Here is a 57,671-nt window from a genome sequence, read left to right on the forward strand (position 1 = left end):
GGGATGGCCGGCCCCCGTACCTCGTCGTGCACGCCGACGGTGACCGCGTCGAGGCGGCCGAGCTAGATCTCCGACTGGGACACCGTATGGGACGCCTGGCTGCCGGCAGAGCGTGGGGAGTTCTGGGAGCGGACCCTGACCGAGGAGGCCTGCCGGAGCTCGGTGCGGCACTGGGAGCGGACGTTCGCCCGGTACCTGACCACGCTGACCCGGGTGTGCAAGCGGGCGCGTCAGGCACTCCGTGCGGAAGGTGTGACTGATCAGGGCTTCGTCGTGGTCGTCCTGACCGACGACGACGCGGAGGAGGGACTGCTGCGGCGGGTCCTCGGCGTCCGCGAGATGCGACGGCTGTTTCCCGTGTACGAGGAGGCGGCGGCCTGGACCGCCGAGGTGGCGGCCCTGGCACCTGGGGAGCGCGCCGTCCGCTACGTAAGGGCGCTCAGCGTCCGGGACGGTCCGGTCGGGCGCGAGAAAGCGGAGAAGGCGCTGTGCGCATTGGGGCTGGATGCGGTGCCGGCTCTGATCGACGCATTGTCCCAGGGCCCGGACCGGTGGCAGGCGGCGAAGCTGCTCGCTGATATCGGGGACGCTTCGGACGAGGTGGTCGAGGCGCTCTCCGACGCTCTGCGGAACACCACGGGGCATGACCTGAGCTGGGTCGCGGTGGCGCTGTCCCGGCTGGGGCGGCTCGACATGGTGCTTGCCTCCTCCCCCCTGCCGGACGACACCGTCGTGGCGGCGGTGGCGGCGCCCTTCACCGCTTTCCGCGACCACACCGCCTCACCACCGCCGCTGGACTACGGGCCGCTGGAACATTTCCTGGTGGATCGGCCCCGGCTGAGCGAGGCGGTGGTGGCGGCGCTGCGTCCGGGCAGCAGTTACTGCGTGATCCGGGCCGAGGAGGTGAACACGGTTCTTGACGCCTTGCGTTCGCCTCATGCCGTGATCCGCCGTCACGCGGTCTCTGTCCTTGCGGTGCGGTCACTCGGCGCCGCCGTGGGCCGCCGCATCATTCCGCAGCTGACCGATGTCATGACCAAGGATCCCGACGCCACCACGCGCCGTCTGGCGGTCCTGTCCCTGCACTGGTGGAAGCACGACGTGCCCCTCCAGCAGGCCCTGCAAGATCCCGATCCCGGGGTGCGGACCACTGCACAGCAGTGTCTCAGCGAGAACTGAACGAGAACCGAGCGAGAAGGAGTCACCGTGAAGCGCATCGGTCTGATCGGCGTCGGGGAGATCGGCCGGGCCCTCGTCGAGGGCTTGTGCGAGGGAGTCGACGAGGCACCGGAGGTGTACCTGTCGCCGCGGGGTGCGGGCACGGCGGCGGAGCTGGCCGGGCGTTACAGGACCGTGCGCGTGTGCTCCGACAACCAAGCGGTGGTGGACAGTTCGGAAATCGTCCTGATCGCCGTGCGCCGCGATCAGCGTCACCAAGCGCTCGCCGGGCTGCGCGTGCACGGCGACAGAACCGTGGTCAACGTGATGGCCGGGGTCCGCAACGACGAGCTGCGCAAGACGCTCGGCGGTGAGGCCCCGATCGTACGGGCCATCCCCCTGCCCACCGTACGAGAGCGCCGCTCGGTCACCGTGACCTGCCCGTCGCATCCGCTGGTGGACGCCCTGTTCGAGGAGTTGGGCGGCGTCCTTCCCGTCGCCGACGAGGCGGCCTTCGACGTGTTCTCCGCGCTGACGGGGACGCTGACCACCCACTACGCCTACCTCGCCGCCCTGACGGCGTGGGCCGGCGAACAGGGCATCGCCCACGACGCAGCGGAACGCTACGTGCGCAGCCTCTTCCAGGGTGTCGGCCGTTCGCTGGGCGACGAGGCCCACACCCTGCAGCAGTTGGCGGCCGACCACGAGACTCCGGGCGGCAACAACGAGCGCATCCGCACCACTTGGTTCGACGAGGCCAACAGCACGGCGCTCGCCACGGCGCTGGACGGACTGCTCGGAGACCTCGGCCGGTGATGTGACCGGGAGGGTTCACTGTGGTCGGGAGACGGCTCACGGGACGAGCGCGGTCCGCGAGGCGACTGGTATTACTGGTGCATGCAGGAAGAGCAGGAAGAGACCGCGCGGTCCGCGATCGACACGTTCATCTCCGCGTTCAACGCCTCGGACGACAGCTATGTGACTGCGCTGCTCTCCCAGGCCCTCACCTCGGACGTGGTCTTCTGGGGACCGTTGGGCCGCAGTGAGGGGATCGAGGCGGTCGAGCGGTTCGTGCTGGACATCCGGCGCCACCCCGCGGGGACCGGCACGATGGTGCGCTGTTCGGCGGTGGACATGCCGGGCGAGTGGGCCCGGTACCAGTGGGTCTTCACGACGCCGGATGGAGGCCCCCGCCTCGCGGGAACGGACGTCGTCCATCTGCGGCGGAGCCTCATCGACCAGGTCATCGTCTTCGCGGGGGAGATCGAGCCGTCCGCTTCCTGAGGCGCCCGTAGCGGTCCGATCGGACGTCACCGCACATCCAACCGCCACGACGGCCAACCGGCGAACCTGTACGGTCACAGCGCTAGCCGGGCTCGGCACTCGTTTCCGTGGGCTTGGCGCTCGGCGCCTCGGCGGGTGCCGGGCTCATCGCACCGGATTCGCGTCCCGCCCACAGCACCGCCGCGATCAGCAGCGCCCCCGCCCCGACCAGCCACGGCAGCGGCCCCGGTGGCAGGGAGCCGGCGACGAGTCCGGCCAGGGCGCCGACGAGTTGGAGCGCGAGGGACTGTACGGAAAGGGCTGTGGCACGCCCCTCGTTGGTGACGCGTCGGTGGAGCAGCTCGTTCTGGTTGGGGCTTGCGGCGCCCAGGCCTACGTAGACCAGGCAGTAGCCCAGGACGGCCACGACGACAGGGAGTGCGCCGTCCGTCGTCGACGTCACGGCGAGCGCCACCAGTCCCCCTCCCGCGACGGCCAGGCACACCATCACCGCCCGTGAACCGCTGCCCGCGAGCCGTGCCGCGAGCGGCGCGAAGTGGCTGCCGACGCCCGAACACACGAACCCGGTGCAGGCCAGGGCGGCGAACAGCACAGCGCCCGACTCGGGCGCTCCGGTCAGGGCCGCGGCACGGCCCGGCGTGAGCAGTTCGAGGGCGCACAGGGCCGCTCCCACCGCGGCCGCGGTGAGCAGCACCCGTCGCACGATCCGGTCGCGGCCGCCGAGCCGCAGCCCGCCGACCACGGTGGCGGGCACACCCCGCAGCGTGGCGCCCAGTGTCGTACGGGGCCGGGGCTTCTCGGGCAGCGCCGTCATCACGTACACGGCGAACACCAGCGACAGCACGGAGGCGATCAGCGCCGGGACGGACAGCGCGAGGATCTGTCCGCCGGTCGCCTCGTTCAGCCGGTCCCCCAGCTCCGGCCCGAGGCCGAGCAGCCACGGCAGCGCGCCGCCGAGCAGGGTGCCCACCGCCAGCGCCGCCGAGGTCGCGGTGGATCCGCGCGCGAGTCCGGTGCGCAGGTCGGCGTCCGGGCCCGAGTGGGCCTGCACGGTCTCCACGTACCAGGCCTCGGCCGGCCCGCTGTGCAGCGCACGGCCGACGCCCTTGAGCGCCATGCCGAGCGCGAGCATCCAGGCGCTGGTGCCCAGTCCGACGAGCGCGAACGCGGCACAGTCGAAGACTCCGGCGGCGGCGAGCACCGCACGACGTCCGATGACGTCGGACAGTCCGCCGGTGGGGAGTTCGAGCAGCGCCACGGTCAGGGAGTGGGCGGCGAAGAAGCCCGCGATCGCGGCCAGACCCATCCCCCGCTCGGTGAACAGCAGAATCCCGGGCGCGACGGCCAGCCCGGCGGGCAGCCAGAACAGCACACAGACGGTGACGTACCGCCGGCGCGCCACGGCCGGACTGAGCAATGCGGTCACGCGAGCCCCCAAGTCGACATGCGGGGGCGGACGGCGTCCCCCTCGCCGAAGAACGGCAAGGTTATGCCAGGGCGCGGTCCGGCAGAAGATCTTGTGCCCGAGTTCCTGCGCGACTCGGAGGCCGAACTCCCTTACGTACGCGGGGAATGCCCGGGGCTCTTCCAGGGGTCCGGCCGCTCAGATCCGGAAGATGCGCACCACATGGGGTGTATCGGCGAGCGTGTGCGGCGCGAAGGCGTGGTAGGCCCACACATGCACCCAGGCGTTCCCCGTCCGCAGGGTCAGGACCGACTTCATCATCCCGGGCCCGAAGTAGGTGAGCAGCAGGAAGCTGACCGACAGGACCGCGTCGCCTGGTGTGGTGAACCGTGTCCAGGCGTCCCACAGGTGGAAGACCGTATAGGCAAGGCCGCCCAGGACGACAGTGGCCGCTGTGGAGCCGGTGAGCTTGCGCAGCCGCGGCAGCAGGATCGCGTAGATGAAGACCATCGCGGGCAGGACCGTGCCGGCGAAGTAGAGGGCGAACGCGGCAGGTACGCCGAGGAGCAGTTGGCGTCCATCGAGGTCGAAGAGCTCCGGCCTGAGGACCGCGAACTGCACCGCGGACTCGACCACGAGGACCACGCCGATCAGCAGGGCGTCGGCCCGACGGTCGGCCGAGCGCAGGTTCAGGTCCTCGGCGCTGTAGCGGCGCCGGAAGAACAGCAGCGGCAGGACGGCGTACACGACCAGGTTGTAGAGAGCCCAGGTGACGGCCTCGGCCGCGCCGACATGTTCATGGGTCCCATAGAGCGTGCCCGCGAGGTGGAAGCCGAACGGGTCCCAGCCGAGCGAGCGCGCCAGTACGAAGCCGAGGGCGAGGCCGCCGGCCCCGTACGCCAGCAGAAGCAGGGTCTCCTTCAGGGCGACGGAGCGCTCGGGTGCCCGCGCGGCCACGTCGGGGCGGGTGCGCCGGCGGGTCAGCAGGACCGTGACACCCATGAGGAGCAGCACTTCGGCAAGGGCGACGTTGGCCTCCACCAGGCGTCCCCCGGGCGTGCTTTCGGCGGTGGACGGCCAGTCGAAGGGCAGCCGTTCGTCGGCGAGGGCCAGGACGAGCACGTTCACGGTCAGCCAGCCGGCCGCGACCGCCCACAGGACGGGAGAGCGCAGGAACACCCAGCGCGGCGGGCCGTTGAGTTCCGGAGAGTTGGAGCGGGTGGGCTGCATGTGCGCCTCCGCGGGCTCTTCGGCGCGAGTGCACCGGAGCAGTTAACGTAGCACGACTGTGTTATAAAGAGCCCATGCCGAAAGTGGTCGACCCTCAACTCCGCCGCACAGAGCTGGCCGAGGCCGTATGGCGGGTGATCCGGCGTGACTCCCTCGAGCAGGCCTCGGTCCGCAACGTCGCGCAGGAGGCCGGTCTTTCGGCGGGTTCGCTGCGGCACTACTTCAGCAGCCAGTCCGAGTTGATGGTCTTCGCCATGCGAATGGTCATCGACCGGATCGAGCAGCGGATCGAGCAGCGGACTGCCGCGCTCAGCGCGGAGTGCGACCCCCTGCGGCGTGCCGAAACCGTGGTCGCCGAGTTGCTGCCGCTGGACGCCGAACGGCGGGCGGAGAACGAGGTATGGCTCGCCTTCACCGCCCGCTCCATGACCGATCCGACACTGCGCGCGCTGCGCGAGGAGAGCTACGACAGGCTCCGCGACGGCTGTCGCGGCCTGGTGACCGGACTCATCGGACCCGACCGTGACCCGGAGCTGGCGGCGGCCAGGCTGCATGCGCTGGTGGACGGCTTGGCCGTGCACGCGGCGATGCGGCCGGAGGCCTGCACCGCGGAATCGATGCGCGCTGTCATCGCCGTCCACCTGGCAGAGCTGTCGGAGCCACGACGGGAGAGCTGAACGGTCCGGGTGACCTTCTTCGGCTCTGAGGGTCCGGGTGACCCCCTTCGGCCCTGGGGTCCGGGTGACCTCCAGCGGCCCTGCGGGTCCGGGTTACCTCCAACGGCCCTGCGGGCCTCAGACGCCGAACTCCCGTACAGCTGCCAGGAATGCGCGCGGGTTCTCCTCGTGTACGAGATGTCCGGCCTCGATCGTGACGAGGCGTGCGTCCGGCAGCGCGGCGGCCATCGCGGCGATCTGCTCCTGGGGCACATGGCTCTTGGCGCCGCCCGCGATCACGAGCGTGGGGACCGTGATCCGCGCGTACCGCGCACGCCAGGCCGGGTCGGGATCGTTGAGGTCACGGTCGGTGTCGGGGACGAGGGGCCAGTCGAAGCCGAGTGCGCCGTCGGGGCGTCGGGCCGGGCCGCGGCGGGGTTCGAGCGGCACCATCGCGGGGGCTTCCTCGATCACCAGGCGCCCGATCAGAGCGGGCTGCCGCTGGGCGAGCAGCCAGGCCGCGGCCCCGCCCATCGAGTGGCCGATCACCGTGGCTCCCGCCAGGCCCCGGTCCTCGATGAAGGCGCACAGGTCGTCACGGAAGCCCGCGAACGAGTACGTACCGGGCCAGTCGCTGAGCCCGTGCCCGGTGAGATCGAGCGCGTACACGCGGTGGTCGGCGGCGAGGTCGGCGGCGATGTCCGTCCAGTCGCGGCGGTCGGCGCCACGGCCGTGGGCCAGGGCGACGGGCGGGGCGGGCGCCCGGCCCCCCCCCGTGTGGGGGAGGGGGCCCCCCGCGGGGGGGGGGCGGCGTTGCCGGCCCGGCGGGGGCGGCGGGCCCCCGGGCGGGGGCCCGGGCGGACGGGCGGCGCGCCCGCCGGGCCGCTCACGGTGTAGGCAAGGCGCCCGCGTACGGTGCGGGCGCTGTGCACGGACGGGTCGAAGAAGGCGGCGACCGTACGGCGGAAGGCGCCCGGATCGTCCAGCCAAGGGAAGTGCCCGGCACCGGGCTGCACGTCGAACTGCGCCCGGGGCAGGACCTCTTCCAGCTCACGGGCAACCTGCGGGCGCGGGCAGCCGTCCAGTTCGCCGCTCAGGACCAGCACGTCCGCGTCCAGCGCCGCGAGCGCGCCCCGGGTCGCCGGCGGATCGAAGGCACCCTCCGACCCGTACCGCAGCGCGGCCTCCATGTTGATCTGCATGGGGCTGTCTGCCGCATGCGCCTTGGCCTGCGCATCCCACCGGCCGTAGAAGAAGGCCTGGAAGGGTCCTTCCGCCTCCTCCCCGCGCAGCCGTGCCTCGAAGACGGGCCACGCCTCGTCGAACCAAGGCTCGCCGCTGCGCAGGCGCGCCGCCTCGCTCCGCTGCTCCGGCGTGACCGGGATGCCGACGGCCCACAGGGTGGGGGTGATCAGCGCGAGCTGCCGCACCCGCGCCGGGTGGGCGGCCGCGTACAGGAGCGCGAGGTTGGAGCCCGCCGAGTGCGCCAGCAGATCGACGCGGTCGAGGCCGAGATGCTCCCGCAGCGCCTCGATGTCCCCCACCTGCCGGTCGCAGCGGTACGTGTCCGGGTCGGCCGGTGCGTCCGAGGCGCCCGTGCCCCGCAGATCCAGGAACACCAACTGCCGGTGCGCATCGAGACCGCCGAGGTCACCGAGGTAGGCGCCGGCGCGCATCGCCCCGCCGGGCACGCAGATCAGCGGCTCGCCGGTGCCCGCCGTGCGGTAGGCGAGGCGGGTTCCGTCCGGGGCTGTGAAGGTGGGCATGGCGTGATCCTCACAGCGGGGTCGTCGCCGTGGCAAGGCAATTCACCAGTGGTGAACGCACCCGCCCGCGGACGCCACGGAACGTCTTGAGAGACTGCCCCCGTGCATGCATCGACGCAGGTGGGCGAGCGCTTGGCGCTGCGGGCCGCCGAACCGGACGACCGCGAGGCCATCGCCGAACTGCGGGCCGTCGTGCTGCGCCCGGACCTCGAACGCCTCGGCCGCTTCGACCCGCAGCGGGTCCGCCGGCGCTTCCTCGACGCCTACACCCCCGCGCACACCTTCCTCGTCCTGTACGACGGCGCCTTCGCCGGCTGCGTGGCCCTGCGCCCCGCCGACGACTGCCGCTGGCTGGAGCACTTCTACCTCCGCCCCGAGCTGCAGGGCCGCGGCCTCGGCTCGGCGGTCCTGCGCACCGTCCTCGCATCGTCCGACGCCGCCGGCGAGACCGTACGCCTCAACGTCCTTCAGGGAAGCCCCGCCCGGCGCCTGTACGAACGGCACGGGTTCGTCCTGGAGTCCGAGGACCCCGTGGATGTGTTCATGGTGCGGCGCCCGCCGACGGGTCGTCGGCTCTCCGTCTTCCCGAACACCGGTCCCTAGCTCCCGTCTTCCCGAACACCGGTCCCTAGCTCCCGTCTTCCCGAACACCGGTCCCTAGCTCCCGTCTTCCCGAACACCGGTCCCTAGCTCCCGTCTTCCCGAACACCGGTCCCTAGCTCCCGTCTTCCCGAACACCGGTCCCTAGCTCTCCGTCTCCCCGAACAACTGCCGCACCGTGGTCCGGTAGTTGGTCTGCACGTGCGTCAACGCGCTCGCGCGGGCCCGGTCCCGGTCGCCCGAGGCGAGGGCCGCGTACAGCTCGTGGTGTTCCTCGAGGAGCGTGCGCCACTCCTCGTTGCGCCGCGTCATCCAGCGCATCCGGCCGTCGACCGGCTCCATCACCGACATCAGCAGCCCATTGCCCGCCATGGCGAGGATCCGGTCGTGGAACAGGGTGTTGACGTCCGTGATCGTCTCGGCGTCCTGGGCCTCGGTGGCCACGGTCGCCCGGTCGAGGAGCTCCGCCAGATCGGCGAGCGCCTCCGGGGTGGCCCGCTCGGCCGCGAGACCGGCGGCGTAGACCTCCAACGCCTCGCGCAGTTCGAAGAGTTCCTGGACGTCGGTGGCGTCCAGGCGCCGCACCAGCGCCCGCCGTGGCGACTCGAAGTACACGAATCCCTCGGCGACGAGGGCGCGCACCGCTTCCCGCACGGGCACCCTCGACACCCCGAAGCGCTCGGCCAGTTCCCGTTCGACCAGACGGTCCCCCGGGCGCAGCCGGCCGGCGACTATGTCCTGCCGCAGCTCGGCGAGCACCTTCTCGCGCACGGCTCCGAGCGCGCGTTCAGCAGTGGTCATGAGCTCATTTAACCTGCCGCGACCCAAATGCACGTGGCCGGGGGCGACATGGGCCGGACGCGATCGGTCACCCAGGACAGCCGCTCCTTTTACCTACTCGTAACCGACGGGACATTGCCGCGTGCCGGTGGCGGCGGGACGATGACCGCGTCGCGCTTGGTATACCAAACGCACCGCTCCCTCCTGTCCCCGTCCCATGGAGGCTCCATGTCCGTCCTCGACGGCACGCGCCCTCCGGGTGCCCCCACCACCCCGGATCCCCGCCTCACCAACGAAGACCTCGCGCCCGCCAAGGAGCGCAAGTGGAAGGTCTTCGACCTGTTCGCGCTGTGGATGTCCGATGTGCACAACCTCGGCAACTACACGTTCGCCGCAGGCCTGTTGGTCATCGGCATGAGCGTCTGGCAGGTCTTCACCTCCCTGCTCGTCGGCTTCATCCTGATCTACATCGGGATGAACGCGATGGGGAAGATGGGCCAGAAGCACGGCGTCCCGTTCCCCGTCATCAGCCGGATCAGCTTCGGCGTCTGGGGTGCGAACATCCCCGCGCTGATCCGCGCGGTGATCGCCATCGCCTGGTACGGCATCCAGACCTATCTGGCCTCGGTCGCCGTGAACGTGATGCTGCTCGCCGCCTGGCCGGGCCTTGAATCCTGGACCGAGCACTCGTTCCTCGGACTTGACGCGCTCGGCTGGGTGTCGTTCCTGTCCCTGTGGGTGCTCCAGGCGCTGATCATGACGCAGGGCATGGAGTCCATCCGCAAGTTCCAGGACTTCTGCGGCCCGGCGATCTGGGTCGTGATGATCGCGCTCGCGATCTGGATCCTGTCCGAGGCCGACTGGACCATCTCGCTCACCGACAGTTTCCACCCGGTGGACACCGGGGAGCAGGTCCGGCTGTGGTTCGGGGCGATCGGCCTGATCCTCGCCACCTACGGCACCCTGATGCTCAACTTCTGCGACTTCTCCCGCTTCGCTCCCGACTACCGCACCGTCAAGCGCGGCAACTTCTGGGGCCTGCCCATCAACTCCACCGCGTTCGTGGTCCTTTCGGTGGTCGTGACCGCCGGCAGCATGGAGGTGTACGGCGAGGCCATCACCGACCCCGCCCTGCTCGTCGCCAAGGTCGACAACACCCTGGTGCTCTTCCTCGGCGCCCTGACCTTCGCCATCGCCACCATGGGCGTGAACATCGTCGCCAACTTCGTCTCCCCCGCGTACGACCTGGCGAACGTCTGGCCGCAGAAGATCACTTTCAAGGTGGGCGGCTTCATCTCCACCGTCGCGGCACTGCTCGTCACGCCGTGGAACCTCTACTCCAACCCGACAGTCGTGAACTACTTCCTGGGCGGGCTCGGCGCCTTCCTCGGACCGCTGTTCGGCGTGATCATGGTGGACTACTTCTGGGTCAAGCGCGGCAGGATCGATGTGGACCAGCTCTTCAACGCCGGTCCCGACTCGCCGTACCACTACCGCAAGGGCTTCAACCCCAAGGCCCTGTGGGCGTTCGTGCCGAGTGCGGCGATCACCGCAGTGCTCGCGCTGGCGCCGGCCTTCGACGCGGCGGCTCCGTACTCCTGGTTCATCGGTGTGGCGATCTCGGCGGCCCTGTACGCGGCGATCTGCCGCGCCGAGCGCGCCGCCACCCCGGTGGTCCCGGCCCAGCGGGCCGCGCAGCCGGAGGCCTGAGCGCATGCACCTGCTCGTCACGAACTGCAACACCACCGCGGCCATGACCGAGGAGATCGTGGCCGGCGCCCGCGCGGCCGCGAGCCCGGGGACGACCGTCACCGGACTCACGCCGGAGTGGGGCCCGGAGTCGGCCGAGGGGTGGCTGGACAGCTATCTGTCGGCGGCCGCGGTGCTCGACACACTGCGGCGGTACGAGGGCGCGTGCGACGCCGTCGTGATGGCGGGGTTCGGCGAGCACGGCCGTGAGGGCGCACGGGAACTGCTCGGCGTACCCGTCGTCGACATCACCGAGGCGGCCGCACATCTGGCCTGTCTCATCGGACGGCGCTACGCGGTGATCACCACCCTCGACCGGACCCGCGGCCAGATCGAGGACAGCCTCCACGCAGCTGGGGTCCTCGCCCATTGTGCGGCGGTGACAGGTACCGGGCTCGGCGTCCTCGAACTGGGCGATCCGGAACGGACGCTGGAGGCCTTCGTACAGGCCGCGGAACGCGCGAAGGAGGCGGGCGCCGAGGTCCTGGTGCTCGGCTGCGCCGGGATGACCGGGCTGCAGCGGGCCGTCGGCGACAAGCTCGGACTGCCGGTCGTGGACGGTGTGGCGGCCGCGGTGAAACTCGCCGAGTCGCTTGTCTCGCTCGGCCTCACCACCAGCAAGGCGGGCGGCTACGCGGATCCGCTGCCGAAGCGGCGCCGGTGGGGGCCGCCCGAACGGTGAGCAGCCCTGCGCGCGGCGCGGCGGCCCCACTCCGGGAGCCGCCGCGCCGTGGCATGCCTCCCCCAACTCCCCGGCGCATACCTCTTGTCCGCGGCCGCCCCCTCCTGAATTACTGATCCCGGCAGCTCAACCGAATGATCGGTCGCCCGATACGGGCGTGAGTGGACGGTACGGGCCGCCGGAACGATACGGGCGCGCGCGGACGGCACGGGACAGGAGTACGGCGGATGACGGACATGTTCGACGCGGGTGAGCGGCTCGACGCAAAGGAGCTCCAGCTGCTCCAACTGACGCGGCTGCGGGACACGTTGGAGCATGCGTACCGGAACGTGCCGCATTACCGGGCCGCCTTCGACAAGGCCGGAGTGCACCCCGGGGACTGCCGTTCGCTCGCGGACCTCGCCCGTTTCCCGTTCACCACCAAGGCCGATCTGCGGGAGAACTATCCCTTCGGGATGTTCGCCGTCGAGCGCTCCGAGATCCGGCGCATCCACGCGTCCAGCGGAACGACGGGGCGGCCGACCGTGGTCGGGTACACCGAGGGTGATCTGGACGTGTGGGCCGATGTGGTCGCCCGGTCGATCCGCGCGGCGGGCGGGCGGCCGGGACAGATCGTGCATGTGGCGTACGGATACGGCCTGTTCACGGGCGGCCTCGGCGCGCATTACGGGGCCGAGCGGCTCGGCTGCACGGTCGTGCCCGCATCGGGCGGGATGACCGCACGCCAGGTCCAGCTGATCCAGGACTTCCGCCCCGAGATCATCATGGTGACGCCCTCGTACATGCTGACGCTCCTCGACGAGTTCGAGCGCCAGGGCATCGACCCGCGCACCACCTCCCTGCGCACCGGCATCTTCGGCGCCGAACCGTGGACCGAGCAGATGCGCACGGAGATCGAGGAGCGGTTCGCGATCGACGCCGTGGACATCTACGGGCTCTCGGAGGTGATGGGCCCGGGTGTCGCGCAGGAGTGCGTGGAGACCAAGGACGGGCTGCACATCTGGGAGGACCACTTCTACCCGGAGGTGGTGGATCCGGTGACCGGAGCGGTGCTGCCGGACGGCGAGCCCGGTGAGCTGGTGTTCACCTCGCTCACCAAGCAGGCCATGCCCGTGATCCGTTACCGGACAAGGGACCTGACGCGTCTGCTGCCGGGGTCGGCCCGGCCCGCGTTCCGCCGTATGGAGAAGATCACCGGCCGCAGTGACGACATGGTGATCCTGCGCGGGGTGAATCTCTTCCCGACCCAGATCGAGGAGATCGTGCTCCGCACGCCCGGTGTCGCCCCGCACTTCCAGCTGCGGCTCACTCGTGCGGGCCGCCTCGACGCCCTGACCGTACGGGCGGAGGCGCGCGCCGATGCCACCGCCGAGGAACGGGCAGCGGCGGCGGGCGCCATCGCGCGGGCGGTGAAGGACGGGGTGGGTGTGTCGGCCGGGGTCGAGATCGTGGATCCCGAGACGCTGGAGCGATCGGTGGGGAAGATCAAGCGGATTGTGGACGAGCGGCCGCGTAGGAGCGCGTCGGCGAGCTGAGCCCGGGAACCGAACTGCGCGGATCCCCGGCCGCCAGGTCCCGCGCCACCTCGCGCGCGGTCCGCACAAAGGCCTCGACCGGGCCGGGCGCCTGACCGGCCCGCCAGACCAGCCCGTAGTGGACCGGTTCCGCGTCACTGAAGGGGACATAGGCGACACCGGGCCGCGCGTAATACGTGGCCGTGTGCGCGGGGGCGAGCAGCGCACCCTTGCCGCCCGCGATGAGCATCAGGGCTTCCTGCATGTTGGTCACGCTGGGGCCCTGGGGGATCGCGCGGCCCGCCGGGGTACGGGTGGGTACGTGGTGCTCGCGCCAGTAGTCCGGCAATGCGCCTTCGAGCTGCAGCAGCGGCACCTCCCCCAGGTCTTCCACGGACACCGAGTCCCGCGCGGACAGCGGATGGGCCGTGCCGATCACGAGGACGCGCTCCTCGGCGAGCAGCGCGGGCCCGCCGCCGAGATCGTCCTCCTGTACGGGGAGCTCCTGCAGCTGGACGTCGAAGTCCCCGTTGCGCAGCTGTCCGTACGGATCGGTGAGCGGCACCTCGCAGATCTCCACGGCGAGCCCGGGGTGGCTGACGCGCAGCGCCTCCGTGGCCTTCAGGACGATCTCGCCGGTGAGCGGGTTGGCGAAGCCGACGTGCAACACCGTGTCGATCCCGCGCGCGGTGGCGGCGGCCCGGGCGAGGGCGTCCTCGATGCCCTGGTGCAGGGGTGCGAGGTCCTCGCGGAGCTGACGGCCGAGTGCGGTCAGGGCGACCCGGCGGCTGGTGCGGGTGAACAGCGGGGCACCGACGCGGCGTTCGAGCCGCTGGACCAGCTGGCTCACGCGCGCGCGGGAGAGCCGCAGCTTGTCGGCGGTGCGGCCGAAGTGCAGCTCCTCGGCGAGCAGGAGAAAGCACTCCAGTTCATCGCGTTCCATCAAGTCCCCCAGGTCGCGTGGCGTTTCGTCGAGGCCTCCCAGGTCACAGCGGATCGGTAAGCCTGGTTGAACGAACGTTGCGATCATCGCCGTTGTTCCGCCCGCTCGCTCTGGCCGAAGGTGAGGAAGCCGCCAGGAGGCGGCCCCCACTCCCTTCCCCTCAGAGGAACCGCCATGAGTTCGCCCCGTACGTATCCGCATAAATCAGCAGACGCCCTGAGCGGCCGGGACTGGGGCGTGCTGCTCGTCCTGTGCGGCGCGATCTTCCTGGAGGGCATCGATGTGGCCATGCTCAATGTGGCCCTGCCGTCCATCCGCGCCGACCTCGGCCTGTCCACCGGTTCCCTGCAGTGGGTGATGAGCGCCTACGTCCTGGGCTACGGCGGCTTCATGCTGCTCGGCGGCCGCGCGGCCGACCTGTTCGGGCGCCGGCAGATGTTCGTGTTCTGGCTCACCGTCTTCCTGCTCTTCTCCGGACTCGGCGGCCTCGCCTCCGAGGGCTGGATGCTGATCGTGGCCCGGTTCGTCACGGGCGTCGCGGCGGCGTTCATGACCCCGGCCGGCCTGTCGATCATCACCACGAGCTTCGCCGAGGGCCCACAGCGCAACAAGGCGCTGCTCGTCTACTCCGGCACCGGGGCCGGCGGCTTCTCCATCGGCCTGGTCGTCGGTGGTCTGCTGACTTCGGTCGGCTGGCGCTGGGTGTTCTTCGCCCCGGTGGTGCTCTCCGCGCTGATCCTGCTCGCCGCGCTCACCCTCGTCCCCAGGACGCCGCGCCCCGAACGCACCGGCCGGAGCGTGGACTTGGCGGGCGGCCTGACCGTCACCGCCGCGATCGTGCTGATCGTCCTGGGCGTGGAGCGTGCCTCCCACACCGGACTCGTCGAGACCCTGCTCACCCTGGGCGCCGGTCTCGCCTCACTGCTCGCGTTCGTCGTCATCGAAGCGCGGTCGGCCAACCCCTTGGTGCGTCTGGGCATCTTCCGCAGCGGCGCCCTGGTGCGCGCGAATCTCGCCGGGCTGCTCTTCGCCGCGGGCTTCTTCGGCTTCCAGTTCCTGGTCGTCCTCTATCTCCAGGAACTCCGAGGCTGGTCCACGCTCGAGACCAGCTTCGCGATGATCGTCATCGGGATCGACGCGATCCTCTCGCCGCTGCTCGTGCCCCGCCTTGTGGCCCGTTTCGGCAGTGCGCGCCTCATCCTCGGCGGCCTGCTCGCCGCCTCGCTCTCGTACGCCCTGTTCCTGCCGGTCGGCGCCGACTGGACGTATCTGGCGATGCTGCCCAGCCTGCTGCTGCTCGGCATCGCGTTCGCCCTCGCCTACGGTCCGTTGACGATCGTGGCCACCGAGGGCGTCAAGGAGGAGGAGCAGGGCCTGGCCGGCGGACTCCTCTACACGTCCTTCCAGTTCGGGGCGGCGCTCGGTCTCTCGGCGGCCACGGCCGTGAATGTCGCGGCCACCACGTCGAACGCACCGTCCGCACTCCTCGACGGCTACCGGTCCGCCCTGTGGGTGCCGCTCGCCGCGGCCCTGCTCGCCGCGCTCATCAGCGCTTTCGGGGTTCGGGCCCGATCCGCCGGCACGGTGACCGCGACAGGCGGACCGGCCGTCGACACCGCCGCCCCGGCCGAACTCCCCACCGCCCGCTGACCTTTCCCCGAAGGGACCACCCGCCATGCCCACCAACCGAGTCGACGCCTTCAGCGACCTCCAGGACACGTTCTTCAGCTACATCCGCGACATCAAGTACGCCACGATGATCACCGTCGACCGCGAGAACCGCCCCCGCGCCCGGGTACTGCTCCCCGTGTGGGAGGTCGTCGACGGCCGCCCGGTCGGCTGGCTCGCGGCGTACAAGACCCCGGTGAAGACGGCCCACTTGGCCCACAGCCCGCACACCACGTACTCCTACTGGAACCCTCGCCAGAACACCGTCCATGTCGACGCCCTCTCCACCTGGGCCGACGACGAGGCCACCAAGCACCACGCCTGGGACCTCTACCGCAGGGGCGGCCCGCCGGGGGTGGGGTACGACCCGGTGCACTACTGGCGGGGCGGTCCTGAGGATCCCGAGTACCACGTGATCCGCATCGAGCCGTGGCGGATCCAGCTCGTACGGGGGTCGGATCTCCGCAGCACGATGTGGCGGGCCGACACCGCTCTGGTGCCGGGCGCCTAGAGCGGGCCGGGCCGGGGTTCCGCAATGAGCCCCGGTCCGGCGCGCTGTGTGCACGGCGCTTGCGCACCGTGCTTGCGCACCACCCTCGCGCTCCCCGCAGACACGGCAGTTCCGGCAACCCGATTCCTCCGGGCCGCGGCAGATGGGAAGATCGCCCGATGCCGGTCGATGCGCACCTTCTCGCCGCGTTCACACTGAGCACGGTCATCGCCCTGGTCACCCCGGGGCCCGACATGCTGTTCGTGCTCGGGTGCGGCATGCGGGGCGGTGCCCGCGCCGGGCTGCTGGCCACCGCGGGCGTGATCACAGGAGATGCGCTGTACATCGTCGCGGCGGCCGCCGGACTCGCCGCATTGCTCACGGCATTCCCTGTCGTGTTCACGGTGCTTCGGATCGCGGGTGCCGCGTATCTGATCCACCTCGGTGTGCAGATGATCCGGCGCCGCAAGACAACGCCGGCCGGCGATCCCGTCGCCGGCGGGATGCCGGGGCGGCGTGCCTTCCTCAATGGCGTGGTGTCCTCGATGGCCAACCCGCAGACGTTCGCGTTCATGGCCGCCTTCCTGCCCCAGTTCGTCGATCCGGCGGCGGGGCCGGTCTGGCTGCAGTTCGCCGTCCTCGGCGCCGTCCTGATCGTCCTGGAGTTCCTGGCCGACGGGACGGTGGGTGTCCTGGCAGGGCGGCTCGGCGGCTGGCTGCGCGGCCGTGAGGCGGTGCGCCGCAGGATGGACGCCGCGACCGGAACCCTCTTCATCGGCCTGGGCGCCACCCTCGCCATCGACCGCTGAGCTCACGCCCAGGGCGTGTCTTTCGGATCAGGCGTCGCGGCCCGGCCTGATCCGAAAGACGCGCCCTAGCGGCCCTTCCTCACCCACGCGGCAAAGTCCTCGATGCCGTCGATCAGCGCCTCGAAGCGGAAGGAGTGAAAGAGGTCGAAGGCGTGGTGGCCGCCCGGGAGTTCGACGTACACGACCGGGGAGGTGGAGACGGCGCGCAGGGTGGTGACGAGTGCCTTGGGGTTCTCGGTCGGCACCAGCTCGTCGAGGTCGCCGTGCGCGATCAGGAACGGCGGGGCGTCCGGCCGCGCGAGCAGCGCCGGGTCGGTCGCGGGATCGCCGTCGAAGTACGACCTGAGATAGCCGTTGAGCGCGATGGCGGCGGTCACCGAGGTGTCCGCACCCTCGAACCCGGGCTGATATGCGGGGTCGTTGGGAGTGAGGGCGGCGAGCGAGGCCATGTGCGCGCCCGCGGAGCTTCCCGTCACGAACACGGCCGCCGCAGGGTCCGCGCCGTACTCCTTGGCATGCTCGCGGGCCCAGGCGATGGCCCTCTTCGCGTCGATGAGGTGGTCCGGGTGGGAAACGTTGGGCCGCAGGCGGTAGTTGGCGCTGACGCAGACCCAGCCCTGGCTCGCGAGCCGGTAGAGCAGCGGCAGTGCCTGGGTGTCCTTACGGCCCTGGTCGTAGTGGCCGCCGTGGAAGTGGATCAGCACGGGGCCACCCTCGGGGCGCGCGCGGTGGTGATAGACGTCGAGGAGGTTGCGGAGGCCCGCATCCCCGTAACTGAGATTGCGCACCCGCTTGACGTCCCCGCGGCGCCGGAAGACGGGACGGAGCAAGATGCGCGCCAGCGGTGGACGGCGGCGGGTCGCCAAGCCCTGGCCCAGCGCCTCGTCCAGCGCCCGCCTGACCACCGGCGCCGTCCGTATCCCGCGGCGGGCCACCACCACGAGACCGGCGGCCGAGGCAGCGGCCAGAGCGACGGCCGCCCAGTCGGCAGCTGTGGCGATATCGCCCTCGACGAAGGCCAGCGCCGTCGATGCCGTCAGGCCGTAGAGGGCGAGGTGCGGCAGCTCGTTGAAGACCAAACCGAGCCGGTAACTGAAGTAGAACAGCGGCTTCGGTCCGCGGATCCTTACTAAACAGAACACCGTGATCAGTGCGGCCAACACCGCGGTCGACGCATAGCCAACAGCCACTGGAACCAACCCCGTTCGACGCTTTCATGGAAAGTACCCCACCTGTGGTACCACGGATGGGGTACTTTTGGATACGTGAACCAGGAAAGACGCGATCAGCTCGGCAACGCGGCCATCGCCGTGCTGGCGGAAGCGGGCAGCCGGGGCCTGACGCACCGGGCCGTCGACGCCGCCGCGGGTGTGCCACAGGGGACCACCAAGAACTACTTCCCCACCAGGGACGCGCTGTTGCTGGCGAGCACCCAGCGGATCATCGAGCTGCACGCGGCCATCCCCAGACCTGCCCCCGTCGACCGTGCGGGCCTGACCGCCTTGCTGCGTACGCTCCTTGAACACGTGCGGGGGCCCGGCCGGGTGCGCGTGCTGGCTCTCCTGGAGCTGCAGCGCCAGGCGGTTCGGACTCCGTGGCTGGCGGAGCCGCTCGACGCCTTCGCCGCCGCCGACTTCGCGTACTTCGAGCAAGCCCAGCGCACCGCAGGTCTGCCCGTGACCCCGCGGCGCGCCACCACCGTCACGCTGGCCCTGCATGCCGCGCTTCCCCACCTGGTCGCCGAGGGTCCCGCCACGCGGGCGGCAGCCGGGCTCGACGACCTCGAAGGGTTCGTCGACGGCCTCTTGGAGACGGTGTACGGGCCCGCGTGAAAGCGCTGCCCGCCCACCGATCACCGGTCAGCGCCCCGCCCGCACCTCCAGCGCCGACAGAAACAGCTCGAGCGCGGTCTCGAAGGAGCTGACCGCCATGAGTGGCAATTCGCCCCGCACCTGGGCCAGTTGGGGGTACGTATCGGCCGGCAGTGCCTGATACGCCTCCGCCCAGGCCCGTGTGTCCGCGCCCCGCCGCTCGGGGGCGAGCGCGGCGTGCGCCGCGTCCAGGGCCGCGTGACCGAGCACCGTGTCGATGAAGGCCGCGTAGTGCCGTACCGCCGCGGCCTGGTCGAAGCCGCCGCGCAGCATCAGGCCGATCCCGATCTCCACCGCCCGGAACTCATGGGGTCGGCGCGTCACGCGGTACGCGGCGAGCGCCGCGATCTTCGGATGCCGGCTGTATCCCCCGTAGACGCGGTGGGCCATCTCGCGCAGCCCCGCCAGCCAGTCGCCCTCGGGCGCGAAGCCGTCCATGGTCTCGCCGATGATCCGGTCGGCCAGGGCGAGCAGCAGATCGTCGGTGTCGTGGAAGTACCGGTACAGCGCGCTCGGATCGCAGCCGAGCGCCGCGCCGAGCCGCCGCACGCTCAGCGCCTCCGCGCCGTGCTCGCCCGCGAGACGCAACGCGCAGTCGACGATCAGCTCCTCGGTCAGCACCGTGCCCGCCTTGGTCGGTCTGCGCCGCCGCCGCTCGACCGGAACCCGCCCTGCCGCCATGGCATTCCCTCCCTCGGCCGCCCTTATGTCAACACCATTGACGCAACTTTGGCAAGGCTGTTTGCTCATCGCCTCCGCTCGGCTCGTGCATCACTCCTTGTCCCTGGCCTGAGGAGCTCAACGATGAACAGCTCTACGTCCTCCGGCGCGCCCCCGCGGCTGCACCGTTCCCTCGGCGTCGTCGACGGCGTCGCGCTGGCCGCGTCCAGTACCGCCGCCACCACCAGCGTGGGCATCGGCATGGGCGCGCTCGCCGCGACCGTCGGGCTGCAGGCGCCGGCGATCCTCCTGGTCGCCTTCCTGCCGATCCTCGGCATCGCCACCGCCTACGCTCGCCTCAACCGCTCCGAGCCCAACATGGGCAGCGGATACGTGTGGGTCGGCAAGTCGATCGGCCCCTGGCTCGGCTTTCTGACCGGCTGGGTGACGCTCGTCGGCACCGTCATCTTCATGGCGTACACGAGTGCGGTGACCGGCTCGGTGGTCCTGCAGTTCGCGAACAAGGCGGGCCTGCACGAGCTCCTGGGCATCGGGCTCGACCCCAACTCGACCGCGTTGAGCACGGTGTTGGGGCTCGGAGCGCTCGCCGCCGTGACGGTCACGGCTGTCACCGGCGTACGGCATGCGACGCGCTTCCAGACGTGGCTGCTCGTCTTCGAGTACGCGGTACTGCTCGTGTTCTGCGGCTGGGCGATCGTCACCGGGGAGCACGCCTTCGACTGGTCCTGGTTCGACCCGTTCGCGATCGGGGACGGCACGGCCTTCGCGCAGGGTCTTGTGCTCGCGGTGTTCTTCTTCTGGGGCTGGGACGCGGCGTTCAGCGTCACGGAGGAGACCAAGGACACCCGCGACGTGGGACGGGGCGGCTTCATCGCCCTGTTCACGATGCTGGCGATCTTCCTGTACGGGTCCGTCGCCTTCCAGCGCGAGTTCTCACTGACCGAGCTGATCGAACAGGGGCCGCAGGGACTCACGTATCTGGGCGAGCAGTTGGCCTCCGAGCCCTGGGCGACGCTGCCGCTGCTCGCGCTGATGTGCTCCGCCGTGGCGTCCCTGCAGTCCAGCGTCATCCCGACCGCGCGCGGGCTGCACGCGATGGGACGCGACCGCACGATGGGGCCGCTGTGGACGAGGATCAGTCCGCGCTACGGGTCACCGGCCGCCGGCACCGTCGCCGTCATGGCGATCGCCGCCGTCGTCGCGCTCCTCGCGCTCGCCATCCCGAAGCTGAACGAGATGATCCTCGCCGCGGTCAACTCCATCGGCCTGATCGTGGCCCTGTACTACGGCCTCACCGCACTCGCCTGCGCCGTGCGCTTCCGCTCCGATCTGCGCACCGCTCCCGGGCAGGCCGTCCGCTCGGTGCTCGCACCGGGACTGTCCGGAATCGCCCTGCTCTGCATCGGCGGCTATCTCGGACACTCGTACTTCACGATGAGCGATCACTTCGAACTCAGCCCGGACAACGGCTGGTTCATGCTCGCCGTACCCGCAACGGTGGTCGCGTCCGGACTGGTGATGGCCGCCTGGGCGAAGTACCGGCGGCGCTCGCCCTACTTCGAGAAGCGGGGTTTCTCGCTCGCCGCTCCCGAATCCAGTGACTGAGCCCTTTTCCTACCGCTTTCCCTACCGCACACCGTCCCCACCGCAAGGAGTTCCGCGATGCACGCCGATCTGGTCTTCACCGGCGGCCCTGTCCACACCGTCTCCCCCGCCCGCACGAGGGCCACGTCCGTCGCGATACGCGGGGAGCGGATCGTCGCCGTCGGGCAGGACGAGGTGCGCGAGCTGATCGGGCCGCGCACCGAAGTCGTCGACCTGAAAGGGAAGTTGCTCATCCCTGGCTTCCAGGATGCCCATGTGCACCCGGTCGGCGGCGGGATCGAGCTGGGGCAGTGCGATCTCAGCGGCGCGACGACGCTGGACGAGTACCGCCGCCGGATCCGCGACTACGCCGACGCGCACCCGGACGCCGAGTGGATCACGGGCGGCGGCTGGGCGATGGAGGCCTTCCCCGGCGGCCTGCCCACGGCCGCCGAACTGGACACGTTGGTGCCCGACCGGCCCGTGTACCTCACCAACCGCGATCACCACGGCGCCTGGGTCAACTCCCGCGCCCTGCAACGGGCGGGGATCGACGCCCGTACACCCGATCCGGACGACGGCCGGATCGAGCGGGACGCCGACGGCTCCCCCACCGGGATGCTGCAGGAAGGCGCCGCGAACCTGGTCGGCAGGCTGCTGCCCGAACTCACCCTTCAGGAGACGATCGCGGGCCTCCTGCGCGCGCAGGAGCTGCTGCACTCGCTCGGGATCACGGCCTGGCAGGACGCGCTCCTCGGCGAGCTCGGCAACCTCAAGGATCCGACGCCCGCGTATCTCGCCGCGGCGGGCGACGGCCGGCTGACCGCGCGCGTCGTGGGCGCGCTGTGGTGGGACCGGGCGCGCGGCACCGAGCAGCTCGACGAACTCCTCGCCCGGCGCGAGGCGGGGACGGTGGGCCGGCTGCGCTGCACCAGCATCAAGATCATGCAGGACGGTATCGCCGAGAACCACACGGCCGCCCTGCTCACCCCGTATCTGGACGGCTGCGGCTGTACGTCGGACAACAGCGGCATCAGCTTCGTCCCGCCCGAGGAGCTCCAGAAGTACGTGACCGCGCTGGACGCGCACGGATTCCAGGTGCACTTCCACGCGCTCGGCGACCGTGCGGTACGCGAGGCACTCGACGCGGTGGAGGTGGCGCGGCGCACCAACGGCTTCTCCGATACGCGGCCGCATCTGGCCCACCTCCAGGTCGTGCACCCGGACGACATCGGGCGCTTCCGTGCCCTGGGCGCGAGCGCCAATCTGCAGGCGCTGTGGGCGGCGCACGAACCGCAGATGGACGAGCTGACGATTCCGTTCCTCGGCGCCGAACGCTCGGCGACTCAATACCCGTTCGGTGCGCTGCTGCGCTCGGGGGCGACGCTCGCGGCGGGCAGCGACTGGCCGGTCAGCAGTCCGGACCCCGTGCAGGCGCTGCATGTGGCGGTCAACCGGCGGCTCCCGGAGGCGCCTGAGGGGACCGGGGTGTTCCTGCCGGAGCAGCGCATCGACCTGGGCGCCGCGCTGGCCGCGTACACGGCGGGCAGCGCGTATGTGAACCACCTCGACGACGAGACCGGGACGATCGCGCCGGGGTATCTGGCGGATCTGGCGGTCCTCGACAGGGATCCGTTCGCCGGGCACCCGGAGGAGATCTGCGAGGCTCGGGTGGAGCAGACGTTCGTGGGGGGTGTGCGGGTGTTCTCGCGCTGAGGCGTGGTCTCGGGGCGGGGCGGGTGTGCGGGTGTTCTCGCGCTGAGGCGCGCTCTCGGGCCCAGGCAGGTGTGCGGGTGTTCTCGCGCTGAGGCCTGGTCTCGGGCCGGGGCCAGTCCGTGAACGCGCGGCGGCCCGTCCATCCGGAAGTTCCGGACGGACGGGCCGCAGGCTTCGTGACACGTCCCCGAGCAGGACGCCTCGCGCATCGATCGGCCGCTCCTCGACTCCGGTCGCCCTCACCAGGTGAGGACAGCGACGTGACCGGAGCCCACGCCTATCTCCTGCCGGTACATCCGCTCCTCCACGGGCCACGGGGCGGAGCCTTCTCCGCAACATAGGCAGCACCATGTCCCGCCCCCGAGGAGAACCCCGCCGCCGTCGCCCCGCCGCTCGGCGGGGTCCAATCGGATGACGAACCGTCAGCAAGTTCCGCCGATCGTTTGACATCGCGTCAGGAATACGGAGTGGCTGATTGACGCGCCGTCAGGACACCGGGCCCGACCGTCAGAAACCCGCCTGGAGCGGGTGATTCACGCATCCGATGCCGCATTGACCAGGACTTCTCCCGCGGCCGACCGGAAGTAGAGGACCGAGCGGCCCGCTCTGCGGCGCACCGCGAGACCCGAGTCGAGCAGCACTTTCAGGTGGCGGCCGACCGAGCCGAGTGCCTGGCCGGTCAGGGCGACGAGCTGGGTGGTGCTCTTCGGTGTGTCGAGGAGCACGAGGACCCGGGCGCGCGCCGGGCCGAGGAGCGCGCCGAGGGACTCCGGAACGTGCGCACGCCCCGCCTCGGCCAGCACGCCGGAACACGCGTACACCAGGGCGTGCCGGCTGCCGTCGGGGCGCCACGCCACCCAGCCGCCCTTCATGGTCACCGGCACGAACAGCAGCTGGGTGGCGTCCAGTTGGCGCGGCGGATAGTCGTACGCGTTGATCCGCAGCCTGCCGTCACCGAGCCAGCGCATTCCGGGCCGCAGCCCGTCGAGCGCGGCACTCCACCCGCTGCGGCCGAGCTGGGCGGTGCGGGCGGCGATATCGGCCTCGAGGATCCGGCGCCGGCGGTCCCAGTCCGGCCGCACGGTGTGGGTCCAGACCCAGTCGAGGAGGTCGGCGGTGCGTTGCGGCAGATCGTCGCGGTCGAGAGCGGGCGGGAGCGGGCCGCCGAGCGCGAGTGTCAGATCCTCGCGCGCGGTCGCGGGAGGGGTCCCTCGGATCTCTTCCAGTTCCTCCTCGAACGACTGCCTCCCGTCCGGGTCCGGGGTGGGGGTCAGATAGTCAGCGGTCCAGGTGGGGCCGAGGGCGGCCTTGATCGTCCGCGCAGTGAGCGGATCGGCGGCGAGGCGCTCGCGGTAGGCGGGCAGATGGGCCCCCAGCCAGGCGTGCTCGCCGGGGTGGTGCGGGGTGCCGCGTTCCAGGGCCTTGAGGGCGGCGGCGGTCTCGGCGAGCGGGGAGATCACGAAGCGGCTGTCGGCGAGGGTGTCGGTGCTGATGAGCCACAGACCCATGGGCTGCTCCTACCGCCTTCTCTTGCCTCGCGTGCGCTTCCTCTTGCTTTCGCGTGCGCTTCTCTCGCTTTCGCGTGCGCTTCCTCTCGCTTTCGCTCGTGCTTCCCCTTGCTTTCGCACGTGCGCGAAACATTAACCTCCGTCGCCCGCGCCCTGCGAGAACACCCCCATGCGCACCTATCGCGACCTCTTCGCCACCCCGGAGTTCACGCCCCTCTTCCTCGCCTCCGCCGGACATGTCGCAGGACAGACGATGAGCGGTCTGGCGCTCGGCACGCTCGTCCACACGGCGACGGGCTCACCGCTGCTGACCGCGCTCGCGATGTTCGGTCCTTCGCTCGCCCAGGTGCTCGGCGCGACCCTGCTGCTTTCCGCGGCCGACCGGCTGCCGCCGCGGGCCGCGATGACGGGCCTGGCGCTGCTGTTCGCGGCGGGTACCGCGGTGCAGGCTCTGCCGGGGATGCCTGTCCGGGGGACCTTCGCCGTACTTCTGGTCCTCGGCATGGCCGGAGCCCTGGGCGGCGGGGTGCGGTACGGCCTGGTCAACGAGGTGCTGCCCAGGGACGGTTACGTCCTCGGCCGGTCCCTGCTCAACATGTGTGCGGGCACGATGCAGATCGCCGGATTCGCGCTCGGCGGTCTGCTCGTGGTCACGCTCTCCGCGCGCGGGACGCTGCTCGTGGCAGCGGGTCTCTACCTGGTCTCGGCGGCTTCCGCCCGCTTCGGCCTCTCCCGCAGGCCCGCCCGCGCACAGGGCAGGCCGTCCGTGGCGCAGACCTGGCGCACCAACGCCCTGCTGTGGTCCGGCCGTTCGCGCCGCCGCGTGTATCTCGCGCTCTGGGTGCCGAACGGTCTGGTGGTCGGCGCCGAGTCGCTGTTCGTCTCGTACGCGCCTGCGCAGGCGGGGCTGCTCTTCGCGTGCGCCGCGGGCGGCATGCTCCTCGGCGACATCCTCGTCGGCCGCTTCGTCCCCACGGCCTGGCGCCCCCGCCTGGGCATACCTCTCCTGCTGCTGCTCGCCGCGCCCTATCCGCTCTTCGCGCTGCGTCCGGCCGTGCCGGTCGCTCTCGCCCTCGCCGCGCTCGCCTCGGTGGGCTTCGCGGCGAGCCTGATCCAGCAGGAGCGCCTGATGTCCCTGACCCCGCATGAGCTGAGCGGCCACGCGTTGGGCCTGCACACCTCCGGCATGCTCACGATGCAGGGCGTCGCGGCGACCCTCGCGGGCACCCTCGCCCAACTCACGTCGCCGGCAGCGGCGATCGCGGCGATGGGGTGCCTGTCACTGACGGTGACGCTGACGCTTGCCCGCGGACTGAGGGCGACGAATGACCCCGCTGCGGCCCCCGTACCCGCGAGGACCGAGGAGAACAGCGCGCCCTGAGGCGGCACCGCCCGTGCGGCTCGCTCAGCCCACCCGCACAGCCTCCTGCCGCACGCTGCCGGTGAGGGTCATCCCGTCGGCGTGCCGATCCGCAGCCGGTTGCCGTCGGGGCCACGCAGCTCGATCTCACGCGCCCACGGAGCATCCTCCGCCCGCACACCGAACTCGGAGGCGATGACATCGACATCCAGAACGCGGAGGTAGACCAACGTGTCGGGGCGGGCATCGCCGCTGTGCTCCGACAGGAACAACCGCACCCCGCCCCGGGCCACCTCGACGAACGCGGGAAGTTCCGGCGCGAAACGGTGTTCCCACTGTTGGGTGAAGCCCAGCCGCTCGTACCAGGAGACCGCCGCCGCAGCGTTCTCGACGCGGAGAATGGGAATCGCTTCCTCGTTCATGGCGCCATCGTCGCAGACCGCCCAGGGCGCACATCGTTTACGGCATCAGCAGGTCGTACGGCCGCTCACTGCACGCCGGGGCATGCTGCGTCCGACCGTACGGTCCTGTGCCCCGGTCCTCTTCGGCCGTGGCGCCGAGAACAGCGGATCCACCGTGAGCAGCTCGATCCCGACCGGGGCGGCCAGGGCACGCAGGGCCGGTTCGGACAGGCGGATACGGGGGTGGTACGCGCCCAGGAGTGAGGTGAGGCGCTGCTCGGACGTGAAGGCGACGGCGGTGCGAAAGCCGAGGGGCGTGCGGAAGAAGCGGGGGCTCATGCCCGTGGGACCCGGCCGGACGGGGACGAACAGCGGTCCGGCCGGGCGCTGTTCACCAGGCTCGGCGTCCTCGGCGAGAGCGGCTGACGACATGGCGTACTCCTCAAGAGCGTGCGGGCCCGGACGGCGATCGCTGCTGCAGCGACGATATGCCCGGGTGCGCCAGGCGTGCGCAGCCGTCTCACCATGCTGACGCGCGTTTGACGCGACCGTTCAGCCCTGAGGCGTCTCTCTCGGATCTCGCCAGGGGCGCGGGGTCTGGTGCGCGCATCTGCCCCCGCTTCGGTATCCGCAGAGGGCGTCGCTCCCGTGGCCGGCAAGATCCAAAAGAGACGCCCTAGCCCGCGAACCGGTCGCGCAGCTCCCGCTTGAGGATCTTGCCGCTCGCGTTGCGCGGCAGTTCGTCGACGAACAGGACGCGCTTGGGGGCCTTGAAGGCCGCGAGCTGCTCCTTCGCGTGCGCGACAAGGTCCGCCTCGGTGACCTCACCGCGGGCCACCACCACCGCCGTGACCGCCTCGATCCAGCGCTCGTCCGGTAGCCCGATGACGGCCGCCTCGGCCACCGCCTCATGGGTGTAGAGCGCGTCCTCGACCTGCCGGGACGCCACCAGGACTCCCCCGGAGTTGATCACGTCCTTCACCCGGTCGACAACGGTGAAATAGCCCTCGGAATCCCGCACCGCGAGGTCGCCCGAACGGAACCAGCCGTCCCGGAAGGCCTCCGCCGTCTCCTCGGGCTTGTCCCAGTAGCCCTCGCACAACTGGGGTGAGCGGTAGACGACCTCGCCGGGTGTGCCGTCCGGCACCTCCTTGCCGGACTCGTCCACGACCCGGGCCTCCACGAACAGCACCGGCCGCCCGCACGAGTCCATCCGGCCCTCGTGCTCCTCGGGGCCGAGCACGGTCGCCAGCGGCCCGATCTCGCTCTGCCCGAAGCAGTTGAAGAACCCGAGCCCGGGCAGCCTGGCCCGCAGCCGTTCGAGCACGGGCACAGGCATGATCGACGCCCCGTAGAAGGCCTTGCGCAGAGCGGTCAGATCGCGCCGGGTGAAATCGGGGTGGTTCGCGAGGGCGATCCATACGGTGGGCGGCGCGAAGAGGCTGTCGTGTCCGGCCTCGACCAGATCGAAGATCCGGTCCGCCGCGGGCGCGTCGATGACAGTGTTCTCCGCGCCCACCGCGAGATACGGCAGCAGGAACACATGCATCTGCGCCGAGTGGTAGAGCGGCAGCGAGTGCACGGGCCGGTCGGTCTCCGCGAGGCCGAGGGCATGGATCGCGCTGACGTACTCGTGGACCAAGGCGCGGTGCGTCATCATCGCGCCCTTCGGGAGGGCCGTGGTGCCGGAGGTGTACAGGAGCTGCACCAGGTCTTCCGGGGACGGTTCAGGACCGTCGTACACGGGTGACGTCCGCAGTCGTTCGAGCAGCGAGTCGTCCTGGTCGCGCAGCGCCAGGACCCTTACGTCATCGGGCAGTCGGCCGGCGAGTGCGGGATCGGCCAGGACCAGCGTGCTCCCGGACTGGCCGACGATGTACGCGAGATCGTCGCCGGTGAGGTGATGGTTGACCGGTACGTGCACCAGGCCCGCGCGCGAGCAGCCGAGGAAGCCGATCAGATAGGCGTCGGAGTTGTGGCCGTAGGCCCCCACGCGGTCGCCGGGCGCCAGGCCCGCGTCGCTCAGGACCCGCGCCGCCCGCGAGACCGCCTCGTCCAGTTCGGCGTAGGTCCACGTGCGGTCCGCGTAGCGCAGAGCGACCCGCTCGGGGGTGCGCCGGGCGCTGCGGCGGAGCATGGCGTCGACCGTGTTGCTGCGTACACCCGTCATGCACGTGATCCTGTGCCGGACCGCGGACGCGGGTCAAGAGCCGTGAGCGCGGGACGCAAGACCGACTCCTGTGTACCGGCACAGTCCCCCTGTGACGCGGCACAACCACCGCGCACGGAGGGACGACAGGTGACCTACCGGTAGGTACGCTCAACTGCCCCTGCCCGCACATCCGTTGGGAGGACACATGCGCCAGCGCGCGAGACGTTTCGTACTCCTCGCCACCGCGCTGCTCACCGCGGCCGCCACCGCGGCGCCCGCGCCCGCCGCCGACCAGGACCGCGGTGACCGGCATCCGTCGCACGGCGGACTTTCGGCCACCATCCGCTATACCGAATACGGCATCCCGCACATCCTCGCGGGCAACTACACCGATCTGGGTTTCGGCACCGGGTGGGCACAGGCCCAGGACAACGTCTGCGTCCTCGCCGAGAGTTTCGTGACGCTGCGCGGCGATCGGTCCAAGTACTTCGGCGTGGACAAGGCGCCCGACGGCTCCCTGTCCTCGGCCACGACGAACGCCTCCAGCGACCTGTTCTTCCGCGGGATCAAGGAAGCCGGCACGGTGGAGAAGCTCGCCGAACTCCCGCCGCCGCTCGGCAACCGGCCCGAGCAGAAGAAGCTGGTCCGCGGGTTCGCGGCCGGTTACAACGCCTGGCTGAAGCAGAACCGCATCACGGACCCCGCGTGCAAGGGTGCCGACTGGGTACGGCCCGCGACCGAACTCGACATGTCACGGCTCGCGTTCGCGCTCTCCGTCCTCGGCGGCCAGGGCCGTGCGGCGGACGCGATCACCAGCGCACAGCCGCCGGCGGCCGGCGCGCGGGCCAAGGACGTCTCCCCGAAGGCAAAGGCAGAGGCGGCCCGCGACCTGTTCGCCACGGACGAGGCCGCGATGGGCTCCAACGCGGTCGCGTTCCACGGAAGTACGACGGCGAACGGCCGCGGTCTGCTGCTCGGCAACCCGCACTACCCCTGGCAGGGCGGCCGCCGCTTCTGGCAGGTGCAGCAGACCATCCCCGGTGAGCTCAACGTCTCCGGCGGCTCACTGATCGGTGCGGTGACCCCGTCCATCGGGTTCACGCCGTACGTCGCCTGGAGCCACACCGTGGCCACCGGCGTACCGATGAATCTGCACCAACTGACCCTGGATCCGGCCGATCCGACGACGTACCTCGTCGACGGCAAGCCGCGCAGGATGACCAAGCGCACCGTCACCATCGACGTGAAGGGCGGCGCGCCCGTCACCCGTGACCAGTGGTGGACGGAGTACGGCCCGGTGGTGACCTCGCTCGGCGCCGAGCTGCCCCTTCCGTGGACGGCCACCACCGCGTACGCGCTCAACGACCCCAACGCGGCCAATCTGCGCGCCTCCGACACCGCTCTCGGCTTCGCGAAGGCACGCAGCGTCAAGGGCGTGCAAGAGGTGCTCCGCACCACGCAGGGCCTGCCTTGGGTGAACACCATCGCCGCCGACTCGGGCGGGCACTCGCTGTACACGCAGTCCCAGGTGCTGCCGCGGATCACCGATGACATCGCCGCGCGCTGCTCCACCCCGCTCGGCAGGATCACCTATCCGTCGGCGGGCCTCGCGGTGCTCGACGGTTCACGCGCCGACTGCGGTCTCGGGCGTGACCAGGACGCCCTGCAGCCGGGCATCCTCGGTCCGTCGCGGATGCCGACCCTGGTGGACGCGCCGTACGCGGAGAACTCCAACGACAGTGCCTGGCTGGCCAACGCCGACCGGCCGCTGCGGGGGTACGAGCGGGTCTTCGGCAACATCGACACTCCGCGCTCGATGCGTACCCGCGGAGCCGTCGAGGACGTGGCCACGATGGCGAAGCGCGGCAAGCTGACCGTCGCGGACCTGCAGCGCCAGCAGTTCGCCAACCGGGCACCGGCCGGCACCCTGGGCGCGGCCGAGGCGGCGCAAGCCTGCGCTCAGCTGCCGGGCGGCAAGGCAACCGGCAGTGACGGCACGGTCGTCGACGTGACGAAGGCGTGCGCGGTCCTGAAGACCTGGGACCGGACCATGGACACGGACAGCCGGGGCGCGCTGCTCTACGACCGGTTCTGGCGGGGCATGCGCTCCGCGCTCGGCTCGCAGGGCGTGTGGACCGTGCCCTTCGACCCGGCCGACCCGATCCGCACCCCGCACACCCTCAACACCGCCTCGCCCGCGTTCGCCCGCGCCCTCGCGGATGCCGTCACCCAGCTCACGTCGGCCGGTATCGCCTTGGACGCCCGCCTCGGTGAGAACCAGTACGTCGTACGGGGCGGCAAGCGCCTGGCCGTGCCGGGTGGCACCGAGTCCCTGGGCGTGTGGAACAAGATCGAGCCGGTGTGGGACCCCAAGTCCGGCTACACCGAGGTGAGTACGGGCTCCAGCCATATCCAGGCGGTCGGCTGGGACGGCTCGCGCTGCCCGGTCGCGCGGACCCTCCTGACGTACTCGCAGTCCCCGAACCCGAACTCGCCGCACTACAGCGACCAGACGCGGCTGTTCTCGCAGGAGAAGTGGGTGACCTCACGCTTCTGCGAGAAGGACATCCACCGCTCGCCCCATCTGAAGGTGGTGAAGGTCAAGGAGCGCCGTCACTGACGGACCACGCTCACCGAAGGGCCGAGGGGTTCCGCCCCTCGGGCCTTCGCCGTTCCCGCGACCGGCCGCGGACACCGAGACCGAAGCCGAATCCGCGGTGAACCCCCGCTCTGCGCACTCCCTTTACGCGCCTGTCGTGTACCTGTAACTTCCGCGCTGCAATAACTTGCAGGAACTTTCCGGCGGTTCTTGCAGGCGCGCGCTGAACTCCCCACCCGGCAGCCCGTATCGGAGAGACGCCCATGAGACACAGACCCATCCGCCCGCCACGGCGCCTGCTCGCGTCGTTCACTGCGGCGGGCGGCCTCCTGTCCCTGCTCTCCGGGACACCCGCCGCCGGCTCGGCACCGGAGGGGAGGGCCGCCGGCGCGAACACGGCGACCGTCTTCTTCTCCACGAAGACCAAGGACTGGCCCTCCACCTACCTCCACTACGCACCGGACGGCGGCGCGTGGACGACCGTGCCCGGCACGCGCATGGAAGCGGCCTGCACGGACTGGGTGAAGCAGACCGTGGACCTCGGCTCGGCCACCGGTCTGGCCGCCACCTTCAACAACGGCAGCGGCACCTGGGACAACAACGGCGGCGCGAACTACGACCTGGGCACGGGCGTCCTCACCGTCAAGGACGGCGTGGTCGCCCACAGCGATCCGTGCGCCGGCACCGGCCCGGGCAAGCCCGGCAACCAGGCCACCGTCTATTACTCCACGGCGACCTCCGGGTGGACGACGACCAACCTCCACTACGCACCCACCGGCGCCTCCTGGACCACAGCCCCGGGCCTCGGCATGGCGGCCGCCTGCACCGGCTGGTGGAAGAAGGCCATCGACCTCGGGACGGCCACGACGCTGCAGGCCACCTTCAACAACGGCAACGGCGTGTGGGACAACAACAACGGCGCCGATTACGCCCTTTCGGCCGGCCTCACCACCGTGAAGGACGGTGCGGTGACCAAGGACGCCAAGGACCCCTGCGCGGCCCAGGAGCCAGACACCCAGGCCCCGACGGCACCCCCCGAGGTCGCCGCGAACGCCGCCCACACGTCCATCGTGCTGACCTGGGAGGCGGCGACCGATGACACGGCAGTGACCAAGTACCAGGTCACCCGCACCGGCGGCACCAAGGGCACGGTCGTCACCGACGTGGGCTCAACCGTGTTCTCGGACACGGGACTCGAAGAGCGCACCGCCTACACGTACACGGTGAAGGCCCTGGACGCGGCCGGCAATGTCTCGCCCGCCTCCGCCGAGGCGAGGGCGACGACCGGCGAGCGGGCACCGGAACCCGCCGCGGGCACACCGCTGGGCACCGATCCGCGCAAGGACCCGATCTACTTCGTGCTCACGGCCCGCTTCCGCAACGGCGACACGGGCAACAACCGCGGCGGCGGCCAGCACGTCAAGTCCGGCAACGCGGCGAACGACGACCCGATGTTCCGCGGCGACTTCAAGGGCCTGGTCGACAAGCTCGACTACATCAAGGCCCTGGGCTTCTCCGCGGTCTGGGTCACCCCGGTCGTCCTCAACCGCTCGGACTACGACTACCACGGCTACCACGGCTACGACTTCTACAAGGTCGACCCGCGCCTGGAGTCCGCCGGCGCCTCGTATCAGGACCTGATCAACGCCGCGCACGCCAAGGGCATGAAGATCTACCAGGACGTGGTTTACAACCACAGCTCCCGCTGGGGCGCCAAGGGCCTGTCCACGCCGGCCGTGTACGGCGTCCGCGACTCCCAGTGGAGCTGGTACTACGACGAGAGGAACGAGGGGTTCACGTACGACGGCCTGACCGTCGAGCCCAAGTCCGGGAAGTCGTACTACAACGGCGACCTGTGGTCGACGGCCGAGCCCTCCGGCAACACCTGCCTGAACTGGGGCAAGCCCACCGGCTCCAAGAGCCCGGAGGGCTACACCCTCTACAACTGCCAGTGGCCGAGCCCCACTTCGGGCATTCTCCCCAAGGACCTGTACCACCAGTGCTGGATCGGCAACTGGGAGGGCGAGGACTCACGCTCCTGCTGGCTGCACGAGGACCTCGCCGACTTCAACACCGAGAACACGGCCGTCCAGAACTACTTGATCGGCGCGTACAACAAGTACATCGACATGGGCGTCGACGGCTTCCGCGTGGACACGGCCGTGCACATCCCGCGTACCACCTGGAACCGCCGCTTCCTGCCGGCCATCAACGAGCGGGTCACTCAGCGGTTCGGGGCGGAAAAGGCCAGGAACTTCTTCGTGTTCGGCGAGGTCGCGGCCTTCGTCAACGACAAGTGGAACCGAGGCTCGGTGAACCACTCCGCACAGTTCTACAGCTGGAAGGAACGCAAGGAGTACGCGGCCGACGACGCCGCGGCCGCGCTCGAGATGTACGCCTACGAGCAGCAGCAGGGCACCGGCAATCAGCCCACGTCCACCAACGCCTTCCTGAACGGCAACAGCTACCACGCCCCGGACCACAGCAAGTTCTCCGGCATGCACATCATCGACATGCGCATGCACATGAACTTCGGTGATGCGCCGAACGCCTTCGGCAACGGCAAGGACTCCGACGACTCCGTCAATGACGCGACGTACAACGTCGTCTATGTGGACAGCCACGACTACGGGCCGAACAAGAGCAGCGAACGCTACGCGGGCGGCACCGACGCCTGGGCCGAGAACATGTCCTTGATGTGGACCTTCCGCGGCATCCCGGCGCTGTACTACGGCTCGGAGATCGAGTTCCAGAAGGGCAGGAAGATCGACTGCGGGCCGAGCTGCCCGCTCGCCACCACCGGCCGCGCCTACTTCGGTGAGCATCTGGCGGGCTCCGTCACGGCCACCGACTTCGGCAAGGCCGGCTCGTCCAGCGGCACGGTCGCCACGACGCTCGACCAGCCCCTGGTCAAGCACCTGCAGCGGCTCAACCAGATCCGGCGGGCCGTGCCCGCGCTGCAGATGGGCCAGTACTCCACGGAGGGCATCAGCGGCCGGATGGCGTTCAAGCGGCGCTACACCGGCGGGGGCACGGACAGCTTCGCGCTGGTCACGGTCACGGGGCCGGCCACGTACACCGGTATTCCGAACGGCACGTACACCGACGCCGTCACCGGAGACGTGAAGACCGTCGCGAAGGGCACGCTGTCCGTCGCCGCCCCCGGCAAGGGCAACCTGCGCGTGTACGTACTGAACGGCCCCGGCAGGATCGGCGGTGACGGGCCCTACCTGAAGTGAACGGACCCATCCGGAACTAAGGGCTGATCGCCAGGAACACGAACGACGCGAACACCACCAGATGCACCCCGCCCTGGAGGAGAGTCGCCTTGCCCGGCACCACGGTCAGAGCGCTCACCACCATCGTCAGGGCGAGCAGCACCATATGGGTGGCGCCCAGGCCCAGCTCGAGCGGCCCGTCCAGCCAGATCGAGGCGACGGCGATCGCGGGAATCGTCAGACCGATACTCGCGATCGCCGAGCCGTGCGCCAGGTTGAGGCTGATCTGGACCCGGTCGCGTCGGGCCGAGCGGAAGGCCGCGAGGGTTTCGGGCAGCAGCACCAGGAGCGCGATCACGACACCGACCGCCGACTGCGGCAGCCCGGCCTTGTCGATCACGTCCTCGATCGTCGGCGAGATCCCCTTGGAGTTGCCGACCACCGCCACCAGCGAGGCGAGCAGCAGCAGCAGGCTGACGAGGGTTTCCCGGTTGGTCGGCGGATGGGCGTGCGCTTCCTCGTCGAGCACCTCGCCGTCGCGGGTGACGGGCAGGAAGTACTCGCGGTGGCGGATCGTCTGCATAGCCACGAACAGCAGATAGAGCCCGATGGACACGATCGCCGCGAAGGCCAGCTGCGCGGTCGTGAACTGCGGACCCTGGACCCCGTGGGTGAAGGTCGGCAGCACGAGGCTGAGGGTCGCGAGGGTGGCCACGGTGGACAGCGCCGCGACCGTCCCGTCCGTGTTGAAGGCGGCTACGCCATTGCGCCAGGCGCCAACGAGCAGGGTGAGGCCGACGATGCCGTTGCACGTGATCATGACGGCGGCGAACACGGTGTCCCGGGCCAGCGAGGACGCTTTCGGCCCGCCGTCGGCCATCAGGGTGACGATCAGGGCCACCTCGATCAGCGTGACGGCGACCGCGAGCACCAGGGAGCCGAAGGGCTCGCCCACCTTGTGCGCCACGACCTCGGCGTGATGGACGGCGGCGAGGACCGCGGCGGCCAGGCAGACGGCGACGAGCACCACCATGGGGCCGGGCAGGTCACGGCCCCAGGTGAAGGCCAGGACCACGAGGGCGATCAGCGGGACGGCGGTCGTCCCGACGGTGGTGAAGGTGCCCGGTTTCGCAGCTGCCATGATCCAACGCTGACAGCTCGCCGGACGGACCACACCCCCGGAGCCGGAGCTCCGGGGGTGCCGGGCGGGATCACATGGGCCGCTCGTGCCCCTCCCAGTAGGGCTCGCGCAGCCGTCGCTTGTACAGCTTCCCGTTGGGGTCGCGCGGCATCGTCTCGATGAAGTCCACGCTCTTGGGCCGCTTGTATCCGGCCAGCTGCCGCTCGCAGTGCGAGAGGATTTCCGTGGCGAGCGCGTCGCCGGCCGTGTACCCCTCGGCCGGCTCGATGACCGCCTTGACCTCCTCACCCCAGTCGGCGTGCGGAATGCCGAAGGCGGCGGCGTCCGCGACGGCCGGGTGGGTGAGCAGCGCGGACTCGATCTCGGCCGGGTAGATGTTGACGCCGCCCGAGATGATCATGTCGATCTTGCGGTCGCGCAGATACAGGTAGCCGTCCTCGTCGAGCATCCCGAGGTCGCCGACGGTGAAGAAGTCGCCGATACGGTTCTTCTTCGTCTTCTCCTCGTCCTTGTGGTACGAGAAGCCGCCGGTCTTCATCTGCATGTAGACCGTGCCCAGTTCACCGGGCGGCAGCCGGTTGCCGTCGTCGTCGAAAATGGCCAACTCGCTGATGGGCCAGGCCTTTCCGACCGTGCCGGGCTTCTTCAGCCAGTCCTCCGCGGTCGCAAAGGCTCCACCGCCCTCACTGGCCGCGTAGTACTCCTCGACGCAGGTCCCCCACCACTCGATCATCGCGCGCTTCACATGGTCGGGGCAGGGCGCGGCACCGTGGATCGCGTGCCGCATCGACGAGACGTCGTACGAGGACCTGACCGCGTCCGGCAGCGCGAGCAGCCGGTGGAACTGGGTCGGCACCATATGCGTGTGCGTGCACTTGTACGTATCGATCAGCCGCAGCATCTCCTCGGGCGTCCACTTGTCCATCAGGACCAGCGGATGCCCGATGTGCAACGACGCACCCGCGAACTGCAACACCGCCGTGTGGTACAGCGGCGAGCAGACCAGGTGCACGTTGTCGTCGAACGGCTTGATGCCGAAGATCCCGAGGAAGCCCCCGAGATGCGCCTCCTCCGGCGGCTTTCCGGACAGGGGACGGCGGATGCCGCGCGGGCGTCCTGTCGTACCGGAGGTGTAGTTCATCACCCAGCCCTGAGTGCGGTCCTCGGGCACCGACTCCGGCTGTCCGTCCAGGAGTTGGGCGTACGGCCGGAATCCCTCCACGGAGCCGACCGCGAACCGCTGCTCGGCCGGCAGCTTCGCCTCGTCGGCAGCGTGGATCGCGGCCTCGGCGAACCGCTCGTGCGCGAGCAGCACCTTGGCGCCCGAGTCGGAGACGATCCAGGCGATCTCGGGGCCGACGAGATGGTGGTTGACGGGCACGACGTAGAACCCGGCCTGGGACGCGGCGAGATACGCGGTGAAGAACTCCACACCGTTGGGCAGCACGACCGCGAACGCGTCGCCGCGCTCCAGGCCGGCAGCGCGCAACCCGTGCACGAGCTGGTTGACGGCGGCGTGCAGCCGCCCCGCGGTCCACTCCTCGCCGTCGGGGGCGATGAGCATGACGCGCTCGGGGTCGGCCGTCGCCTGCGCCCAGAAACCGTTGGGTGCTTGGGACATGAAGGCTCCTCCTGGCTTACGGGGTAGGCCGGGGTGAAAAGTCGGGGTCGGTCGGGAGGGGGAGTCAGGGGCAGTAGGGGGCGGTCAGGGGGGCGGGAAGGGAAACGGTCAGGCGCGGCCGGCGATCTTGTTGATGCGGTCGATGGCTCGCTCGAAGCCGCGGGTGAGGTCGTCGAAGACTTCCTGGACGCTGCGTTCGGCGTTCATCCGGCCGACGATCTGGCCCACGGGCGTGCCGAGCAGCGGCGCGATCTCGTACTTCTGGATCCGCGTGAGCGCTTCGGCGACCAGGAGTCCCTGCAGCGGCATCGGCAGCGTGCCGGGCCCGTTCGGGTCGTCCCAGGCGTCGGTCCACTCGGTGCGCAGCTGGCGCGCCGGCTTTCCGGTCAGGGCACGCGAGCGGACCGTGTCGCCGGAGCCCGCGGCAAGGAGCTTCTCCGTGACGGCCCGCGAGTGCATGTCGGCCTCGGTCGTGGTCAGCCAGATCGATCCGGTCCACACGCCCTGCGCGCCCAACGCCAGTGCCGCTGCCACCTGTTCACCGCTGCCGATGCCGCCGGCCGCGAGAACCGGCAGCGGGGCGACGGCCTCGACGCACTCCGGGGTGAGCACCATCGACGCGATCTCGCCCGTGTGCCCGCCGGCCTCATACCCCTGCGCGACCACGATGTCGATACCGGCCTCTGCGTGCTTGCGCGCATGCCGGGCACTGCCCGCGAGCGCGGCGACGAGGACATTGTTGTCGTGCGCGCGCTGGATCACATCGGCCGGCGGCGAACCGAGCGCGTTGGCGAGGAGTTTGATCGGGTAGTCGAAGGCCACGTCCAGCTGGTTGCGGGCCACCTGCTCCATCCAGCCGGTGATCCGCCACCCCGACGCCTCGCCCTCGGCGAGCTCCGGGACGCCGTACTTGGCGAGCGTCTCCCGTACGAACTCCCGGTGGGACGCCGGAATCATCGCCTCGACATCGGCCTCGCTGACGCCCTCGACCTTCTTCGCGGGCATCACGACATCCAGGCCGTACGGCTTGGAGCCGGTGTTCGCCTCCATCCAGTCGAGGTCGCGTTTGAGTTCGTCGGGGGCCGTGTAACGGACCGCGCCGAGCACGCCGAATCCGCCGGCCCGGGTGAGCGCGGCGGCCACGGCGGGGAACGGCGTGAACCCGAAAACGGCGTGCTCGACTCCGAGTTTCTTGCTCAGCTCCGTCTGCATGCGGGCAGGATGCCGCAGCCGCGCGGGCGAGGGAAGAGATTTTCTGACTGAGTGTCAGATTCTTTGCCCGTCACGCCACTCGACCCACCCGAAGCACGGACTCTTGACAGGGACACCACCGCGAAAGAAGGTTTCACTCGGCTGTCGAGATCGCGAAAGTATCTTTCAATATCGATACGCGGAGGAGTACGGCATGCGTGAGGCGCACGCAGAGAACACCGGCGAGGTTCCCAGACGAGCAGCCCTTTCCAGGCGTCGGTTCGGCCAGGGCCTGATGGCACTCGGCGGTGCCGTCGCCTTGGTGCCGTTCCCGGCGGGGCCCGCGACGGCGAATCCCGCGGCGGCGGAACAGGGACATGGCCGCACTTTGCGCCGGGGCTCGGCCGGACAGGCCGGACTGCTGCCGGGCGAGCTGCGCCAACTGGTCGTGGACGCGGAGAAGTTCCTCGGCCCCTCCCCCAAGCACCCGTGGTTCGCGGGCGCCGTGCTGCTCGCGGGCCGCGGCTCCACCGTCGCCCTGCACGAGCCGATCGGCATGGCGGTGCGCTACTCGGCGTACGACGAGAAGACCGACACCGGCGTCGAGTTCCCGGCGGACCAGCAGATCCCGGCGGCCGAGGACACCGTCTACGACCTCGCGTCCGTCTCCAAGCTCTTCACCTCGATCCTGGCCGTGCAGCAGATCGAACGCGGCACGCTCGAACTCGAGGCCACGGTCGCCTCGTATCTCCCGGACTTCGCCGGCGGCGGCAAGCAGGACGTCACCATCCTCCAGCTCCTCACGCACACCTCCGGCTTCCGCTCCTGGATTCCGCTCTTCAAGGAGCCGACGTACGAGGCCAAGCTCCGACGCCTGTGGAGCGAAACCCTCCTGAACGCGCCGGGCACCAAGTACCTCTACTCGGACCTCAACCTGATCTCCCTCCAGCTCGTCCTGGAGAAGATCACCGGCCGAGCGCTCGACGTACTTCTGCACGACGAGATCACGGCCCCGCTCGGCATGCGCCGTACCCGGTACAACCCGCCCGCGTCCTGGAAGCCGAAGATCGCCGCGACCGAGGACGCCCGGCTGCCCTGGTCGGGGCTCGACCGCGGCCTGGTCTGGGGCGAGGTGCACGACGAGAACGCCTTCAGCTTCGGCGGTGTGGCCGGCCACGCGGGCGTGTTCTCGTGCGCGTGGGACCTCGCGATCCTCGGCCGCTGCCTGCTCAACGGCGGCGCGTACGGCCGTACGCGCATTCTGAGCGAGGACTCGGTGGACCTGATGTTCACCGACTTCAACACGGAGTTCCCCGGCGACGAGCACGGTCTGGGCTTCGAGCTCTACCAGCACTGGTTCATGGGCGCGATGGCCACACCCGGTTCGGCGGGCCACACCGGCTTCACGGGGACATCTCTTGTCCTGGACCCGACCACCGACTCGTTTCTCGTCGTCCTCGGCAACTCGGTGCATCCGGTGCGCAGTTGGCGATCGGGATCGGCCCCGCGCGTCGCCACGGCCAACCGGCTCGCGCGCGCTGTGCCGGTGCGTCCGGCGAGCGGGCGCGAGGCCTGGTTCTCCGGCATGGCGGGCGCCACGACCGCCACCCTCGCGCTGCCCACCCTGGACCTGCCTGCCGAGGCCCGGCTGCGCTGTTCCCTGTGGTGGGACACCGAGCCCGGCTCCGACCGCCTTTACCTGGAGGCGTCCACGGACGAGGGCGCCACCTGGTCGCCGCTCGCCTTCACCACGGAGGGCCACGTCTCAGGACCGCACCCGGACGGGTCGGTCACAGGGTGGTCGGGACGCACCTGGCACACCGTCACCGCCGACCTCTCCGGGATCGGCGGCGCCGCGGCCCGGCTGCGCTGGCGTTACGCCACGGACCAGTTGTACGTGGGACGCGGCGCCTACGTGGACGAGCTGCGCGTCCAGGCGGGCCGCCACAAGCTGTTCGACTCCGCGAGGCCCGCGGACGCACGGCGCATCGAGGCGACGGGGTGGACCGTGTCCCGCGACTGAGAACGGCCGACGGCTACTGAGGGGGCTGGTGCGGCGGCTGCGGCGCGTACGGAGCCTGCTGCTGGTACGGGGCTGCCTGCTGAGGCGGCGCGTAGGGCTGGGGCCCGTTGGGCTGGGGCTGACCGTACTGCTGCGGCTGCTGTGCGTACGGCTGCGGCTGCTGCCCGTACGCAGGCGCTTGCGGTTGACCGTAAGGCTGCTGTTGACCGTATGACTGGGGCTGACCGTACTGCTGCGGCTGGGCGTACTGCTGGGGCTGCGGCGCGTACGGGCTCCCCGGCGGAACAAGCCGCACCCGCCCCGTCTGCTCGGTGAGCGGCACGAACCCGCTCGCCTGCAGCCGCTCCCCGCACTCGCGGCGCCACTTGCGCCGCAGCAGGAAGCTCACGCCCGCCACCGCCAGCGCGACACCGAGCAGCGCGCCCCAGTACACCGCCACATCAGGAGTGCGCAGCATCTGGAAACCGACGACCGCGAAGGCGATCGGGACGGCGGCAAGACGGCGCTTCTCGTTCTGTCCGGCGTACATGTCGAACCGGATCCGGGTCCGCAGCAGTTCCGGGACCTCGGCCGGCAGCTGTGGAAGCGGGCCGCCGGCCTGCGGGGCGTGCTGCGCCCAGGCCTGCTGCGCACGCTGCTGTGCGGCCGGGTCGGGATCGGGGACGAGCAGCATCTTCAGGCCCTGCATGGTGAAGACGACATCCGCGTACTGATAGCCGAAGCGCTCGGCGAGCGCCGCGAGCCGGGAGAGCTTCTTCACCGACCCCCAGTAGCTGGTCACCTCGACCGGCTGACCGTAGGCCATCGTGTTCAGCATGGTGCGGATCTGTCCGCTGGTACTCATACCGCTCCCCCTCATGTGCTTGCGCCACCTTCGCACACGCACACCGAACCCCGACAGCCTCCCCCACCTCACTCATCCCACCCGACCCACTCGTCCTACCCGTCCCGTCCGACCCGTCTAGGACAGAATCCGGCCTAGTTCCTCGCTACCTTCGAAGACGTCGCCGATCCCGGCAGGCGCTCCGTTCCGCGAAGGGACTCAGCCATGAAGCACACCGCACCCCGGGGCTACACCTCCGTCGCACCGTGGGTCGTCACCGACGACACGGGAGCGCTGCTCGACTTCATCACCGCGGCCTTCGACGGCGAGGAGCTGGCCCGGGTCCCGGTCGAGGACGGCACCATCGGCCACGGCGAGATCAGGGTCGGCGACACCGTCGTGCTGGCCTTCGACCGGCGCCCCGACTGGCCGGTGATGCCCTCGCTGCTGCGGATCTACGTGCCGGACGCGGATGCCGCGATGGCGGCCGCCGTCGCCGCGGGCGCCGAGGTGATCACCGGACTCTCGGACAGCGCGTGGGGCGACCGGGGCGGCCGGGTGCGTGATCCCTTCGGGAACATCTGGTGGGTGGTCAGCCGGGTCGAGGAAGTGGATCCGGAGACATCCTGGCGGCGGATGTCCGAGCCGCCGTACGCGGAGTCGATGCGGAGCGCGCAGGAGACGCTGGACGCCGCGCTCAGCGGCCGGACGGCCGGTATCTCCAGCGCCCCGGTCCGCCCGGCCGACTGAGCCCGGCGCAGGACAACGGCGAGCGTCACTCCCCGAGTACCGCCATCGCCGCATTGTGCCCGGGAATCCCGCTCACCCCACCGCCGCGGACGGCGCCCGCCCCGCAAAGCAGCACATTGGCGTGTGCGGTCTCCACGCCCCAGCGGCCCGTGCCTTCCTGTGCGTACGGGAAGGCCAGGTCGCGGTGGAAGATGTTGCCGCCGGGCAGGCGCAGGTCCCGCTCCAGGTCCGGCGGGGTCTTCGCCTCGATGCAGGGCCTGCCCTGCGCGTCGGTGGCGAGCACCTCCGCGATGGGCTCGTCCAGATACGCGTCGAGCTGGGCCAGCGTGGCCTTCAGGAGTTCCTCCCGTACGGCGTCGTTGTCCTCGGTGAACAGCCGCGCCGGCGTGTGCAGACCGAAGAGCGTGAGGGTCTGATAGCCGAGGGCGAGGAGGTGCTCGCCGAGGATGCTCGGGTCGGTCAGCGAGTGGCAGTAGATCTCCGAGGGCGGCGCGGAGGGCAGCGCGCCGGCCGCCGCCTCGCGGTACGCGGGGGCCAACTGCTCCTATCCCTCCGCGACATGGAAGGTCCCGGCGAAGGCCTCCCCGGGGTCGACAGACGTGTCGCGCAGCCGGGGCAGCCGCTTGAGCAGCATGTTCACCTTGAGCTGCGCACCCTCGGCGGGCGCGGGCGGTGTCTCGCCGAGGAGCTCGGCGAGGGCCTGCGGTGAGGCACCGACCAGGACGTGCCGGGCGGCCACCGTGAACTCGTCCGCCTCGCCCCGGCAGGTCACCTCCGCCCGCACCCCGTCCGTCTCGATCCGCGTGGCCTCGTACCCCGTCGCGCACTCCGCGCCCGCCGCTCGCGCCGCCTGCGCCAGGGCGTCGGTGAGTGCGCCCATGCCGCCGACCGGCACATCCCAGGCCCCCGTACCGCCGCCGATCACGTGATAGAGGAAGCAGCGGTTCTGCCGCAGCGACGCGTCGTGCGCGTCGGCGAAGGTCCCGATCAGAGCGTCGGTGAGCACCACTCCCCGTACGACATCGTCCTGGAAGTACTCCTCGATCGCCGCGCCCACCGGCTCCTCGAACAGCATCCGCCAGGCATCCTCGTCATCGACCCGCGCGCGCAGCCCCTCGCGCGTGGGCAGTGGCTCGGTGAGCGTCGGGAAGACGCGCTCGGCGACCCGGCCCGTCAGCCCGTAGAACTTCTCCCAGGCCGCGAACTCCCGCTCCCCGCCGGTGAACCGCCCGAACGCCTCCCGCGTGCGCGCCCTGCCGCCACCGACAAGGAGTCCGGTGTCCTGCCCGGCGCGCCGGACCGGCGTGTACGAGGAGACATCGCGTCCGCGCACCGAGAAGTCGAGGTCCAGCTCCCGCACGATCTTCCGCGGCAGCAGACTCACGAGATACGAGTAGCGCGAAAGCCGCGCGTCGATGCCCTCGAAGGCATACGTGGAGACCGCGGCCCCGCCGGTGTGCCCGAGCCGCTCGACCAGAAGCACGGACAGTCCCGCACGGGCCAGGTAGGCGGCGGCGACCAGTCCGTTGTGTCCGGCGCCGACGATCACGGCGTCGTAGGCGCGGCGTGCGGGCGGGGCTCCATGTGCGGTCATGGCTCTTCGTAACACGAGGTGCCCGGGGAGGGCGAGCGGTCGGGCGCGCCTCGGGATGCAGCGCTACCCGGTCCCCCTCGGAAGACCGCACTACCGGCTCCGCTTCGTCAGGACGCACTACCGGCTCCGCCTCCGGAGACCGCGCCGCCGGCTCCGCCTCCGGGGGCCGCGCCACCGGCTCCGCCTCCGGGGGGCTACCGCGTCCCCCGCTGCTGCCGCCGCGCCGCCACCCGCCGGTAGAGCTCGACCGCCTCGGCCCCGCGCCCCAGCTGTTCCAGGCAGTGGGCCTCGTCGTTGCGGCTGGCGAGGGCGTCGGGGTGGTCGGCGCCCAGGACCCGTTCGCGGGCGGCGGCGACCCGGCGGTACTCGACGAGCGCGTCGCCCCAGCGCCCCAGCCAGCCGAGTCCGACGGCGACCTCGCGGCGGCTGACCAAGGTGTCCGGGTGCTCGGGGCCGAGCACGCGCTCACGGACCGCGCAGACGTCGCGGGCCTCGTCGAGCGCCTCCTCCCAGCGGCCCATGCGGCCCAGGTTCACGCCCAGGCCGTGGCGGGCGCGCAGGGTCTCGGGGTGGTCGAGCCCGTGCACGCGGGCGCGGTCCTCGACGAGGTCGCGGTAGAGGGTGAGCGCCTCTGCGCTGCGCCCGAGCCGGCCGAGGCTGATACCGACCTCGTAGCGGGCGGCCAGCGTGTCGGGATGGTCGGCGCCGAGTGCGGTCTTACGGGCTTCGGCGACCTCGCGGTAGGTCCCCAGCGCTTCGTTCCAGCGCCCCAACTGCCCGAGCGCGTAGGCGACTTCGTAGCGCGTGACGAGAGTGTCGGGGTGCTCGGGACCGAGGACGCGTGCACGGGCGGTGGCCACTTCACGCGCCATGCGGAAGGAGTCCTCGAGCCGGCCGAGTCTCGACAGGTTGAACGCAAGGTTGTGCCGGCAGCGCAGGGTGTCGGGGTGGTCGGGTCCCAGCCTGGGGTTGCGTTCGCGGGAGGCGAGTACGGCGAGGTACACCTGGTGCGCCTCGAAGTGGCGCCCCAACTGGCCCAGTACGTAGGCGACTTCCTGGCGGGCGGCGAGCGTCTCGGGGTGATCGGTGCCGAAGGCGCGCTCCCGCCCCTCGGCGACCCGGGTGTACTCGCGCAGCGCGTCGCCCGCGCGCCCGGTCCGGCTGAGCGTGAAGCCGACCTCGTAGCGGCTGGCGAGGGTGTCGGGGTGGTCGGGCCCCAGCACGTGTTCGCGCTCGGCGGCCACCGCGCGGTGCACCTCGCCGGCCTCCTCCCAGCGGCCGAGCCGGCCGAGGCTGAGTCCGGCGTTGTGCCGGCCGGCGAGTACGGCGAGCAACTCCGGTGAGGGCGTCGGCCGTTCGGGCTCGGAGAGGCGTCGTTCACCGCGGGTGTCACTCCGTGGGATCCACTCGCCGGTCAGGCCCGCCGCCGCGTCCGGCGGGGTGGTGCGCAGCGCGGCGGACCCGCCGGCCTTGTGCCCGGTGGTCATCCCGCGGGTCCAGGACGGCAGGCGCGGCTCGTTGGACGGCGGCTGCTCGGGGCGGCGGGTGGCGGGCACGGGCTGCGCGGGGATGCCGGTGACGCCAAGGCCGGGGACGCCTCTGCCCTCCGTGACACGGCGGGCCAGTTCGCGGGCGTCGCCGGGCCGCTCGTCGGGGCTCTTGGCGAGCAGGTCGAGCACGATCCGCTCGAAGTACTCGGGCAGTTCGGACCGGTGGCTGCGCAGCGGCTCGGGCTCGGTGTCGCGGTGGCCGACGAGGACGGCCCAGGCGTCGTCGAGGTCGAACGGCGGTGCGCCGGTGGCGATCTCGTACAGGACACAGCCCAGCGAGTACAGATCGCTGCGGTGGTCGACCTGCTGGCCGCCGATCTGCTCGGGCGACATGTAGTGCGGGGTGCCCATCGCGATACCGGTGCCGGTGAGCCGTGAGGTGAAGCCGATGTCGGCGCCCAGCCGGGCGATGCCGAAGTCGCAGATCTTCACCGTGCCGTCGCCGAGCCGCATGATGTTCGCCGGCTTGAGATCGCGGTGCACGATGCCCTGGTCGTGGGTGTACGCGAGGGCGTGCGCGACCTGTTCGGTGATGTCGACGATGTCGGGAACGGGCAGCGGGTGCTGCCGGTTGTCCTCGAGGAGCTGGCTGAGGTTGCGGCCTTCGAGCAGTTCCATGACCAGGTACAGGACGCCCTCGTGCTCACCGAAGTCATGGACGACGGTGACCCCCCGGTGCTGCAGCGCGGCCGCGACCCGCGCCTCGCGCCGGAACCGCTCCCGCAGCACGCGTGTGAACGACGCGTCGTGCTGCGGCCCCATGGGCTTGAGGCATTTGACGGCGACGCGCCGCCCGAGCGACTCGTCGCGGGCCCGCCACACTTCGCCCATGCCGCCGCGCCCGATCAGATCGAGCAGTCGGTAGCGGCCCTGGATCAGCCTGGTCTCCCCCACCTCTGGCATGTCGTGCTGTCGCCCCCGTCGTTTCGCTACGCCCTCCCCGGCCCGTCCAGTATGGCGGCGCGCCTGCGGAGTTTGTACGGTGCCGGACGGCTGCCCGGGCCGAGTCGCTCCATGGCGCGCAGGATGTGCTTGGGCGGTAGCTGCCAGCGTACGCGGGCCGGAATGCGGCGCAGCAGGACGCCCGCGATCCGCAGCCGCCGGTCCGCAGTCTTCACCGAAGGACCTCTTCGGCCGTACAACTCCTGCGCATACGGCGGCAATGCGGCATACGCCAGGTTCGCCACGCGTCGCCAGATGAGTGCGCGCAGCGGCACGAGCAGGGGATGGGTGGGCGGCCGCCGCAGGAAGTCGTCGACGTCGCGCGCCTCGGGGCCGGCGGCCAATTCGGGGCGCACCCGTTCGAAGTAGGCGGTCAACTCGGCTTGATTGGACGGGACTTGCTCCGGATCCAGGCCCAGGAGCCGAGCGTCCACCCGGTGCTCGTCGATGTAGCGGTCGACGAGCGCGTCGTCGAGCGGGAATCCGGATCTGCGCGCCACGTGCACATACGAGTCGATCTCGGCGCAGTGCACCCAGAGCAGCAACTCCGGCTCGTCCACCCCGTACACCTCACCGGTGCCCGGATCGGTCGCCTTGAGCATCCGGTGGATCCGCCGCACCCGGGCGCCCGCCTTCTCGGCGGCCTCGGTGGTGCCGTAGCTGATCGTGCCGACGAAGTTCGCGGTCCGCAGCAAGCGCCCCCAGGCGTCCTTGCGGAAGTCGGAGTTCTGCATGACGCCCCGCACAGCCCGTGGATGCAGCGCCTGCAGGTACAGCGCCCGCACCCCGGCCACCCACATCATGGGATCCCCGTGCATCTGCCAGGTCACCGATTCGGGTCCGAACAACCCGGGATCCGCCTCCCGCATACGCCCCACCTCCGCTGTCAGATTAGGCGCAGCCGGGGCGCCCGGGTCAGTCGCAGGCACGATCCGAGGTGCCGGGCACGAACTCCAGGGGCGGCAGCTGCGAGGAGACGAACATCACGAGGTCGTCCTCCTGCAACTGGATGTACCCGGCCATGAAGTTGAAGGAGGTGTGCCGGCCCGCGTTCTTGTCGGGCGGCACGGGCGAGGCGAGGTCCGTGCGCACCGCGCGCAGGATCCACGACTTGCCGGCGAAGCGGGTGCTCTCGGCTCCGCAGTGGGAGAAGAGATCGTGCGGGTACCAGGTCCCGGTCCTGGGGTTGTCCGGCCCCTGGACCGGGTCGAGGTCGTCGGCGGGCTTGCGCGGGGGCAGTGTCTCTTCGTCTCCGGGGTACGAGGTCGGGGTGGACCGGGCGCGTTCCGCGCCGAGCGAGGTGCCGGGTGTACCGGTGGGGTTGTCCGCGCAGCCCGCGAGGAGCAGGGCGGCCGGCAGCGCGAAGGCGGCGAGTATGCGGCGGCGTTTCATGCTCCAAGGACGCGGCACCTACCCGTTTCGTTCATCCCAGGGGACCGCTATTTGCAGGCGAGATCCGTCTCCCCTGGATGGAGTTCGACGGGTGGCAGCTCGGCGGAGGCGAAGACGGCGACATCCGGGCTATCCAGCTGGATGTAGCCCGCGAGGACGTTCTGCCCCACGGCCCGGCCGCCCTGTTCGACCGGCAAGGCCAGGTCCGTCCGCACGGTGCGCACCAGCCAGGTGCGGCCCCCGAACTCGGTGCTGTGCAGGCCGCAGTGGGAGTTGAAGTCATGCGGATACCACTTGCCCGGCTCGGGGTTGCGCGGCGCCTTGGCCGGTTCCCCGCCGCTCACGTCACCGGCGTCGCGGGCCGGCAGCGAGGCCTCCGGTCCGGACGCGGCTCCTGGGCCCGACGCCGCCGCGGAGGCGGCACAGCCGGTGAGGAGCAGCAAGGCGGGCAGAACCAGGGTGGCGACGCCACTTCTCCGTCTCATGCCTCTTGGACGCCGACCGCCCCCCTTTCGTTCGGCGCCACGCGGCAGTTCGCGTCACGCCTGCGCCACCGCTCAGGTCACCGCCGCACCCAACGCCAGGAACCCGCAGATCAGCACGAACAGAATCGCGAGCAACGGCCAGACGAACCGCAGGTACTTGTCGTAGCCGACCTTGGCGAGGGCCACACCGCCGATGGTCACGGCCGTGGTCGGCACCCACAGGTTCATCCAGCCGCTGGCCGCCGCCCAGGCCGTGACCACCACGGCCCGCGAGACGCCCGCGAAGTCGGCGAGCGGCGCGAGGATGGGCATGGTGAGCGTCGCGTGCCCCGAGGTGGAGGGGATCAGGAACGCCAGCGGCAGGTTCACCACGAACACGATGATCGCGAACAGCGCGGACGACGTGCCCTTGACCACGCCTTCGATGGAGTGGAGCACCGTGTCCGTGATCTTCGAGTTGTTCATGATCACGGTGACGCCGCGGGCCAGCATGATGACCAGCGCCGGCGAGATGAAGTCCGCCGCGCCCTGGATGATCGTCGAGCTGAGCTTGGGCTCGTTCATCCGCGCCACGAGGCCCACGAGCACGGCCGCGACCAGGAAAAGGGCGGCCAACTGCGGGAAGGACCAGCCCAGTTCCCAGCCGTACGGCGTGGCGTCGGCCTTGCCGCTCAGCGCGCTCGACCAGGGCACCACCGAGAAGATCATGAACGCGAAGACCAGGCCGACCATGACGAGCACGCCCTTGTGGAGCCGCGTCAGCTCGGGCGGCTCACCGACGGTGGCCTGCGCGGCTTGCTCCCGGTCCCCGGGCTGGAAGCCGCCGATCGACTTGGACGGATCCTTCTGTACGCGCTTGGCGTACCGCACCACGTACGCGATGGTCACGGCGGTGAGAACGATCCACATGGCGAAGCGCAGCACGATGCCGTCACCGAGCGAGATCCCGGCGGCGGACGAGGCGACCCCGGTCGCGAACGGGTTGACCGTCGAGCACATCACTCCGACCCCGGCACCGAGAATGGCCGTGCCCACGGCGACCATCCGGTCGAACCGGAGCGCGAGCATCATGGGTACGAGCAGTCCGTAGAACCCGAGAGTCTCCTCGGCGAACCCCTCGACGGTGCCGAGCAGCGAGAACACCACCATCACGCCCGCGATCAGGAGCGCACCCCGGTCCCGCAGCCGGTGCGCGAGGCGGGCGATCCCGCGGTCGAGCGCGCCGGTCGCGAACACCACGGTGATGAACGCGCCGATGGCGAGCACGAACAGGAACACGCCCGCGCTGCCGTACAGCGAGCCCACCATGTCCGGGCCGACCTGGCCGGTCTTCTCGTCCTGCACGCCGTACAGACCGTTGACCGGCGCCAGGAACAGGTCGTTGAGCCGGTCTACGAAGGACTGCCCGGACGGGACTCGGTGGTACGTGCCCTCGATCGGGCCGCCGTCCTCGTTGCGGTCGTACTGCCCGGCCGGAATCAGGAACGCCAGCAGCCACACCCCGATCGTGACGATCGCCAGGATGGTGAGGGCGCTCGGGAAGGTGAACTTCCGCTTCTCCGGCTCCTGTTCGGGCGCCTGGGTGTCGGTGGAGCTCACGAGGTGGCTCCCGGTGCACCCGTACGGCCGCGGAAGTCCTCCGCGTACTCGGTGACGAAGGCCGCCATCGCGACGACGGTGTTGCGCAGCTCGGAGAGCAGGACGCGCTCGTTGGGGGCGTGCAGATTGCACATGCCGTCCTGGGCGCCGAAGAGCAGCACTTCGGCGTCGGGTGCGGCCTGGGCGAGACCGTTGACCAGCGGGATGGAACCGCCGGTGGCGACGTAGCCGGCGTCCTTGCCCCAGGCTTTCCGCAGTGCGCTGCGGGCCGCTTCGTAGGCCGGTCCGCCGGTGGCCGCCTCGTATCCGGGCCCTGTGTCGCCGGGCGTGACGGTCAGTTCGATGCCGAAGGGCCGCTGTGCCCGCAGATGCTCGACGAGTTTGTCGCGCGCGTCCTTGGGGTCCTGCAGCGGGTGGAACCGCAGGTTGAGCTTGGCGCGGGCGTACGGCACCACCGCGGACGCCGCGTGTTCGACGCTCGGGGCGTCCAGGCCGATCACGGTGATCGCGGGCCCGGACCACAGCCGCTCCCCCAGCCCGCCGGACCCGATCAGCGGCAGCCCGTCCTGGACGCCGGCGAGCGAGCGGAACTCGTCCTCGGTGTAGCCCGCCCCGCTCCACTCGTCGCGGCGCAGACCGGGTACGGCGACATCGCCCTTGTCGTCGTGCAGGGTGGCCAGGGCCCGAAGGAGCACGAGCAGGGCGTCGGGCGCCGCCCCGCCGAACTCGCCGCTGTGCCGGGGCTCGTCCAGGGTGCGCACCTCGACGACGACCTCGGCGGGGCCGCGGGGACCCGGCGGGGGCGGCGGGGGGCCCCGGGGCCGAGTGGCGGGGGGGGGGATGGCCAGCGCGTCGCAGGCGAAGCGTTCGGGGTCGGTGGGCGGATAGTCGTCGAAGGGGCTCCCGTACTCCTCCTGCCCCTCGATGATCATCTTGATCCCGACCGGAGGGCGGCCGCCGAAGACCCGGAGCATGCCGAGGTGGGCGATCACATTCGACTTGTCGTCGGCGATCCCCCGCGCCCGCAGTCCGCCACCGGGGTCGTCGGTGGGGGTGGGCACGAAGGGCGGGGACAGCCAGGAGGACTCGTCGCCCGGCGGCTGGACGTCGTAGTGCCCGTAGAGGAGCACGGTGGGTGCGCCGGGGTGGGGCGGCGGGATGTGCGCGTACACCGCGGGGGCCGTGTCCGGCAGGTCGAGCCGCTCGATGTGCTCGACGCCCGCTCCGCGCAGCAGCTCCACCACCAGGTCATGGGCCTGTTCGAGCGGTTCGGGCGGGAAGCCCGGGAACGCGATCGAGGGGATCGCGGCGAGCTGTTCGAGGTCGGCGCGCAGGCCGTCCATCAGCCCGTCGACCGTGGCCTCCAGAGTGCCGATCTCCATGGTGCTGCCCCTGACTGTGGCGCGGACGTACTTCGACGCCACACTTCCCGACCGCTCGGGGGCTCGCATTCCGGGCGGGGCAGGCGTGTGGCGCCGCCCGGCGGCTCCGGGCCACCACCGCTTCCCGCCCAGGCGGGGGCCCCGCCCCGCATAGCGCTGTACGGCGCCGGGAGCGAGGCCGCCGCCCATGTGAAATCCGGGGAAATCGGCGGCAACCTTTGTGCTCGCGGCGGTCACTGAGCAGTGCACCATCGGCTCGACATCACGGACGGACGGACCATGACCACACCGAGACAGGCCGCGCGGCAGCGCAGACACCGACGCAGGCTCATGGTCGGCGCCGCGGCGGCGGTGATCAGCGCCGGCCTGCTCGCCTCCCTGCTCATGGCGCTGCTCCCCGGCGGCGACTCCGGCGCACGGTCCGCCGCGAGCACGCCCGCGGGCGCCACCACTGCCGCCGGGAGCGGAACCCCGACCGCCGCGACGCCGGATGCGACCAGCTCCCCCGCCCCGAAGGCTTCCGCGAGCACCAAGCCGGCGCGCCCGTCGCCCACCGCGACAGCGCGGCCCTCCCGAAAGCCCGCCACGGTCTCGCAGGCGGGCCGGATCCGGCCCAACACCCCGTACAAGGGCGTGGCCACCGCGTACGAAGCCGCGGACGGGGACGGGGCCTGCCTGTTCGGCCCGAGCCCCGATCTCATGATCGCGGCCATGAACACCACCGACTACGAGACGGCCAAGGCCTGCGGCGCCCATGTGCTCGTCCGCGCGGCCAACGGCAGATCCATCACCGTACGTATCACCAATGAATGCCCACTGCCCTGCGCGCCCGGGCAAATCGACCTCAGCCAACAAGCCTTCGCCCAGCTCGCCGACCTCAAAGTCGGCCGGATCCCCATCACATGGAGCCTGGTGAGCCCCGGCACCTCGGAAACGATCTCCCTGCGGTACAAGACGGGCTCGAGCCGCCACTGGTGCGCCGTCCAGGCCATCGGCCACCGCAACCCCGTGGCCGGGCTGGAGATCCGGACCCCGGACGGCTGGCGGCGGCTGCCCCGTACCGCGTACAACTACTTCCTCTCCGAGAACGGCAGCGGGTGCGGCGGCACCGTCCGGCTCACCGACATCTACGGCGAACGGCTGACCGTCACAGGGATCGCGGTGCGTGCGAACGTCGTGCAGCCCACCGGGGTCCAGTTCGCCCGCCACTGATCCGGCGCTTGCCCGTGCTGTGGCGAGGACCGCGGCGGCAGTCCGGCGTGCCGGCACACACGTCAGCCATGATCCGGCCATTTACCAGCCTGCTCCGGGCGATCAGCCGGCCGCCTCCCCCGCAGGGTTCGATCCCGGGCAGCAGCGCGTTCTGTCCCCGATCGTCACTTCACTCCCTCCCGCGGTCAGTTGACGTTGGCGCGAAGGCGGTGCCCGGCCTTCCCGGCGGACGGGCGGTCATGGTTAGGCTGCCGTCATCGGGTCGGGACCCCGCCACAAGCACCTGTCGTGCACTGTGACGAGAGGACCCTGCGCATGCCCGAGCCCGCGGGCCTCGGCGGCCTTCTGCGGTCGGCTGCCGACCTGTTGACCAGCCCTCTCGGGCTCGACGACTACCTCGGCCTGCTCGATCCGCTGCTCTGTGCCCGATGGCCGGCCGGCCGCGTGACGGCTGTCCGGCCGGAGACCGCGGACGCCACGACGCTCTCCATCAGGCCGGGCCGCGGTTGGGCGGGGCACCGAGCCGGTCAGTATGTGCCCGTCGGCGTGCGGATCGACGGCACGTGGCACTGGCGCACCTACTCCCTCACCTGCCCTCCGGGCGGAAAAGGCGGGCTGCTGACGATCACCGTCAAAGCCACGCCGGGCGGTCGCGTATCCCCACTTCTGGCCCATGGAACTGAGCGTGGTGACCTGCTGCGACTCGGCCCGGCGCAGGGCGACTTCACCCTTGCGGATCCTCTCCCGCCCCGGCTGCTGATGGTCACCGGCGGAAGCGGCATCACCCCGGTCATGGGTCTGCTCCGCTCACTGACGGGTGCCGGGGGTGAGGTCGCACGGCCGGCAGTGACTCTTCTGCACAGCGCACCCGGCCCCCGCGAGTCGATCTTCCGCGGCGAACTGCGGGCCATGGACAGGACGTTGCCGTGGTTTCACCTTCATGAGCATCACACCCGATCAGGCCCCGAGCACACCGGTCATCTGACTCCGGAGCACATCGCGCGTCTGTGCCCGGACTGGCGCGAGCGCGAGACCTGGGTCTGCGGTCCCACCGGGCTGCTCGACTCGGTGACCGACCACTGGAGCAAGGCGGGTCTCGATGGCCGGCTCCATGCGGAGCGGTTCCAGCTCGCCCCGGCCTCGCCACCGAGCCCGAAGGGCGAGGCCGGCAGCCGGGTGCTGTTCACCCGTACCGGAGCGGAGGCCGTCGCGGACGCCTCGACCCCGCTCCTCGCGGTCGGGGAGGCAGCGGGCGTGCGGATGCCGTACGGCTGTCGGCGCGGCATCTGCTTCGGCTGCCTCACCCCTCTGACATACGGACGCGTACGCGATCTGCGCAACGGCGAACTGAGCGACCGCACCGGCCAGTTGATACAAACCTGCGTCTCGGCTGCGGCCGGGCCGCTGGCCCTCGATGCCTAGCCCGCAAGGAGCTTCCATGTCCGCGACCGTCACCGCGCCCACTGAGACCATGCTCGGCAAAGAACTCAGTACGGCCTTCGGCGAGGAACTCGACCGGATACGTGCCGATGTTCTCGCCACAAGGGGCGGCGAGGACGCTCGTTACATCCATGCCGTGATCGCCGCTCAGCGGGGTCTTGAGGCGGGCGGGCGGCTCGCGCTGACCGTCTCGATCCTCCCGCCCGCCTGGTGTGCGGGCACCGCCATGCTCTCCCTCGCCAAAATCCTGGAGAACATGGAGCTGGGCCACAACATCCTGCACGGCCAGTGGGACTGGATGGGCGACCCGGCGATCCACTCGGCTACCTGGGAGTGGGACTTCCTCACGCCGGCCGAGGCGTGGAAGCACACCCACAACCACCTGCACCACACCTGGACCAACGTCGTCGGCCGCGACCGCGACCTCGGGTACGTCGTCTTCCGGATGAGCGGCGAACAAAGCTGGCGCCCACGCCATCTCGCCCAGCCGCTCTACAACTTCGCGCTCGCGCCCCTCTTCGAATGGGGTATCGCGCTGTACGACCTGGAGCCCGACCTCGTCGCCTCCGGCCGCAAGCCGCTGCGCACCTTCGTCGCCGACCTCACCGGACTCATCGGCAAGGCCGCACACCAACTCGCCAAGGACTACGTACTGTTCCCCGTCCTCGCCGGTCCCTCCGCGCTGCCCTGCCTGCTCGGGAACCTCACCGCCAACACGGTGCGCAACCTCTGGTCGCACACCATCATCTTCTGCGGACACTTCCCCGGCGACGTCCGGACCTTCAGCGAAGAACGAGTCCACAGCGAGACACGAGGCGAGTGGTACCTGCGGCAGATCCAGGGCTCGGCCAACATCAAAGGCGGCCGCCTCTTCCACATCCTCAGCGGGCACCTCGGCTATCAGATCGAGCACCACGCCTTCCCGGACCTGCCCAGCAATCGCTACGCGCAGATCGCGCCGCGGGTACGCGCCCTCTGCGAGAAGTACGACATCCCTTACGTCACCGGCCCGTTGTGGCGGCAGTGCGCCTCCACCTGGGGACGCATCCTGCGCTTCGCCGTGCCGCTCCACTGAACCGGACCGGAGACCGCCGCGCGTCGCCCTGGGACGGGCTCTGAGAGCCGGCGGACTGCGCAGCGCCTCACTTGGTACAGGGTGGACCTATCTGCAACCTCTGGGCAGGACTACCCTGTTGAGTGAAGCCCGAGCCCCCGGCAGCGACCCACTCCCTCGAGCTCGCGACACCAAGCGAGCCGGGACCCTTCGCGCGGGAAGGCCCGCCGTGATCCTCTTGTTCGCCGTCACTGCCGTTGTCCTGTTAGTCCTGGGCTTTGTCAACGCACTGTGGTGGGTTGTCGGAGCCGTACTGATCTTCGCGTACTTCCACTACGGCCGCCGCGGGCCAGGGCGCCGTGCCCGCGAGGAGGAATCCGAGCCCGGAGGGTACGGGGCGTACCGGGACTCCCGAGACCGTGAGGACCGTTGGGCGCGCCGTTACCGGCGCCAGCGCCGTGGACGCTGGATGCGCGAAGACCGCCGCGACCGGGCGAGCATCCTCACCAGGCGGACGCCATGAACCCGGTGGTCACGGTCAGGGATGAGCGCTGGGCCACTGAAGGGCCCCTCGCCGTCCTCCCCGCCGAGCAGGAGGCAGCGAACTTCCAGCACTACGGCCTCAGCTACCAGCCCGGCGCCGAAGGCGAGAGGCAACTTGCCCGCCGATGACCACCAGCGCGACAAGGGATGCGCCATGCAGCAGGCGATCACGGTTTCCGAAGCCCGTCGAAGGCTCACGGCTGTCCCCGAGGCGGAGAGTACGGATCCGCTGGCAGCCGAGGTTCTCGAACTACGGGCTCTCAACGAACAGTTGAGCCGTGCCATGGCCAGCCGTGCGGTGATCGACCAGGCACGCGGCATGCTGATGGTGCTTACGCCGTGTTCCAGCGAGCAGGCCTGGGTCCTGCTGGTGGAGCTGTCGCAGCGCTCCAACGTGAAGCTCCGGCTCGTGGCGGCCGCCCTGGTCGCCGCCGCCGACAATAAGCCGCTCCCCGAGCGCGTGCCGCGGGAACTGCGCGCCCTCCTGCGGCGCCTGCCGTCGGCCGGCTCCCCATGACGGGCGACCAGCACCATGGGGTCGCGCCGCGTCTTGGCGGCGGGCAAGCCTGGGTGGCGTGTTTCGGCGCGCGAGGGCCCGGCGGGGCTCGACCCGGACCGGGTTTCGCTGGATGGTGGAGCCAGGGGCCACCGCCCTGCCGGACCCGTCGAGGAGGCCGTCATGGCCGATCAGGGAAACCCGTATCTGCGTGGGCTGTTCGCTCCCGTACGCGAGGAGATCACCGCTCATGACCTGCCGGTGAGCGGCCGGATCCCCGCCGGTCTCGAGGGGCGGTACCTGCGCAACGGGCCCAATCCGCTGAACCTCGACGATCCGGCGACGTACCACTGGTTCAGCGGGCCGGGCATGGTGCACGGGGTCCGGCTGCGCGACGGACGGGCGCAGTGGTACCGCAACCGGTGGGTGCGCAGCGACGCGATGGCGACGGCGCTCGGCGACAAGCCGCTGCACGGACCGCGCCACCTGGACATGGACCTCGCGCCCAACACACACATCCTGAACTTCGCCGGCCGCTACCTCGCCACCGTCGAGGGCGGGGCGCTGCCCTACGAGCTGGACGGCGATCTCAACACCCTTGGCCCGTACGACTTCCAGGGCACCCTGCCGGGCGGGTTCGCCGCGCACACCACGGTCGACCCGGCCAGCGGGGAGCTGCACGCCGTGGCGTACTGCTGGGCGTACCCGTATGTGCAGTATTTGGTCGTGGGGGTCGACGGGCGGGTACGTACGTCGGTGGACATTCCCGTCGACGGGCGGCCGATGATGCACGACTTCTCGCTCACCGCTTCGCACGTGCTGCTCTACGACCTGCCCGTGGTTTTCCATCCGGATCCCGCCCGCGCGCCTTCGTCGATGCCGTACATCTGGGACCCCGAGCGCACGCCCCGGCTCGGCGTGCTGCCGCGTGAGGGACGGGCCGAGGACGTGCGGTGGCTGGAGATCGAGCCGTGCTTCGTCTTCCACCCCATGAACGCGTACGAGGACGGCGCGGGGCGGATCACGATTCATCTCGTGCGCTACGACCGGATGTTCGCGGGGCAGGACAGCCGGGGCCCCGACGAGACACCGCCACGGCTCGTCCGCTGGACCGTCGATCTCACGGCCGGGACGGTACGCGAGGACGGACTCGACGACCGTGCCGTGGAGTTCCCGCGGATCGACCCCCGACGGGAGACCGGCGCCCACCGGTACGGCTACGGGGTGCTCGAACCCACCGACGGATACGCCGCCGAACGCGCCCGCCGCCATCTCCTCTCCCCCACCTCACCGGCGTCCGATCTCACCCAAGTCGGCGTCGGCATCGTCAAGTTCGACCTCGAGCGGGGCAGCAGTGAGGTGCATCGCTTCCATCGGGACGGGGATGTCGGCGAGGGCGTCTTCGTGCCGTCGGCGGACGGCGGCGCCGAGGACGACGGGTGGATCCTGTCGTACGTATTCGATCCCGAGCGCGGCGCCACGGACCTGGTGGTCCTCGCCGCCCAGGACCTGAGCGGCGAGCCCCTCGCGCGCGTGCATCTGCCGGTGCGGGTGCCGGTGGGATTCCACGGCAACTGGATGCCGGATCACGCGGGTTGACCGTCGGTGAGTCCGGCCGATGCGGGCCGTGACGCCCTCGCCCGGTCCAGGGCCGGGCCGAGCGCGCACGAGCGATAGGAGCATGTCGCCATCGACCGGGGTACCCGGGTGACATGAATGCTCCTCATGCGCACGACACCGGCCGAGGCGCCGGTCCGATCGAACGCGGCACTCCCCATCGGCTTGCGGCACGTCAGCGGATGTGGCTGCAGGCATGGACGGCGCTCTCCGTCCTGGCCGCCCTCTGGTCGCTGGCCTGGGCAATCGGCTGGATCACCGGCGCGGCGGACAGCCTCGCCTTCGCCGTGGCCGGCCTTCTCCTCCTCGGCGCCGCGCTGTGGGCCCGGCGCTCAGCCATACGGAACTCCCCGCCACGTCACCTGTGACAGGACGGCGTCACCGCTCGCTGACGCATGCGTCGAGCGGACGCCGCCCGCACGCACGTAGGTCCCCGTGGTCGCACAAGACCACGAGGACCTGACTCACGATCGCCTCGTCACACCGTTTCAGCGCCGCACGCGCGGCATCCCCAGACCGATCCAGGAGATGATCTCGCGCTGGATCTCGTTGTTGCCGCCGCCGAAGGTGAAGATCACGGCGCTGCGGTAGCCGCGCTCCAGCTCACCGTGGAGCACCGCCCCCGCCGAGCCCTCCTTGAGCGGTCCTGCCGAGCCCACGACCTCCATCAGCCAGGCGTACGCGTCCCGGCGCGCCTCGGATCCGTACACCTTGACGGCCGAAGCGTCCTGCGGGGTGAGCGAGCCGTTCTGGACGGCGTTCACCATCTGCCAGTTGAGCAGCTTCATCGCATCGAGCTTCGTGTGCGTCATCGCGAGCCGCTTGCGCACCCAGCCGAGGTCGAGCACGCGCCGGCCGTCCGCGAGCTTGGTCTCCTCGGCCCACTTCTGTACGTCGCGCAAGGCGCGGATCGCCATGGTGCCGTGGGCGGCGAGCGTGACGCGCTCGTGGTTGAGCTGGTTCGTGATCAGCCGCCAGCCCTTGTTCTCCTC

At 70.7% G+C, this 57,671-nt stretch carries 47 protein-coding genes and 3 pseudogenes (1 of these 50 running past the window's edge); 26 read left to right on the forward strand and 24 right to left on the reverse strand.

All coding sequences use genetic code 11. The annotated features are described in order from the left end of the window. Positions 1–99 precede the first annotated feature (99 nt). The 3 genes from JAO81_RS43310 (at position 100) to JAO81_RS04605 (ending at position 2,442) form a co-directional block, all read left to right on the forward strand. On the forward strand, positions 100–1,179 hold the full coding sequence (locus JAO81_RS43310) for a HEAT repeat domain-containing protein (RefSeq protein ID WP_267912975.1): 1,080 nt from the start codon (positions 100–102) through the stop codon (positions 1,177–1,179). A 27-nt stretch (positions 1,180–1,206) separates the two neighbouring features. Then, entirely contained in the window at positions 1,207–1,974 is a 768-nt protein-coding gene (locus JAO81_RS04600) for an NAD(P)-binding domain-containing protein (RefSeq protein WP_199546454.1), read from the forward strand. 81 nt (positions 1,975–2,055) lie between these two features. Continuing rightward, positions 2,056–2,442 carry a nuclear transport factor 2 family protein gene (locus tag JAO81_RS04605; protein WP_199546455.1) on the forward strand — a complete coding sequence of 129 codons (387 nt, stop codon included), beginning with the start codon at positions 2,056–2,058 and terminating at the stop codon, positions 2,440–2,442. A gap of 82 nt (positions 2,443–2,524) precedes the next feature. Here JAO81_RS04605 and JAO81_RS04610 read toward each other — a convergent pair whose 3' ends face one another. Together JAO81_RS04610 and JAO81_RS04615 are read right to left on the reverse strand one after the other, a co-directional pair. After that, positions 2,525–3,868 (reverse strand): MFS transporter, encoded by a 1,344-nt coding sequence (locus tag JAO81_RS04610; protein WP_307813143.1) that lies wholly within the window; start codon positions 3,866–3,868, stop codon positions 2,525–2,527. Positions 3,869–4,045: 177 nt separating this feature from the next. After that, positions 4,046–5,077 (reverse strand): hypothetical protein, encoded by a 1,032-nt coding sequence (locus JAO81_RS04615; protein WP_199546457.1) that lies wholly within the window; start codon positions 5,075–5,077, stop codon positions 4,046–4,048. Positions 5,078–5,151: 74 nt separating this feature from the next. On the opposite strand from JAO81_RS04615, the gene JAO81_RS04620 reads away from it, so the two are divergent. Further along, positions 5,152–5,754 carry a TetR/AcrR family transcriptional regulator gene (locus JAO81_RS04620; protein WP_199546458.1) on the forward strand — a complete coding sequence of 201 codons (603 nt, stop codon included), beginning with the start codon at positions 5,152–5,154 and terminating at the stop codon, positions 5,752–5,754. A 117-nt stretch (positions 5,755–5,871) separates the two neighbouring features. On the opposite strand, the gene JAO81_RS04625 is transcribed toward JAO81_RS04620, so the two are convergent. Together JAO81_RS04625 and JAO81_RS04630 are read right to left on the reverse strand one after the other, a co-directional pair. Further along, a complete protein-coding gene (locus tag JAO81_RS04625; protein ID WP_374194261.1) occupies positions 5,872–6,723 on the reverse strand; it encodes an alpha/beta fold hydrolase in 852 nt (283 codons plus the stop codon). Positions 6,724–6,767: 44 nt separating this feature from the next. After that, positions 6,768–7,499, reverse strand: a pseudogene (locus JAO81_RS04630) (alpha/beta hydrolase); the annotation flags it as partial. A 102-nt stretch (positions 7,500–7,601) separates the two neighbouring features. Between JAO81_RS04630 and JAO81_RS04635 the strand changes: the two are divergent. Further along, positions 7,602–8,102, forward strand: a complete 501-nt coding sequence (locus tag JAO81_RS04635) for an N-acetyltransferase family protein (protein ID WP_374194258.1) — start codon at positions 7,602–7,604, stop codon at positions 8,100–8,102. A 141-nt stretch (positions 8,103–8,243) separates the two neighbouring features. On the opposite strand, the gene JAO81_RS04640 is transcribed toward JAO81_RS04635, so the two are convergent. Beyond that, positions 8,244–8,900, reverse strand: a complete 657-nt coding sequence (locus JAO81_RS04640) for a GntR family transcriptional regulator (RefSeq protein ID WP_199546459.1) — start codon at positions 8,898–8,900, stop codon at positions 8,244–8,246. Positions 8,901–9,107: 207 nt separating this feature from the next. On the opposite strand from JAO81_RS04640, the gene JAO81_RS04645 reads away from it, so the two are divergent. From JAO81_RS04645 to paaK, 3 genes are all read left to right on the forward strand, one after another. Continuing rightward, positions 9,108–10,589, forward strand: a complete 1,482-nt coding sequence (locus tag JAO81_RS04645; RefSeq protein WP_199546460.1) for an NCS1 family nucleobase:cation symporter-1 — start codon at positions 9,108–9,110, stop codon at positions 10,587–10,589. A gap of 4 nt (positions 10,590–10,593) precedes the next feature. After that, positions 10,594–11,310 (forward strand): aspartate/glutamate racemase family protein, encoded by a 717-nt coding sequence (locus JAO81_RS04650; protein WP_199546461.1) that lies wholly within the window; start codon positions 10,594–10,596, stop codon positions 11,308–11,310. Positions 11,311–11,537: 227 nt separating this feature from the next. Continuing rightward, positions 11,538–12,845 carry a phenylacetate--CoA ligase PaaK gene (gene paaK / locus JAO81_RS04655; protein WP_199546462.1) on the forward strand — a complete coding sequence of 436 codons (1,308 nt, stop codon included), beginning with the start codon at positions 11,538–11,540 and terminating at the stop codon, positions 12,843–12,845. On the opposite strand, the gene JAO81_RS04660 is transcribed toward paaK, so the two are convergent. Then, positions 12,796–13,767, reverse strand: a complete 972-nt coding sequence (locus tag JAO81_RS04660) for a LysR family transcriptional regulator (protein WP_199546463.1) — start codon at positions 13,765–13,767, stop codon at positions 12,796–12,798. The genes paaK and JAO81_RS04660 overlap by 50 nt on opposite strands. A 174-nt stretch (positions 13,768–13,941) precedes the next feature. On the opposite strand from JAO81_RS04660, the gene JAO81_RS04665 reads away from it, so the two are divergent. From JAO81_RS04665 to JAO81_RS04675, 3 genes are all read left to right on the forward strand, one after another. After that, positions 13,942–15,417: an MFS transporter gene (locus JAO81_RS04665; RefSeq protein ID WP_374194259.1), complete on the forward strand. Its 1,476-nt coding sequence runs from the start codon at positions 13,942–13,944 to the stop codon at positions 15,415–15,417. Positions 15,418–15,442: 25 nt separating this feature from the next. After that, entirely contained in the window at positions 15,443–15,946 is a 504-nt protein-coding gene (locus tag JAO81_RS04670) for a pyridoxamine 5'-phosphate oxidase family protein (RefSeq protein WP_199546464.1), read from the forward strand. Between the two features lie 158 nt (positions 15,947–16,104). Further along, positions 16,105–16,734 carry a LysE family translocator gene (locus tag JAO81_RS04675; protein WP_199546465.1) on the forward strand — a complete coding sequence of 210 codons (630 nt, stop codon included), beginning with the start codon at positions 16,105–16,107 and terminating at the stop codon, positions 16,732–16,734. Positions 16,735–16,799: 65 nt separating this feature from the next. Here JAO81_RS04675 and JAO81_RS04680 read toward each other — a convergent pair whose 3' ends face one another. Continuing rightward, positions 16,800–17,924 carry an alpha/beta hydrolase gene (locus tag JAO81_RS04680; protein WP_307813144.1) on the reverse strand — a complete coding sequence of 375 codons (1,125 nt, stop codon included), beginning with the start codon at positions 17,922–17,924 and terminating at the stop codon, positions 16,800–16,802. Between the two features lie 75 nt (positions 17,925–17,999). Here JAO81_RS04680 and JAO81_RS04685 point away from each other — a divergent pair, with 75 nt between their 5' ends. Next, the gene (locus tag JAO81_RS04685) at positions 18,000–18,566 is read left to right on the forward strand and encodes a TetR/AcrR family transcriptional regulator (protein WP_199546466.1); all 567 of its coding nucleotides are present in this window, start codon (positions 18,000–18,002) and stop codon (positions 18,564–18,566) included. 27 nt (positions 18,567–18,593) lie between these two features. On the opposite strand, the gene JAO81_RS04690 is transcribed toward JAO81_RS04685, so the two are convergent. Continuing rightward, a complete protein-coding gene (locus JAO81_RS04690; protein WP_199546467.1) occupies positions 18,594–19,286 on the reverse strand; it encodes a TetR/AcrR family transcriptional regulator in 693 nt (230 codons plus the stop codon). A gap of 123 nt (positions 19,287–19,409) precedes the next feature. Between JAO81_RS04690 and JAO81_RS04695 the strand changes: the two genes are divergently transcribed. Together JAO81_RS04695 and JAO81_RS04700 are read left to right on the forward strand one after the other, a co-directional pair. Next, positions 19,410–20,891 (forward strand): APC family permease, encoded by a 1,482-nt coding sequence (locus JAO81_RS04695; RefSeq protein WP_199546468.1) that lies wholly within the window; start codon positions 19,410–19,412, stop codon positions 20,889–20,891. Positions 20,892–20,948: 57 nt separating this feature from the next. Further along, positions 20,949–22,586, forward strand: coding sequence for an amidohydrolase (locus JAO81_RS04700; protein ID WP_199546469.1), 1,638 nt, complete (start codon positions 20,949–20,951; stop codon positions 22,584–22,586). Positions 22,587–23,119: 533 nt separating this feature from the next. Here JAO81_RS04700 and JAO81_RS04705 read toward each other — a convergent pair. Continuing rightward, positions 23,120–24,094 (reverse strand): DUF5937 family protein, encoded by a 975-nt coding sequence (locus JAO81_RS04705; RefSeq protein WP_199546470.1) that lies wholly within the window; start codon positions 24,092–24,094, stop codon positions 23,120–23,122. A gap of 169 nt (positions 24,095–24,263) precedes the next feature. Between JAO81_RS04705 and JAO81_RS04710 the strand changes: the two genes are divergently transcribed. Then, positions 24,264–25,475, forward strand: coding sequence for an MFS transporter (locus tag JAO81_RS04710; protein ID WP_199546471.1), 1,212 nt, complete (start codon positions 24,264–24,266; stop codon positions 25,473–25,475). A gap of 68 nt (positions 25,476–25,543) precedes the next feature. Here the strand turns inward: JAO81_RS04710 and JAO81_RS04715 are convergent, their stop codons facing one another. The 3 genes from JAO81_RS04715 to JAO81_RS04725 form a co-directional block, all read right to left on the reverse strand. Next, on the reverse strand, positions 25,544–25,876 hold the full coding sequence (locus tag JAO81_RS04715; protein WP_199546472.1) for a glyoxalase superfamily protein: 333 nt from the start codon (positions 25,874–25,876) through the stop codon (positions 25,544–25,546). Positions 25,877–25,921: 45 nt separating this feature from the next. Next, on the reverse strand, positions 25,922–26,287 hold the full coding sequence (locus JAO81_RS04720; RefSeq protein ID WP_199546473.1) for an SAV_915 family protein: 366 nt from the start codon (positions 26,285–26,287) through the stop codon (positions 25,922–25,924). Positions 26,288–26,531: 244 nt separating this feature from the next. Continuing rightward, a complete protein-coding gene (locus JAO81_RS04725) occupies positions 26,532–28,025 on the reverse strand; it encodes an acyl-CoA synthetase (RefSeq protein WP_199546474.1) in 1,494 nt (497 codons plus the stop codon). 187 nt (positions 28,026–28,212) lie between these two features. On the opposite strand from JAO81_RS04725, the gene JAO81_RS04730 reads away from it, so the two are divergent. Further along, complete coding sequence (locus tag JAO81_RS04730) at positions 28,213–30,627, forward strand: penicillin acylase family protein (protein WP_199546475.1); 2,415 nt, start codon at positions 28,213–28,215, stop codon at positions 30,625–30,627. 242 nt (positions 30,628–30,869) lie between these two features. Beyond that, positions 30,870–33,845 (forward strand): carbohydrate binding domain-containing protein, encoded by a 2,976-nt coding sequence (locus tag JAO81_RS04735; protein ID WP_199546476.1) that lies wholly within the window; start codon positions 30,870–30,872, stop codon positions 33,843–33,845. Positions 33,846–33,861: 16 nt separating this feature from the next. Here the strand turns inward: JAO81_RS04735 and JAO81_RS04740 are convergent, their stop codons facing one another. From JAO81_RS04740 to JAO81_RS04750, 3 genes are all read right to left on the reverse strand, one after another. Continuing rightward, positions 33,862–34,965, reverse strand: a complete 1,104-nt coding sequence (locus tag JAO81_RS04740; protein ID WP_199546477.1) for a calcium:proton antiporter — start codon at positions 34,963–34,965, stop codon at positions 33,862–33,864. A 70-nt stretch (positions 34,966–35,035) separates the two neighbouring features. After that, positions 35,036–36,586 (reverse strand): acyl-CoA synthetase, encoded by a 1,551-nt coding sequence (locus JAO81_RS04745; RefSeq protein WP_199546478.1) that lies wholly within the window; start codon positions 36,584–36,586, stop codon positions 35,036–35,038. 108 nt (positions 36,587–36,694) lie between these two features. Continuing rightward, positions 36,695–37,798, reverse strand: coding sequence for a nitronate monooxygenase family protein (locus tag JAO81_RS04750; RefSeq protein ID WP_199546479.1), 1,104 nt, complete (start codon positions 37,796–37,798; stop codon positions 36,695–36,697). Positions 37,799–37,991: 193 nt separating this feature from the next. Here JAO81_RS04750 and JAO81_RS04755 point away from each other — a divergent pair, with 193 nt between their 5' ends. After that, positions 37,992–39,800, forward strand: coding sequence for a serine hydrolase domain-containing protein (locus JAO81_RS04755; protein WP_199546480.1), 1,809 nt, complete (start codon positions 37,992–37,994; stop codon positions 39,798–39,800). 13 nt (positions 39,801–39,813) lie between these two features. Here the strand turns inward: JAO81_RS04755 and JAO81_RS04760 are convergent, their stop codons facing one another. Further along, on the reverse strand, positions 39,814–40,644 hold the full coding sequence (locus tag JAO81_RS04760; RefSeq protein WP_233414927.1) for a hypothetical protein: 831 nt from the start codon (positions 40,642–40,644) through the stop codon (positions 39,814–39,816). Positions 40,645–40,848: 204 nt separating this feature from the next. Here JAO81_RS04760 and JAO81_RS04765 point away from each other — a divergent pair, with 204 nt between their 5' ends. Beyond that, positions 40,849–41,373 carry a VOC family protein gene (locus tag JAO81_RS04765; protein WP_199546481.1) on the forward strand — a complete coding sequence of 175 codons (525 nt, stop codon included), beginning with the start codon at positions 40,849–40,851 and terminating at the stop codon, positions 41,371–41,373. A gap of 25 nt (positions 41,374–41,398) precedes the next feature. Here the strand turns inward: JAO81_RS04765 and JAO81_RS04770 are convergent. The 7 genes and pseudogenes from JAO81_RS04770 to JAO81_RS04800 all read right to left on the reverse strand — a co-directional run bounded on the left by JAO81_RS04770 (position 41,399) and on the right by JAO81_RS04800 (position 50,317). Beyond that, positions 41,399–42,967: pseudogene (locus tag JAO81_RS04770) on the reverse strand (phytoene desaturase family protein). A gap of 194 nt (positions 42,968–43,161) precedes the next feature. Further along, complete coding sequence (locus tag JAO81_RS04775) at positions 43,162–45,411, reverse strand: serine/threonine-protein kinase (protein ID WP_199546670.1); 2,250 nt, start codon at positions 45,409–45,411, stop codon at positions 43,162–43,164. 35 nt (positions 45,412–45,446) lie between these two features. After that, positions 45,447–46,328: an oxygenase MpaB family protein gene (locus JAO81_RS04780; protein ID WP_199546482.1), complete on the reverse strand. Its 882-nt coding sequence runs from the start codon at positions 46,326–46,328 to the stop codon at positions 45,447–45,449. Between the two features lie 46 nt (positions 46,329–46,374). After that, positions 46,375–46,851, reverse strand: a complete 477-nt coding sequence (locus tag JAO81_RS04785) for a hypothetical protein (RefSeq protein WP_199546483.1) — start codon at positions 46,849–46,851, stop codon at positions 46,375–46,377. Between the two features lie 47 nt (positions 46,852–46,898). Beyond that, positions 46,899–47,336 (reverse strand): hypothetical protein, encoded by a 438-nt coding sequence (locus tag JAO81_RS04790; RefSeq protein ID WP_199546484.1) that lies wholly within the window; start codon positions 47,334–47,336, stop codon positions 46,899–46,901. Between the two features lie 72 nt (positions 47,337–47,408). Further along, positions 47,409–48,935, reverse strand: a complete 1,527-nt coding sequence (locus JAO81_RS04795; RefSeq protein ID WP_199546485.1) for a YfcC family protein — start codon at positions 48,933–48,935, stop codon at positions 47,409–47,411. Further along, positions 48,932–50,317 carry a M20/M25/M40 family metallo-hydrolase gene (locus tag JAO81_RS04800; RefSeq protein ID WP_199546486.1) on the reverse strand — a complete coding sequence of 462 codons (1,386 nt, stop codon included), beginning with the start codon at positions 50,315–50,317 and terminating at the stop codon, positions 48,932–48,934. Before JAO81_RS04800 ends, JAO81_RS04795 begins: the two co-directional genes overlap by 4 nt. Before the next feature lie 279 nt (positions 50,318–50,596). Between JAO81_RS04800 and JAO81_RS04805 the strand changes: the two genes are divergently transcribed. The 7 genes and pseudogenes from JAO81_RS04805 (at position 50,597) to JAO81_RS04835 (ending at position 57,047) form a co-directional block, all read left to right on the forward strand. Further along, on the forward strand, positions 50,597–51,529 hold the full coding sequence (locus JAO81_RS04805; protein ID WP_199546487.1) for an expansin EXLX1 family cellulose-binding protein: 933 nt from the start codon (positions 50,597–50,599) through the stop codon (positions 51,527–51,529). Between the two features lie 363 nt (positions 51,530–51,892). Continuing rightward, on the forward strand, positions 51,893–52,951 hold the full coding sequence (locus JAO81_RS04810) for a ferredoxin reductase (RefSeq protein ID WP_199546671.1): 1,059 nt from the start codon (positions 51,893–51,895) through the stop codon (positions 52,949–52,951). A gap of 16 nt (positions 52,952–52,967) precedes the next feature. Next, positions 52,968–54,044 carry a fatty acid desaturase gene (locus JAO81_RS04815; RefSeq protein ID WP_374194260.1) on the forward strand — a complete coding sequence of 359 codons (1,077 nt, stop codon included), beginning with the start codon at positions 52,968–52,970 and terminating at the stop codon, positions 54,042–54,044. 555 nt (positions 54,045–54,599) lie between these two features. Continuing rightward, positions 54,600–54,695: pseudogene (locus JAO81_RS04820) on the forward strand (PRC-barrel domain containing protein); the annotation flags it as partial. Between the two features lie 25 nt (positions 54,696–54,720). Then, complete coding sequence (locus JAO81_RS04825) at positions 54,721–55,083, forward strand: ANTAR domain-containing protein (RefSeq protein WP_199546488.1); 363 nt, start codon at positions 54,721–54,723, stop codon at positions 55,081–55,083. A 162-nt stretch (positions 55,084–55,245) separates the two neighbouring features. Continuing rightward, on the forward strand, positions 55,246–56,661 hold the full coding sequence (locus tag JAO81_RS04830; RefSeq protein ID WP_199546489.1) for a carotenoid oxygenase family protein: 1,416 nt from the start codon (positions 55,246–55,248) through the stop codon (positions 56,659–56,661). A 113-nt stretch (positions 56,662–56,774) separates the two neighbouring features. After that, a complete protein-coding gene (locus tag JAO81_RS04835; RefSeq protein ID WP_199546490.1) occupies positions 56,775–57,047 on the forward strand; it encodes an LPXTG cell wall anchor domain-containing protein in 273 nt (90 codons plus the stop codon). A gap of 120 nt (positions 57,048–57,167) precedes the next feature. Here the strand turns inward: JAO81_RS04835 and JAO81_RS04840 are convergent, their stop codons facing one another. Continuing rightward, positions 57,168–57,671 carry the 3' end of an acyl-CoA dehydrogenase family protein gene (locus tag JAO81_RS04840; RefSeq protein WP_199546491.1) on the reverse strand. It continues 675 nt past the right edge of the window, so only the last 504 of its 1,179 coding nucleotides appear in the window; its start codon lies off the right edge, out of view; the stop codon is at positions 57,168–57,170.

Origin of the sequence: Streptomyces sp. N35, assembly GCF_016464295.1 — a bacterium.
Classification (GTDB): domain Bacteria; phylum Actinomycetota; class Actinomycetes; order Streptomycetales; family Streptomycetaceae; genus Streptomyces.

Bases quoted from the DNA above. Each gene is read 5' to 3' on its own strand.
- JAO81_RS04720 (WP_199546473.1), bottom strand. From the start codon at position 26,287: ATGTCGTCAGCCGCTCTCGCCGAGGACGCCGAGCCTGGTGAACAGCGC.
- paaK (WP_199546462.1), top strand. From the start codon at position 11,538: ATGACGGACATGTTCGACGCGGGTGAGCGGCTCGACGCAAAGGAGCTC.
- JAO81_RS04815 (WP_374194260.1), top strand. From the start codon at position 52,968: ATGTCCGCGACCGTCACCGCGCCCACTGAGACCATGCTCGGCAAAGAA.
- JAO81_RS04690 (WP_199546467.1), bottom strand. From the start codon at position 19,286: ATGGCGGCAGGGCGGGTTCCGGTCGAGCGGCGGCGGCGCAGACCGACC.
- JAO81_RS04615 (WP_199546457.1), bottom strand. From the start codon at position 5,077: ATGCAGCCCACCCGCTCCAACTCTCCGGAACTCAACGGCCCGCCGCGC.
- JAO81_RS04670 (WP_199546464.1), top strand. From the start codon at position 15,443: ATGCCCACCAACCGAGTCGACGCCTTCAGCGACCTCCAGGACACGTTC.
- JAO81_RS04790 (WP_199546484.1), bottom strand. From the start codon at position 47,336: ATGAGACGGAGAAGTGGCGTCGCCACCCTGGTTCTGCCCGCCTTGCTG.
- JAO81_RS04645 (WP_199546460.1), top strand. From the start codon at position 9,108: ATGTCCGTCCTCGACGGCACGCGCCCTCCGGGTGCCCCCACCACCCCG.
- JAO81_RS04750 (WP_199546479.1), bottom strand. From the start codon at position 37,798: ATGCAGACGGAGCTGAGCAAGAAACTCGGAGTCGAGCACGCCGTTTTC.
- JAO81_RS04620 (WP_199546458.1), top strand. From the start codon at position 5,152: ATGCCGAAAGTGGTCGACCCTCAACTCCGCCGCACAGAGCTGGCCGAG.
- JAO81_RS04835 (WP_199546490.1), top strand. From the start codon at position 56,775: ATGAATGCTCCTCATGCGCACGACACCGGCCGAGGCGCCGGTCCGATC.
- JAO81_RS04830 (WP_199546489.1), top strand. From the start codon at position 55,246: ATGGCCGATCAGGGAAACCCGTATCTGCGTGGGCTGTTCGCTCCCGTA.
- JAO81_RS04700 (WP_199546469.1), top strand. From the start codon at position 20,949: ATGCACGCCGATCTGGTCTTCACCGGCGGCCCTGTCCACACCGTCTCC.
- JAO81_RS04805 (WP_199546487.1), top strand. From the start codon at position 50,597: ATGACCACACCGAGACAGGCCGCGCGGCAGCGCAGACACCGACGCAGG.
- JAO81_RS04740 (WP_199546477.1), bottom strand. From the start codon at position 34,965: ATGGCAGCTGCGAAACCGGGCACCTTCACCACCGTCGGGACGACCGCC.
- JAO81_RS04825 (WP_199546488.1), top strand. From the start codon at position 54,721: ATGCAGCAGGCGATCACGGTTTCCGAAGCCCGTCGAAGGCTCACGGCT.
- JAO81_RS04780 (WP_199546482.1), bottom strand. From the start codon at position 46,328: ATGCGGGAGGCGGATCCCGGGTTGTTCGGACCCGAATCGGTGACCTGG.
- JAO81_RS04695 (WP_199546468.1), top strand. From the start codon at position 19,410: ATGAACAGCTCTACGTCCTCCGGCGCGCCCCCGCGGCTGCACCGTTCC.
- JAO81_RS04745 (WP_199546478.1), bottom strand. From the start codon at position 36,586: ATGTCCCAAGCACCCAACGGTTTCTGGGCGCAGGCGACGGCCGACCCC.
- JAO81_RS04710 (WP_199546471.1), top strand. From the start codon at position 24,264: ATGCGCACCTATCGCGACCTCTTCGCCACCCCGGAGTTCACGCCCCTC.
- JAO81_RS04735 (WP_199546476.1), top strand. From the start codon at position 30,870: ATGAGACACAGACCCATCCGCCCGCCACGGCGCCTGCTCGCGTCGTTC.
- JAO81_RS04785 (WP_199546483.1), bottom strand. From the start codon at position 46,851: ATGAAACGCCGCCGCATACTCGCCGCCTTCGCGCTGCCGGCCGCCCTG.
- JAO81_RS04675 (WP_199546465.1), top strand. From the start codon at position 16,105: ATGCCGGTCGATGCGCACCTTCTCGCCGCGTTCACACTGAGCACGGTC.
- JAO81_RS04665 (WP_374194259.1), top strand. From the start codon at position 13,942: ATGAGTTCGCCCCGTACGTATCCGCATAAATCAGCAGACGCCCTGAGC.
- JAO81_RS04640 (WP_199546459.1), bottom strand. From the start codon at position 8,900: ATGACCACTGCTGAACGCGCGCTCGGAGCCGTGCGCGAGAAGGTGCTC.
- JAO81_RS04765 (WP_199546481.1), top strand. From the start codon at position 40,849: ATGAAGCACACCGCACCCCGGGGCTACACCTCCGTCGCACCGTGGGTC.
- JAO81_RS04705 (WP_199546470.1), bottom strand. From the start codon at position 24,094: ATGGGTCTGTGGCTCATCAGCACCGACACCCTCGCCGACAGCCGCTTC.
- JAO81_RS04760 (WP_233414927.1), bottom strand. From the start codon at position 40,644: ATGAGTACCAGCGGACAGATCCGCACCATGCTGAACACGATGGCCTAC.
- JAO81_RS04725 (WP_199546474.1), bottom strand. From the start codon at position 28,025: ATGACGGGTGTACGCAGCAACACGGTCGACGCCATGCTCCGCCGCAGC.
- JAO81_RS04800 (WP_199546486.1), bottom strand. From the start codon at position 50,317: ATGGAGATCGGCACTCTGGAGGCCACGGTCGACGGGCTGATGGACGGC.
- JAO81_RS04650 (WP_199546461.1), top strand. From the start codon at position 10,594: ATGCACCTGCTCGTCACGAACTGCAACACCACCGCGGCCATGACCGAG.
- JAO81_RS04730 (WP_199546475.1), top strand. From the start codon at position 28,213: ATGCGCCAGCGCGCGAGACGTTTCGTACTCCTCGCCACCGCGCTGCTC.
- JAO81_RS04715 (WP_199546472.1), bottom strand. From the start codon at position 25,876: ATGAACGAGGAAGCGATTCCCATTCTCCGCGTCGAGAACGCTGCGGCG.
- JAO81_RS04660 (WP_199546463.1), bottom strand. From the start codon at position 13,767: ATGGAACGCGATGAACTGGAGTGCTTTCTCCTGCTCGCCGAGGAGCTG.
- JAO81_RS04605 (WP_199546455.1), top strand. From the start codon at position 2,056: ATGCAGGAAGAGCAGGAAGAGACCGCGCGGTCCGCGATCGACACGTTC.
- JAO81_RS04755 (WP_199546480.1), top strand. From the start codon at position 37,992: ATGCGTGAGGCGCACGCAGAGAACACCGGCGAGGTTCCCAGACGAGCA.